General features: G+C 43.9%; 57 protein-coding genes (1 of these 57 running past the window's edge). 56 read left to right on the top strand and 1 reads right to left on the bottom strand.

Annotation, left to right across the window (positions count from 1 at the left end):
* From DW121_RS09130 to DW121_RS09055, 16 genes are all read left to right on the top strand, one after another.
* A protein-coding gene (locus tag DW121_RS09130; protein ID WP_118323693.1) for a glycosyl hydrolase crosses the window boundary here: on the top strand, window positions 1-1669 show its 3' portion. Its footprint begins 1121 nt before the window's first position; only the last 1669 of its 2790 coding nucleotides appear in the window; the start codon falls outside the window, past its left edge; its stop codon occupies window positions 1667-1669.
* Window positions 1666-3501, top strand: coding sequence for a silent information regulator protein Sir2 (locus tag DW121_RS09125; RefSeq protein ID WP_118323616.1), 1836 nt, complete (start codon window positions 1666-1668; stop codon window positions 3499-3501). The genes DW121_RS09130 and DW121_RS09125 overlap by 4 nt, the downstream gene beginning before the upstream one ends.
* A gap of 58 nt (window positions 3502-3559) precedes the next feature.
* Entirely contained in the window at window positions 3560-5080 is a 1521-nt protein-coding gene (locus tag DW121_RS09120; RefSeq protein WP_118323615.1) for a glycoside hydrolase family 28 protein, read from the top strand.
* A gap of 131 nt (window positions 5081-5211) precedes the next feature.
* On the top strand, window positions 5212-6678 hold the full coding sequence (locus tag DW121_RS09115; protein WP_118323614.1) for a rhamnulokinase: 1467 nt from the start codon (window positions 5212-5214) through the stop codon (window positions 6676-6678).
* A gap of 26 nt (window positions 6679-6704) precedes the next feature.
* Complete coding sequence (locus DW121_RS09110; protein ID WP_117711547.1) at window positions 6705-7958, top strand: L-rhamnose isomerase; 1254 nt, start codon at window positions 6705-6707, stop codon at window positions 7956-7958.
* Between the two features lie 91 nt (window positions 7959-8049).
* Window positions 8050-9081: an L-rhamnose/proton symporter RhaT gene (rhaT, locus tag DW121_RS09105; protein ID WP_117711546.1), complete on the top strand. Its 1032-nt coding sequence runs from the start codon at window positions 8050-8052 to the stop codon at window positions 9079-9081.
* Window positions 9082-9114: 33 nt separating this feature from the next.
* Window positions 9115-9924 carry a rhamnulose-1-phosphate aldolase gene (gene rhaD, locus DW121_RS09100; protein ID WP_117711545.1) on the top strand — a complete coding sequence of 270 codons (810 nt, stop codon included), beginning with the start codon at window positions 9115-9117 and terminating at the stop codon, window positions 9922-9924.
* Window positions 9925-9939: 15 nt separating this feature from the next.
* The gene (gene fucO, locus DW121_RS09095; protein WP_117711544.1) at window positions 9940-11094 is read left to right on the top strand and encodes a lactaldehyde reductase; all 1155 of its coding nucleotides are present in this window, start codon (window positions 9940-9942) and stop codon (window positions 11092-11094) included.
* A gap of 19 nt (window positions 11095-11113) precedes the next feature.
* Window positions 11114-12436 carry a glycoside hydrolase family 105 protein gene (locus tag DW121_RS09090; RefSeq protein ID WP_118323613.1) on the top strand — a complete coding sequence of 441 codons (1323 nt, stop codon included), beginning with the start codon at window positions 11114-11116 and terminating at the stop codon, window positions 12434-12436.
* Window positions 12437-12580: 144 nt separating this feature from the next.
* The gene (locus tag DW121_RS09085; protein WP_117711542.1) at window positions 12581-13501 is read left to right on the top strand and encodes a helix-turn-helix domain-containing protein; all 921 of its coding nucleotides are present in this window, start codon (window positions 12581-12583) and stop codon (window positions 13499-13501) included.
* Window positions 13502-14058: 557 nt separating this feature from the next.
* Window positions 14059-17307: a SusC/RagA family TonB-linked outer membrane protein gene (locus DW121_RS09080; protein WP_117711541.1), complete on the top strand. Its 3249-nt coding sequence runs from the start codon at window positions 14059-14061 to the stop codon at window positions 17305-17307.
* A gap of 15 nt (window positions 17308-17322) precedes the next feature.
* Window positions 17323-19245, top strand: coding sequence for a RagB/SusD family nutrient uptake outer membrane protein (locus DW121_RS09075; RefSeq protein ID WP_118323612.1), 1923 nt, complete (start codon window positions 17323-17325; stop codon window positions 19243-19245).
* Between the two features lie 83 nt (window positions 19246-19328).
* On the top strand, window positions 19329-20621 hold the full coding sequence (locus DW121_RS09070) for a polysaccharide lyase family 1 protein (protein ID WP_118323611.1): 1293 nt from the start codon (window positions 19329-19331) through the stop codon (window positions 20619-20621).
* Between the two features lie 106 nt (window positions 20622-20727).
* Entirely contained in the window at window positions 20728-22875 is a 2148-nt protein-coding gene (locus DW121_RS09065; RefSeq protein WP_118323610.1) for a hypothetical protein, read from the top strand.
* A gap of 195 nt (window positions 22876-23070) precedes the next feature.
* Window positions 23071-26277: a DUF4450 domain-containing protein gene (locus tag DW121_RS09060; protein WP_118323609.1), complete on the top strand. Its 3207-nt coding sequence runs from the start codon at window positions 23071-23073 to the stop codon at window positions 26275-26277.
* 22 nt (window positions 26278-26299) lie between these two features.
* Entirely contained in the window at window positions 26300-27913 is a 1614-nt protein-coding gene (locus DW121_RS09055; RefSeq protein ID WP_118323692.1) for a DUF5060 domain-containing protein, read from the top strand.
* 235 nt (window positions 27914-28148) lie between these two features.
* Here DW121_RS09055 and DW121_RS09050 read toward each other — a convergent pair whose 3' ends face one another.
* Entirely contained in the window at window positions 28149-28544 is a 396-nt protein-coding gene (locus tag DW121_RS09050) for a hypothetical protein (protein ID WP_118323608.1), read from the bottom strand.
* Window positions 28545-28641: 97 nt separating this feature from the next.
* Here DW121_RS09050 and DW121_RS09045 point away from each other — a divergent pair, with 97 nt between their 5' ends.
* From DW121_RS09045 to DW121_RS08850, 40 genes are all read left to right on the top strand, one after another.
* Window positions 28642-28911, top strand: coding sequence for a hypothetical protein (locus DW121_RS09045; protein ID WP_118323607.1), 270 nt, complete (start codon window positions 28642-28644; stop codon window positions 28909-28911).
* 4 nt (window positions 28912-28915) lie between these two features.
* Complete coding sequence (locus DW121_RS09040; protein WP_118323606.1) at window positions 28916-29266, top strand: helix-turn-helix transcriptional regulator; 351 nt, start codon at window positions 28916-28918, stop codon at window positions 29264-29266.
* Window positions 29267-29286: 20 nt separating this feature from the next.
* A complete protein-coding gene (locus tag DW121_RS09035; protein ID WP_118323605.1) occupies window positions 29287-29508 on the top strand; it encodes a hypothetical protein in 222 nt (73 codons plus the stop codon).
* Window positions 29509-29511: 3 nt separating this feature from the next.
* Complete coding sequence (locus DW121_RS09030) at window positions 29512-29877, top strand: hypothetical protein (RefSeq protein ID WP_118323604.1); 366 nt, start codon at window positions 29512-29514, stop codon at window positions 29875-29877.
* Between the two features lie 143 nt (window positions 29878-30020).
* Window positions 30021-30254 (top strand): hypothetical protein, encoded by a 234-nt coding sequence (locus tag DW121_RS09025; protein WP_118323603.1) that lies wholly within the window; start codon window positions 30021-30023, stop codon window positions 30252-30254.
* 13 nt (window positions 30255-30267) lie between these two features.
* Window positions 30268-30498, top strand: a complete 231-nt coding sequence (locus DW121_RS09020; RefSeq protein ID WP_118323602.1) for a hypothetical protein — start codon at window positions 30268-30270, stop codon at window positions 30496-30498.
* Between the two features lie 17 nt (window positions 30499-30515).
* Window positions 30516-30683, top strand: coding sequence for a hypothetical protein (locus DW121_RS15600; RefSeq protein ID WP_158573922.1), 168 nt, complete (start codon window positions 30516-30518; stop codon window positions 30681-30683).
* A gap of 12 nt (window positions 30684-30695) precedes the next feature.
* Window positions 30696-31187 (top strand): methyltransferase domain-containing protein, encoded by a 492-nt coding sequence (locus tag DW121_RS09015; protein WP_118323601.1) that lies wholly within the window; start codon window positions 30696-30698, stop codon window positions 31185-31187.
* 34 nt (window positions 31188-31221) lie between these two features.
* Window positions 31222-31584, top strand: a complete 363-nt coding sequence (locus tag DW121_RS09010) for a hypothetical protein (RefSeq protein ID WP_118323691.1) — start codon at window positions 31222-31224, stop codon at window positions 31582-31584.
* Window positions 31585-31634: 50 nt separating this feature from the next.
* The gene (locus DW121_RS09005) at window positions 31635-31910 is read left to right on the top strand and encodes a hypothetical protein (RefSeq protein WP_118323600.1); all 276 of its coding nucleotides are present in this window, start codon (window positions 31635-31637) and stop codon (window positions 31908-31910) included.
* Window positions 31911-31929: 19 nt separating this feature from the next.
* The gene (gene dnaG / locus DW121_RS09000) at window positions 31930-35181 is read left to right on the top strand and encodes a DNA primase (protein ID WP_118323599.1); all 3252 of its coding nucleotides are present in this window, start codon (window positions 31930-31932) and stop codon (window positions 35179-35181) included.
* A gap of 426 nt (window positions 35182-35607) precedes the next feature.
* A complete protein-coding gene (locus tag DW121_RS08995; protein ID WP_118323598.1) occupies window positions 35608-36192 on the top strand; it encodes a hypothetical protein in 585 nt (194 codons plus the stop codon).
* On the top strand, window positions 36173-36661 hold the full coding sequence (locus tag DW121_RS08990; protein WP_118323597.1) for a hypothetical protein: 489 nt from the start codon (window positions 36173-36175) through the stop codon (window positions 36659-36661). Before DW121_RS08995 ends, DW121_RS08990 begins: the two co-directional genes overlap by 20 nt.
* 85 nt (window positions 36662-36746) lie before the next feature.
* Window positions 36747-37868 (top strand): Clp protease ClpP, encoded by a 1122-nt coding sequence (locus DW121_RS08985; protein WP_118323596.1) that lies wholly within the window; start codon window positions 36747-36749, stop codon window positions 37866-37868.
* A gap of 19 nt (window positions 37869-37887) precedes the next feature.
* On the top strand, window positions 37888-39120 hold the full coding sequence (locus DW121_RS08980) for a hypothetical protein (protein WP_118323595.1): 1233 nt from the start codon (window positions 37888-37890) through the stop codon (window positions 39118-39120).
* An 11-nt stretch (window positions 39121-39131) separates the two neighbouring features.
* Window positions 39132-39731: a hypothetical protein gene (locus DW121_RS08975; RefSeq protein WP_118323594.1), complete on the top strand. Its 600-nt coding sequence runs from the start codon at window positions 39132-39134 to the stop codon at window positions 39729-39731.
* A 135-nt stretch (window positions 39732-39866) separates the two neighbouring features.
* Complete coding sequence (locus DW121_RS08970; RefSeq protein WP_118323593.1) at window positions 39867-40757, top strand: hypothetical protein; 891 nt, start codon at window positions 39867-39869, stop codon at window positions 40755-40757.
* Window positions 40758-40777: 20 nt separating this feature from the next.
* A complete protein-coding gene (locus tag DW121_RS08965; protein ID WP_233555793.1) occupies window positions 40778-41347 on the top strand; it encodes a hypothetical protein in 570 nt (189 codons plus the stop codon).
* Entirely contained in the window at window positions 41319-41606 is a 288-nt protein-coding gene (locus DW121_RS08960) for a hypothetical protein (RefSeq protein WP_118323591.1), read from the top strand. Before DW121_RS08965 ends, DW121_RS08960 begins: the two co-directional genes overlap by 29 nt.
* Window positions 41599-42198 (top strand): hypothetical protein, encoded by a 600-nt coding sequence (locus DW121_RS08955; protein WP_118323590.1) that lies wholly within the window; start codon window positions 41599-41601, stop codon window positions 42196-42198. Before DW121_RS08960 ends, DW121_RS08955 begins: the two co-directional genes overlap by 8 nt.
* A 12-nt stretch (window positions 42199-42210) precedes the next feature.
* Window positions 42211-42447: a hypothetical protein gene (locus DW121_RS08950; RefSeq protein WP_147399671.1), complete on the top strand. Its 237-nt coding sequence runs from the start codon at window positions 42211-42213 to the stop codon at window positions 42445-42447.
* Complete coding sequence (locus tag DW121_RS08945) at window positions 42428-42640, top strand: hypothetical protein (protein ID WP_118323588.1); 213 nt, start codon at window positions 42428-42430, stop codon at window positions 42638-42640. The genes DW121_RS08950 and DW121_RS08945 overlap by 20 nt, the downstream gene beginning before the upstream one ends.
* A 12-nt stretch (window positions 42641-42652) precedes the next feature.
* Entirely contained in the window at window positions 42653-44380 is a 1728-nt protein-coding gene (locus tag DW121_RS08940; RefSeq protein ID WP_118323587.1) for a hypothetical protein, read from the top strand.
* 811 nt (window positions 44381-45191) lie between these two features.
* A complete protein-coding gene (locus DW121_RS08930) occupies window positions 45192-45389 on the top strand; it encodes a hypothetical protein (protein WP_118323585.1) in 198 nt (65 codons plus the stop codon).
* 34 nt (window positions 45390-45423) lie between these two features.
* Window positions 45424-45816, top strand: coding sequence for an ArdC family protein (locus tag DW121_RS08925; protein ID WP_118323584.1), 393 nt, complete (start codon window positions 45424-45426; stop codon window positions 45814-45816).
* A 53-nt stretch (window positions 45817-45869) separates the two neighbouring features.
* Window positions 45870-46370, top strand: coding sequence for a hypothetical protein (locus DW121_RS08920; RefSeq protein ID WP_118323583.1), 501 nt, complete (start codon window positions 45870-45872; stop codon window positions 46368-46370).
* A gap of 54 nt (window positions 46371-46424) precedes the next feature.
* On the top strand, window positions 46425-47015 hold the full coding sequence (locus DW121_RS08915) for a RadC family protein (protein WP_118323582.1): 591 nt from the start codon (window positions 46425-46427) through the stop codon (window positions 47013-47015).
* A 164-nt stretch (window positions 47016-47179) separates the two neighbouring features.
* Window positions 47180-47740: a phage holin family protein gene (locus DW121_RS08910; protein ID WP_118323581.1), complete on the top strand. Its 561-nt coding sequence runs from the start codon at window positions 47180-47182 to the stop codon at window positions 47738-47740.
* Entirely contained in the window at window positions 47724-48224 is a 501-nt protein-coding gene (locus DW121_RS08905) for a hypothetical protein (protein WP_118323690.1), read from the top strand. The genes DW121_RS08910 and DW121_RS08905 overlap by 17 nt, the downstream gene beginning before the upstream one ends.
* The gene (locus DW121_RS08900; protein ID WP_118323580.1) at window positions 48218-49294 is read left to right on the top strand and encodes a hypothetical protein; all 1077 of its coding nucleotides are present in this window, start codon (window positions 48218-48220) and stop codon (window positions 49292-49294) included. The genes DW121_RS08905 and DW121_RS08900 overlap by 7 nt, the downstream gene beginning before the upstream one ends.
* A 1-nt stretch (window position 49295) precedes the next feature.
* Window positions 49296-49574 carry a hypothetical protein gene (locus tag DW121_RS08895; protein ID WP_118323579.1) on the top strand — a complete coding sequence of 93 codons (279 nt, stop codon included), beginning with the start codon at window positions 49296-49298 and terminating at the stop codon, window positions 49572-49574.
* Window positions 49574-50929, top strand: a complete 1356-nt coding sequence (locus DW121_RS08890; RefSeq protein ID WP_118323578.1) for a hypothetical protein — start codon at window positions 49574-49576, stop codon at window positions 50927-50929. The genes DW121_RS08895 and DW121_RS08890 overlap by 1 nt, the downstream gene beginning before the upstream one ends.
* Complete coding sequence (locus DW121_RS08885; protein ID WP_118323577.1) at window positions 50929-51963, top strand: DUF6712 family protein; 1035 nt, start codon at window positions 50929-50931, stop codon at window positions 51961-51963. Before DW121_RS08890 ends, DW121_RS08885 begins: the two co-directional genes overlap by 1 nt.
* A complete protein-coding gene (locus tag DW121_RS08880) occupies window positions 51960-52754 on the top strand; it encodes a hypothetical protein (protein WP_118323576.1) in 795 nt (264 codons plus the stop codon). Before DW121_RS08885 ends, DW121_RS08880 begins: the two co-directional genes overlap by 4 nt.
* On the top strand, window positions 52751-53227 hold the full coding sequence (locus DW121_RS08875; protein WP_118323575.1) for a hypothetical protein: 477 nt from the start codon (window positions 52751-52753) through the stop codon (window positions 53225-53227). The genes DW121_RS08880 and DW121_RS08875 overlap by 4 nt, the downstream gene beginning before the upstream one ends.
* A 1-nt stretch (window position 53228) precedes the next feature.
* Window positions 53229-55679: a hypothetical protein gene (locus DW121_RS15705; RefSeq protein WP_187120021.1), complete on the top strand. Its 2451-nt coding sequence runs from the start codon at window positions 53229-53231 to the stop codon at window positions 55677-55679.
* A gap of 20 nt (window positions 55680-55699) precedes the next feature.
* Complete coding sequence (locus tag DW121_RS08865; RefSeq protein WP_118323574.1) at window positions 55700-56023, top strand: hypothetical protein; 324 nt, start codon at window positions 55700-55702, stop codon at window positions 56021-56023.
* Window positions 56020-56286 (top strand): hypothetical protein, encoded by a 267-nt coding sequence (locus DW121_RS08860; RefSeq protein ID WP_118323573.1) that lies wholly within the window; start codon window positions 56020-56022, stop codon window positions 56284-56286. The genes DW121_RS08865 and DW121_RS08860 overlap by 4 nt, the downstream gene beginning before the upstream one ends.
* A gap of 10 nt (window positions 56287-56296) precedes the next feature.
* Window positions 56297-57229: a hypothetical protein gene (locus DW121_RS08855; protein WP_118323572.1), complete on the top strand. Its 933-nt coding sequence runs from the start codon at window positions 56297-56299 to the stop codon at window positions 57227-57229.
* A 13-nt stretch (window positions 57230-57242) separates the two neighbouring features.
* Window positions 57243-57560, top strand: a complete 318-nt coding sequence (locus DW121_RS08850; protein WP_118323571.1) for a hypothetical protein — start codon at window positions 57243-57245, stop codon at window positions 57558-57560.
* Window positions 57561-57671: the final 111 nt, after the last annotated feature.

The raw sequence follows: 57671 nt of genomic DNA, 5'->3' as shown, positions 1-57671 counted from the left end.
GTTGACACGTCCTAATGACTCTGATCTCTCCATGCTGAAATATGCTTCTTCGGGCGCTCATATTGCCGGAAAACCTTATACATCTTCGGAGACTTTTACTTGGTTGACAGAGCATTTCCGTACCTCTTTGTCACAATGCAAACCGGATATTGACCTTATGTTTGTGTCCGGTGTCAATCATGTTTATTTTCACGGCACAACTTATTCTCCCGCTGAGGCTGCCTGGCCCGGTTGGAAGTTTTATGCTACGGTAGATATGAGCCCGACAAATAGTATCTGGCGGGATGCGCCTGCGTTCTTTCAGTATATATCCCGTTGCCAAAGTTTCTTGCAAATGGGACAGCCTGACAATGATTTTCTGGTGTATCTTCCTGTGTATGATATGTGGCAGGAACAAGACGGCCGTTTGTTGATGTTTGACATTCATAAAATGGCAAAACGCGCTCCTCGTTTTATAGAGGCGGTACATCGTATTAATGATGCAGGTTATGATATGGATTATGTTTCCGATAATTTTATCCGTACAGCTACTTGCCGTGACAAAAAGATTGTAACATCCGGTGGAACAACCTATAAGGCGTTGGTTGTGCCCGGTGCCCGTTTGATGCCTGCAGATGTACTTGCCAGACTTCTTGACTTGGCTAAGGAAGGTGCAACCATTGTGTTTTTGGACCGGTATCCGGAAGATGTTCCGGGTTATGCCAAATTGGAACAGCGTCGTGCGGAATTTAAGCATACCTTAGGGAAGATAAAGGAATTAGGAAATGAGAATGGCAACGGCAAAACGGTGCTCTTTGGTATGGATTATGTTCGTACGTTGGCACAGACTACAGCTATGCCGGAAGCGATGAAAACTTCCTTTGATTTGAGTTGTGTCCGTCGTAAAAATTCGGATGGTTATCATTATTTCATTTCTGCGCTGACAAATAGAGATACGGAAGGTTGGATACCATTGGCTGTGCCGGCACGTTCGGCTGTACTGTATAATCCGATGAATGGAACTTCCGGTAAGGCTTGTTTACGGCAGAATAATGGAAAGGCGGAAGTTTATCTGCAATTGGTTTCCGGAGAATCTGTCATATTGAGAACTTTTACAGAAGTCGATGTGCAGGTTCCGGAATGGAGATATCCGGCTGTTTCAGAGGGAGCTGTTGAATTGTCCGGTTTGTGGAACCTACGCTTTCTGGAAAGTATTCCTGAAGTGCATAATCTTCCGGATTCCGTATCTTTAGGCTCATGGACGGATATATCTTTTGAAAACGCTAAAACAACTATGGGCACAGGCTGTTACACGACTATTTTTAGAATTGAGAATCCGGCTTCCGCTCAGGATTGGTTGCTTTCGCTTGGTGATGTTCGTGAGAGTGCCCGTATACGTATCAATGGCCGGGAAATTGCTACTTTATGGGCTGTGCCCTATTCTTGCTCTGTCGGACAGTACCTGCTTCCGGGAAAGAATACTTTGGAAATAGAGGTAACCAACCTTCCTGCCAACCGCATTGCAGATATGGATTGTCGTGGAGTGAAATGGCGTATTTTTAAAGATATCAATATTGCAGCGCTTGGTTATAAAAAAGGAACTTATGCCCATTGGACACCTGTGCCAAGTGGCTTATTAGGTCCTGTACGTATTGTTCCGTTGAAACTGATTAACAAAGAAATACAATGAGAAAGTTTGGTTTGGTTTGGATAGCGTTGGTTTGTACAGTTTGCTTCCTATATGCTCAAGACCCGCGTGAGAGATATTATTTTTATGAGATTCTTGAGCCGAAGCATGAGCCGAAACCATTGGTGGAGGGTTTTGCTCAGGAACGGATTACTGAAAAATTGAATCGTGGTCTGGTGGCTGTTCCTTCCCGGAACGGCAAATCTGTATATCTTAGTTGGCGTTTGCTGGAGTCGGATGCTCCTGCAACTACTTTTCATGTTTATCGCGAGACAGACGGAAAATCTTGTCGTTTGACGAAGAAAGCCGTTTCCCGTACCTGTGATTTTCTGGATACCACTCCTCACAAGCAGGCTGTTTATTGGGTAGAGGCCGTTGTAAAAGGGCGAAAACCGATTGCTTCAGAAAGGCGGAAGGTGGTATTGGCCGATTTGCAGCCCTACACTTCTGTTCGTTTGAAAGATAATGCCAAAGCCGGAAAGATAGCTTTAGCTGATTTGAATGGCGACGGAGCTTACGATTATGTAGTCCGTACTCCTGAAACAAATGTTGATCCGGGGATGCCGGGTGATACTACCGGCAAGACTTATAAGATTTCAGCTTACTTGAATGACGGTACTTATTTGTGGACATATGATATGGGGCCGGGTATTGAGCCGGGTATCTGGTACTCGCCTTTTATTGTGTACGATTTCAATGGTGACGGCAAAGCCGAGGTGGCGATTAAAACGGCAGATACCGATTATGTGAAAAATGAGAAAGGGCGTGTTTGTGGTGGTAGTGAATATCTTTCTGTTCTTGACGGTATGACGGGAAAGGAAATAGACCGTGTGGATTGGCCAGAACGTAATGATCGTTATGGAAATCTGATTCGTCAGAATCGTAATCAGATGGGAGTAGCCTACTTGGACGGAAAGACTCCTTTTATATTAGCGGCGCGCGGTACGTACAAATTGATGGTTGTAGATGCATGGATGTTGAAAAACGGTAAACTGGAACGTGTGTGGCGTTGGGACGGTGACGAGGAAAACCCCATTGTCCGGAGTATGGGTGCACATAGTATGGTTACGGCTGATGTAGACGGCGACGGTCGTGATGAAATAATGCTGGGATCTTGTATGCTTGATGATAACGGCACGCTTTTATGGTCTTCCGGATTGGGGCATAGTGACAAGGCATATCTTTGCAAGTTGCGTCCTGATGTGGAAGGTATGCAGGTGTTTATGGTCAGCGAGCCGAAGAAAGAAGATGGTCGTGGCGTTTCGGTGGTAGATGCCGCTACAGGTAAGTTAATATGGGGTATCGGGCATACTACCTATCATGTAGGTGACGGTATGGTAGCGGATTTTGACCCAGCTTATCCCGGTTTGGAATGCTTTGCCAGTGAAGACCGTAAGGGAGGAAGCACTGACAGGTATCTACTTACAGCTGGCGGAAAGAAATTAGAAGTGGGTCGGGACGAGATACCCGGTTGCCGTAATTGGATATGGTGGGATGCCGATCTGTTGCGTGAGACATTCAAGGGGGATGATAACCGTTGGGGAGCCGGTTCCTCTTCCGGAGGACGTAGCCAGAGTATTTGGAAATGGAAAAGTGAAGTATTGACAGAAAACATACAGGGGGATATCTTGTTAATGGCTGATATGGAGGGTGATTGGCGCGAAGAATTGATAACGGCTTTACCCGGTGAACTTCGTATATATCACACCAATATTCCTGCAGCTGATCGTAGGGTGACGTTGATGCAAGATGCACTGTACCGTAGCTACGTGGCCCATCGCAGTATGGGGTATCCTCAAGCGCCTGTACCTTCTTATTATTTGGGAAATAATTAATGTGTATGAGAACCTGTTATTTCTCATACGTTTGCTAACTTTTAAAATGCTATTAAGAATGACAAAACAATTGTGTGTAATTGCGGCTGTTTGTTTATGGATATTTAGTTCTTGTCAGTCTACGGGCTATAAGTATGAGGCTATTTATCGTAATTTGCCTTTTGATATGCCTCGTGTGGAAGCACCTGAATTTCCTGATCGTACGGTCAATCTGAAAGAGTTTAATGCTGTTGGTAATGGAGAAACTTTGTGTACGGAAGCCTTTGCCAACGCAATCAATGCCCTTTCCGAACAGGGAGGAGGGCATCTTATTGTCCCTGCCGGCGTTTGGTTTACAGGACCTATTGTATTGAAAAGCAATATAGACTTACATCTGGAAAAAGGAGCGGTCATCCTTTTTTCCCCTGATGTAGACCTTTATCCTTTGGTAGAAACTGTATTTGAAGGTTTGGATACCCGCCGTTGCCAGTCTCCTATTTCCGGTCATAATCTTGAGAATGTGGCTATTACGGGTAAAGGAGCTATTGATGGAAATGGCCATTATTGGCGTCCGTTGAAACGTGAAAAGGTAACGGAGAGTGTTTGGAAGCAGACAACATCCCGTGGTGGTGTGTATAAACGTCCCACCTACTGGTTCCCTTATCCTGAGACCTTGAAAGGAGATACTATCAGTAATATGAATGTTCCCCAGACTTTGAAAACGGAAGAAGAGTGGCAAAGTGTCCGCCATTTCCTTCGTCCTGTAATGGTAAGCCTGATAGAATGTAAAAATGTATGGTTGCAAGGAGTGATATTTCAAAACTCTCCGGCATGGAATCTGCATCCGCTGATGTGCGAGAATGTATTGATTGAAGATGTGCAGGTGCGCAATCCGAGTTACGCACAGAATGGTGACGGATTGGACTTGGAATCTTGCAAAAATGCTCTGATTGTGAATTCTACTTTTGATGTGGGTGATGATGGCATTTGCTTGAAAAGCGGTAAAGATGAAGATGGGCGTCGTCGTGCACGCCCTTGTGAAAATGTTGTGGTAGATGGTTGTACGGTATTTAAAGGGCATGGCGGTTTTGTTGTTGGCAGCGAGATGAGTGGTGGAGTGCGTAATGTATCTGTAAGCAATTGCCAGTTCTTGGGAACGGATGTAGGATTGCGTTTTAAAAGCAAGCGCGGGCGTGGCGGTATTGTTGAAAATATATGGATAACCGACGTGTCTATGATGGATATTCCGACCGAGCCGATTACTTTCAATCTTTACTACGGCGGCAAATCAGCTGTTGAAGTATTGGAAAGCGGCGAAAAAGTTCCGGCAAAAGTTGAACCGCTTCCTGTGGATGAGACAACCCCTTGTTTCCGTAATATCCATGTAAAACATTTGATATGTGCGGGAGCGCGACGTGCGTTGTTCTTTAACGGCATTCCTGAAATGCCGATTGAAAATGTGGTTTTGGAAGATATTGATATTACTTCCCGATTAGGGGCCGAGTTTATTTATAGCAAGGCTGTCACGATGAAGAATGTGACTATACGCAATACGGAGGGTGAGAAGATTGTTACGCGGTTTTGTGAGGATGTGAAATAAGGGGTTGAATGTAATAATTGTGAACGAAATGGATTGTCAAATCTGACACCCTTTCAGTCAAAATAAGTACAAAGAGTAGGGGATGATTCCCCTATTTTTGTATCATAAAATAGTGACTAAAACTAACTACCATGAAACAATGTTTTTTTGCGGTCGATTTGGGTGCTACCAGTGGCCGTACTATTTTGGGCACTTTCACGCCGGAGGGGTTGGAACTGGAAGATGTGAATCGTTTTCCGAATCATCTGATTGAGACCGGCGGACATTTTTACTGGGATATTTATGAACTTTACCGACATATAATTGAAGGGCTGAAAACTGTTGCCCGAAAGAAAGATGTTGAAATTACCTCCATTGGCATTGATACATGGGGGGTGGATTTTGTTTGTGTAGGTAAAGACGGTGGATTTCTTCGCCAACCTTATTCGTATCGTGATCCTCATACCGTCGGTGCACCCGATGCCTTCTTTAATAAAGTGGCTCGTAAGCAGGTTTATGAGTGGACAGGTATCCAAGTAATGAATTTCAACTCTCTGTTCCAGCTTGATACGTTGAGACGTAATGAAGACAGCGCATTGGCTGCTGCCGATAAGTTACTTTTTATACCGGATGCTTTGAGTTATATGTTGACCGGTGAAATGGTAACAGAGTACACTATTGCCAGCACGGCGCAGTTAGTGAACGCGAAAAACCGTAACTTGGAAGAGGCTTTATTGCGCGAGCTTGGGCTTACCAATACTAATTTCGGCCGCTTTGTTTACCCCGGTGAGAAGGTAGGAACACTGACAAAAGAGGTACAGCGCATAACCGGACTTGGTGATATACCTGTGATTGCAGTAGCCGGTCATGACACTGCTTCTGCCGTAGCTTCAGTTCCTGCTGTGAATCCTGATTTTGCATATCTGAGCAGTGGAACCTGGTCTTTGATGGGTGTGGAGACGGAAGGCGCGGTTATTACAGATGAGACTGAGGCTTTGAATTTCACTAATGAAGGAGGTGTGGACGGTACAATCCGTCTGTTGAAAAATATTTGTGGAATGTGGTTGTTGGAACGTTGCCGGGCTGCATGGGGTGAAACTTCTTATCCGGAGTTGATAGCCGAAGCGAATGTAAGTGAACCGTTTCGTAGTTTGATAAATCCTGATGATGCTCTGTTTGCCAATCCGGTTGATATGGAGCAGGCTATAAAGGACTATTGCTCTGATTGCCGCCAACCCATTCCGCAGACTCGGGGACAGATTGTTCGTTGTATTTTTGAGAGCCTTGCTCTGCGCTATCGTCAGGTGTTGGATAATCTTCGCACTCTTTCTCCCCATCCGATAGAGACTCTTCATGTTATTGGCGGGGGAAGCCGTAATGATTTGTTGAATCAATGGACGGCTAACGCCGTCGGTATTCCTGTAGTGGCCGGTCCTTCTGAGGCTACAGCAATCGGAAATGTTATGATTCAGGCTCTTGCGGGCGGAAAGGCAAAAGATATTGCTTCTATGCGTCGGTTAATCAATCAGTCAATTTCTTTGGAGACTTTTTATCCGAAAGATACGGAAGCGTGGGACGCCGCATATTTGCACTTCAAACAGGTGACAAAGAATAATTAAAATTAATATTTAAATAAATCAGTATCATGAAAGAAGAACTAATAACAAAGGCGTATGAAATAGCCAAAGAGCGTTATGCAGCTCTTGGTATAGATGTGGAAAAGGTAATGGAACAACTCCAGAAAGTTGCAATCTCCATGCACTGCTGGCAAGCTGATGACGTTATAGGCTTTGAGTCCGGCAGTTCGTTGACCGGTGGTATTCAGACTACCGGAAATTATCCCGGCAAGGCCCGTAATCTGGAAGAACTTCGCGGTGACATCTTGAAGGCAGCTTCCTATATCCCCGGTAAGCATCGGTTGAACCTGCATGAAATTTACGGTGATTTTGGCGGTACATTTGTTGACCGTGACCAAGTGGAAGTGAAACATTTTGAGAGCTGGATGCAATGGGCTGCGGAAAACGGAATGAAATTGGATTTCAATTCCACTTCTTTTTCTCATCCGAAAAGCGGTAACTTGTCTTTGTCTAATCCGGATAAGAGCATCCGTGATTTTTGGATTGAACATACCAAACGTTGTCGTGCCATTGCAGAAGAGATGGGACGTCGTCAAGGCGATCCCTGCATCATGAATCTTTGGGTGCACGATGGCAGTAAGGATGTCACGGTAAACCGTATGAAGTATCGTGAATTATTTAAAGACTCTCTCGACCGTATTTTTGCTACGGAGTATAAGAATATGAAAGACTGTCTGGAGTCTAAAGTATTCGGTATCGGCTTGGAAAGCTACACGGTAGGTTCCAATGAATTCTGTGTTGGTTATAGTGTACAGCACCAAAAACTGATTACAATTGATACCGGGCACTTCCACCCGACGGAAAGCGCTGCGGATAAGGTTTCATCCATGTTGTTATTTGTTCCCGAATTGATGCTTCATGTAAGCCGTCCGATACGTTGGGATTCTGACCATGTGACCATCATGGATGACCCGACTCTTGAGCTTTTCCAAGAAATTGTTCGTTGCAATGCCTTAGACCGTGTACACATTGGCCTCGATTATTTTGACGCTTCCATTAATCGTATCGGTGCGTATGTCATTGGTACTCGTGCTGCGCAAAAATGTATGTTGCGTGCGCTGTTGGAACCGCTGGGTACACTCCGCAAGTATGAAGCTGCCGGTCAGGGTTTCCAACGCCTTGCTTTATTGGAAGAGGCGAAAGCATTGCCGTGGAATGCTGTTTGGGATATGTTCTGCTTAAAGAATAATGTTCCGGTAGGCGAAGAATTTATCGCTGAAATAGAGAAATATGAAGCCGAGGTAACATCAAAACGTAACTAAGTTAATTAAGATAAATGATAGTGTTTAGCGGGGAAAGTATACCTTTGTCCCGCTACTTTCATTGCTCAATGAACATTAACCATTGATTATCATGAATACACTGATAGGATTATTAATTATCGCTGTGGGAAGTTTTGGACAAAGCAGCTCGTATGTGCCCATCAATAAAGTTAAAGGCTGGTCATGGGAAAACTTTTGGTTGGTACAGGGAATATTTGCCTGGCTTGTTTTCCCGCTGTTGGGGGCTTTGCTTGCCATTCCCGCTGATGGCAGCCTGATAGAACTTTGGGGAGCCGGCGGTGCATTGCCGGCTGTTATTTACGGACTCCTTTGGGGAGTAGGCGGCTTGACGTTTGGGTTGAGTATGCGCTATTTGGGTGTTGCCTTGGGGCAAAGCATTTCTTTGGGTACTTGTGCCGGTTTTGGAACTTTGTTTCCGGCCTTGTTTGCAGGAAAGGACCTGTTGCACGGTGATGGTTTGATGCTTCTTGTCGGTGTATGCATTACTTTGGCGGGAATTGCCGTTATCGGCTATGCAGGCAGTTTGCGTTCCGGCAATATGAGTGAAGAAGAAAAGAAGGCTGCCGTGAAGGATTTTGCATTGACAAAAGGGTTACTGGTTGCTTTACTGGCAGGTGTGATGAGTGCCTGTTTTGCTCTCGGACTGGATGCCGGGACACCTATAAAGGAGGCTGCATTGGCAGGTGGCGTAGCTCCGTTGTATGCCGGGCTTCCTGTCATTTTTCTGGTGACATTGGGCGGATTTTGTACGAATGCAGCTTATTGCATTCAGCAAAATATAAAGAATAAAACGGGCAAGGAATATTTGTCGGTCAGAGGTAATGTATTCGTGAATAATCTCTTGTTCTGTGCTTTGGCCGGAGTATTGTGGTATTCGCAATTCTTCGGTTTGGAAATGGGCAAAAGTTTCTTGGGTGGCAGCCCTATACTGCTTGCTTTCTCTTGGAGCATATTGATGTCACTGAATGTCACATTTAGTAATGTATGGGGAATCCTGCTGAAGGAGTGGAAAGGATGCGGTTCCCGTACAATAAGCGTACTGGTATTGGGGCTGGCTATTCTCATTATTTCTATAATAGTGGTGGCGATGGCTCAGGCATAATAGTATCTAAATAAATTGTAATAAAATAAAGACATGAAATCAATTCTTGAAAATCGTCCGAAACTGGCTCATCAGGTCAATCAGGTGGCTGAAGTAGCCGGATACCTTTGGCAAAAAGGCTGGGCGGAACGTAATGGAGGCAATATAACCGTGAACATCACAGAATACATTGATGATGAAATCAAGGCATTGCCGGCCATTAGCGAAGTTAAACAAATAGGCAAGCAACTTCCTTATCTGAAGGGTAGCTACTTCTATTGTAAAGGTACCCAAATGCGTATGCGTGATTTGGCACGCCGGCCTATGGAGAACGGCTCGATAATTCGTATTCTGGATGACTGCGCCAGTTATGTCATCATAGCCGACCATCCGGTGATGCCTACATCGGAATTGCCGTCTCATCTTGCCGTCCATAATTATCTGCTTGAGAATGGTTCTCCTTATAGAGCATCCTTGCATACACATCCTATTGAACTGATTGCTATGACCCATAACAAGAAATTCATGGAAAAAGATGTGGCTACAAACCTGCTTTGGAGCATGATTCCGGAAACAAAAGCCTTCTGTCCCCGTGGTTTGGGCATGATTCCTTATGAATTGCCGAGCTCCGTCAAACTGGCTGATGCCACTATTGAGGCCTTGCGCGATTATGATGTGGCCATGTGGGAGAAACACGGAGTCTTTGCTGTAGATGTGGATATTATGTCAGCTTTTGATCAGGTAGACGTATTGAATAAATCAGCATTGATTTACATTGCTGCCAAGAATATGGGCTTCGAACCGGATGGTATGAGTCAGGAGCAGATGAAAGAGATGACTGTAGCTTTTAATTTACCCAAATAAAAGCCGGATATAATTATGTATAGAATGATATTGAACGAAACCTCTTATTTTGGAGCCGGCTCTCGCGAAACGATTGCGGTAGAAGCTATGCGTAGAGGTTTTAAGAAAGCGTTCTTTGTGACGGATAAAGACTTGATCCGTTTTAAGGTCGCGGATAAAGTGATTGAAGTTTTTGAAAAGAATCATATTCCCTATGAACTTTTCAGTGATGTAAAAGCCAATCCTACTATTGCCAATGTGCAGAATGGGGTAGCTGCCTTTAAAGCCTCGGGTGCCGATTTTATTGTAGCGCTGGGCGGCGGTTCTTCCATTGATACGGCAAAAGGCATCGGTATTGTAGTGAATAATCCCGACTTTGCAGATGTGAAGTCATTGGAGGGCGTGGCCGCAACACGCTATAAGGCTGTCCCCACTTTTGCTTTGCCTACTACAGCCGGAACAGCCGCTGAAGTAACCATTAATTATGTGATAATTGATGAAGATGCGAAGAAGAAGATGGTCTGTGTAGACCCCAATGATATTCCGGCAGTAGCGATTGTCGATTCAGAATTGATGTATTCTATGCCGAAAGGCCTGACTGCGGCAACAGGTATGGATGCCCTGACTCATGCCATTGAAAGCTATATAACACCGGGCGCTTGGGCTATGTCTGATATGTTTGAGTTAAAGGCCATTGAAATGATTGCCGCCAATTTGAAGGCGGCTGTTGATAATGGCAATGATGCCATGGCTCGTGAAGCGATGTCACAGGCTCAGTATATTGCGGGTATGGGATTCAGCAATGTTGGTTTGGGCATTGTCCATTCAATGGCGCATCCGTTGGGCGCTCATTATGATACCCCTCACGGAGTTGCCAACGCATTACTTTTACCGTATGTGATGGAATACAATGCTGCATCTCCTGCATCTCCCAAGTATATCCATATAGCCAAAGCTATGGGAGTGAATACCGTTGGCATGACCGAATCCGAAGGAATACGCGCTGCGGTAGATGCAGTCCGAAATCTGTCGTTGAGTATCGGCATTCCTCAAAAACTACATGAGATAAACGTAAGAGAGGAAGATTTACATCAATTGGCTATTGATGCCTTCAATGATGTTTGTACAGGCGGTAATCCTCGTGCTACTTCTGTCGAAGATATTGAGGCATTGTATCGTAAGGCATTTTAATTATAATTTTAACAAGACCATGAAAAAAGTTATTATTTCGTGTGTGCTGTTTTTAACAGCTGTTGCTGCTTCCTCACAAACAACGATGAAGACAGCTGCTGACGCTAAGCTCTCGGCTTCTGAACTTGCTGTGAAAATAGCAGACCGTATTCTTGAAACCACCACTTATGAGTTTAAGAATACCAAGACCGGCAAAACATATAAGTCAGTCAAAAACCTGCCTTTGGATATGAATGTAAAGGTTGCGTGTAAATATAATAATTGGCATTACACCAATGGAGTGACTCACATCGCTTTAATGGAATTGGCGGATAAGACCGGCGCCAAGAAATACGACGATTATGTTCTCAAGAATATGAACTTCGTATTCAATGACGGTAATCTGGAGTTCTTCAAGAAGCAATATGACCGGGCCATGGAAGACGAAGGCTGGTATGGAGTTCGCAAATTGAGTTGGCACATGATATTTCGTGGAAAGCGTTTGGACGACAACGGACCTATGGGGGCCAGCCTGATTGACTTGCAGATGAAGCATCCGAATGGTGCTTTCCTGAATTATATCAACGAAACTGCAGAACACCTGAACTATGGTGAACCCCGTTTGGCGGACGGTACTATTGCCCGTATCTGGCCCCATGAAAATACCATTTGGGCAGATGATGCTTTCATGGCCGTCTCTTTCCTTTCCCGTATGGCTAAGATGACCGGTGACATGAGCTATATCAATGACGCTGCCAATCAGATAATTAAATATCACAAATATTTGTGGTGTCCGGAAAAGCAGGTTCTCTACCATTGCTACCATACGGATACGGACGAGCATGGTGTTGCCCACTGGAGTCGTGCCAACGGTTGGGTTTTTATGGCAACCGCCGATTTGCTTGCAGTAATGCCGCAGAATCATCCGATGCGCCCCGAAGTGCTGGAGTGCTTCCGTCGCCAATGCAGCGGCGTAGTGCGCTATCAAGGCAAGAACGGTCTTTGGCACCAGCTTCTCGATAAGGAAGATTCCTATGAGGAAATAACGGGTACGGCAATGTTTGTCTTCGGCATTGCACGCGGTGTAAAACACGGTTGGCTGCATCCCGACTTCATCTATGCTGCCGAACAAGGGTTGAAAGGTATGATGATGTTGATGTCCGACAAGGGCGATGTTACCAAGATTTGTGTCGGAACAGGCATCATGCCTTCTCCTGCGTATTATTATAATCGCCCTACCCAAGAAAACGACCCGATGGGCGAAGGCCCTGTCCTCCGGGCTTTGATTGAAATGATGGATGCGCCGAAGTATACAGAGATTAAGGCTGAGCAACAATACGATAAGATTGTCGTAAAGAAATAGTAGTCCTTTTACGAATATATGAATCCCGGCCGGAAGAGTATTTGCCTTCCACGCCGGGATTTTTTATTAAATCTTTCATCGTTATCTCTTATTTCATAAATATTTCCTATTTTTGTATCGAATCCATTATGAAGGGCACGTATTATGACAAAGAATTACAATGATTTAGGAGTAGAATTTAAGTACCTTATTGTAAATGATATGGACCAGAAATTCGGTTTGTGGGTAAATACGGTTGGCTTTCAATCTATTCAGCCGGATACTCCATATCCTTTGAAGGATCATCCCTCCGGTTATTTCTTTAATGCTCAGAAAGGGCGCGTTTTACGTGAATATCAATTTGTTTATATAACGAAGGGGCGAGGATTGTTCTCTTCGGAGACGACCCCGGAAAAACAAGTCTGTAAAGGACGTCTGATGGTACTCTTTCCCGGACAATGGCACACTTACCATCCTTACCGTCAGACGGGGTGGAACGAATATTATATCGGTTTTGAAGGACCTGTCATAGATAATTTGATAAAAGGCGGTTTCTTATCAAAAGAAAATCAAGTGCTTGAGGTTGGTTTGAATGAGGAGTTAGTTTCTCTTTTCTCCCGTGCCTTGGAGATAGCCGAGGCGGATAAAATATCTTCCCAACAGTATCTTGGAGGTATAGTGCTGCATATAATGGGTATGATACTTTCCATTTCTAAGAACAAGATTTATGAGATAGGTGATGTTGACCAGAAGATAGAGCAGGCCAAGATTATAATGAATGAGAATGTCTTTAAGGATGTTGACCCTGAGGAATTGGCTATGAAGTTGAATATCAGTTATTCTTGGTTCAGAAAGGTCTTTAAGGATTATACCGGTTATGCCCCTGCCAAGTATTTTCAAGAATTGAAGTTACGTAAGGCCAAGCAGTTGTTGGTCAGCACCTCCCAATCTGTCAAGGAAATATCTTTTATGCTTGATTATAAATCTACCGAACATTTCTTCTCCTTATTTAAGAAACGTACCGGTTTTACACCTTTGGAATATCGTTCTTTCGGTCGGGAGACGGAAGTGCAGGATGAAGAGTAGTTGGGCTGATGCCACTTTTTTCTCGTCACTCGTCACCGATTCTTCTCGTCCGCCTGTTCATCAGCGATTGCGGGCTGATGAGAGCACTGGCGAGTAGGTGATAACACAATTTGGTTGTCACTGTTATTGATAGCTAAATTACAAATTCCATCCTTATTTTTCCTTTTTTGTTATGAGTAAAAGGTTGTTATGCTTGTGCTAAAACCTCGTTTTTCAGTTGCGGGCTGTAGGGTTTACAGCTGCGGGCTCTACAGCCTGCATTTGTAAACCCTACAGCCCGCAACTGAAAAACGAGGTTTTGGTAGAGACTTTGAGATAAAATGTATATGGAAAGTTCTGTTTCTAAATGGTATATATTGACGTTTCTCGCTGAATATAGGCACTTTATACTACATTGGAATAACTAAAAATCAAAAGAAGAAGTGTTTCGGTCAAAAGAGGTATGTTGTGCATTTAGGATGATTATTACTTTTGCATTCGTAAGCTTTGTGCTCGATAACGGGTTTTGCCATGTTGAACTTAAATTTATTTATTAATCAAATATATATTAATAATCTATGAGAATCTTACACAAAAATCTATGCTTATTGATGCTTCTGTTGATAAGCTGTCCTCTCAGCATTTTTGCTCAGAACAAGACTATTACAGGTACGGTTCGCGATGCGATCGATGTTGTAATAGGTGCTTCTGTAACGGTGAAAGGTGACAATTCTATTGGTACTATTACTGATATGGATGGTAACTTCAAACTGTCTATCCCTGCTTCAGCTAAGGAGTTGGTGGTTTCCTTTATTGGTTATGATAACCAGACGGTGGCTATTGGTAGCAAGACTAACTTTAATATTACACTGAAAGAGTCTTCAGTGATGTTGGAAGAAGTGGTTGCGATTGGTTATGCGAAAGTAAAACGTAAAGACTTGACGGGATCTTCTGTATCAGTCGGTGCTAATGAACTAAAGATGTCTCCTGTAACTACAGCTGCACAGGCTTTAGCAGGTAAGGCTGCCGGTGTGAATGTAGTATCACAGAGTGGTGCTCCAGGCGCGGATATTAACATTACAGTACGTGGAGGTACTTCTATAACTCAAAGTACTTCTCCATTGTATATTGTGGATGGTTTCCAAATGGAAAATGGATTACAGAATGTAGATATTAATGATATTGAAAGCATTGATGTAATGAAAGATGCTTCTGCAACAGCTATTTATGGTGCACGAGGTTCTAATGGAGTAATTCTGATTACTACTAAATCAGGGAAGTCGGGAAAGACGGAAGTGAACTATAACGGGTATGTGAGCTTTGAGAAATTAGGGAAGAAATTGGACATTCTTGGCGTTTTGGACTATGTAAAATATCAGTATGAATTGCAGACTCTGAATGGCAAAGAAAACAATTTTGCATCCATGTTTGGCGGTGACTTAAATGCTGCGGATTTCTACACAGGGGCATATGATCGTATTAATAGTGAGTATGCTACTCGCGAAGGTATTGATTGGCAGGATTTAGTATTTGGATCTACAGGACTAACTCAGAATCACAATGTAAATGTTAGCGGTGGTACAGATAAGACCAAGTATATGCTCAGTTACAACTATACGGGGCAAGATGGTATTATGGATAAACATGGTTATGCTAAAAACAGTATTCGTACTAAGATAAATCATGAATTATGGAAAGGTGTACGCCTTGATTTTGCTTCCAGTTTTCAAAACACGGAAGTTGAGGGCGGTGGCTCTTTGGGTGGTGCTTTGAAGCAGACTATTTTGCAACCGGTAACGGGTGGTATTCGTTTTACAAATGAGGATTTTATAAAAACGGATATTAGTGATGAAATGTCATTGATTGATTCCCAGTATGATATAAATAATCCGATAATAACGAATGATGCGGTTGATAATACGAAATATACTCGTTTGTTTACTACTAATGTTGGTCTGGAAATTGATTTGCTGAAAGACTTAACATTCCGCACTTCTGGTAGCTATATGTGGCAACAAATTCGTCAGGACTATTGGGATGACGGGCGTACGAAAACAGCCGAAAATAATAAGGGACCTTATGGCTATCGTAATAATAGCGAGAAGTCTTCATGGCAAATTACCAATACATTGAATTATAATTTTGATGTGGCAGAAAAACATCATTTTGGAGTTCTGTTAGGACAAGAAACATATTATCAGGAATCAATGAAATTGGATAATGAATATCATGAGTTTCCGGAAGGTAATTTTGAACTGAATGATGTAAATATGGGAACGGCTTATTCCAAATCTTCTAGTAAAGATAAAGTTGGATTGGTTTCCGCCTTTGGACGTATTTCCTATAATTATAACAGCCGTTATTTATTCTCAGGTACTCTTCGTGCGGATGGTTCTTCAAAGTTTGCCCGTGGTAATAAGTGGGGATATTTTCCTTCCGCTTCTGCGGCATGGCGTATTTCTGAAGAGGCTTTCATGGAAGATTTAGACTTTCTTGATAATTTAAAATTACGTGTAGGATATGGTACTTCCGGTAATAACAATATTGATAGTAATATGTATGCAACAAGCTATCAATCTGGATACTATGCCGTTAATAATAAGAATTTTGTAACATTTGTCCCTGGTGATGTTATTGGTAACTCAGCTTTGAAATGGGAGAAAACAACAACGTCAAACGTCGGTTTGGATGTGTCTGTATTAGGTAGTCGTATAAACCTTTCTTTAGACTGGTATAATAATGAGTCTTCTAATTTGTTGATTAAGAATGATATTCCGACATCTACCGGATATAAATCTCAATATCAAAACATTGGTTCTATTCGTAATCGTGGTGTCGAAATTGTATTGAACTCGACAAATATCCGGACGAAAGATTTTACATGGACAACAGACTTTAATATAGCTTTCAATCGTTCCAAGGTTCTTTCCCTTTATGGAGATGATAGTGATGCTGTTATGATAAAGGATTACGAGTCTCGTATTTGGTATCGTATAGCAAAAAATGAGCCTCTTGGTCAATTCTATGGATATTTGTATGACGGTGTTTACACAACAGATGATTTCAATCAGAATGCGGACGGTACATATACTTTGAAAGATGGTGTGCCACGTTTAAAAGGAGCGAAAGCTGGTAGTATTAAGCCTGGTGATGTGAAATATAAATGTATAGCTGGAAAAACAGATAAGCAAGATGCTGATGGTAACGAAATAGGTAATCCGGTTTGGTCTACAGACGATCGTACAGTGATTGGAAATGCGCAACCAAAGTTTACGGGTGGTATGAACAACACCTTTACTTATAAAGGTTTTGACCTGAATATATTCTTTAATTTCGTATATGGAAATAAAGTGTTCAATATGAGTTCACAACGTTTCATTGGTCCGTATCTGCCTAATCAGAATACATTGGCTGTGATGAAAGACCGTTTTGTGTTGGTTGACCCCACAACCGGTAAGGAAACGACTAATCTACAACGTTTGGCTGAATTAAATCCTGGTCAATATAGCAAAACTGCGATGTGGAGTTTACACTCGGATAATAAAATAGCCATATCCGATCCTCTTGATTATTATTTGGAAGATGGTTCTTATCTGCGTTTGAATACCATTACATTGGGATATACATTGCCGAAGAAACTGGTTCAGAAAGCACATCTCAGCAATGCGCGTGTTTATTGCACATTGAATAATATCCATACATTTACAAGTTATAGCGGTTATGACCCGGAAGTGGCAGCTACAAGCAGTGCTCTGACTCCAGGTGTGGATAATTCATCTTATCCTCGCTCTAAAAGTTATGTTGTAGGTATAAATCTAACATTTTAATCATTGAATATAAATATGAAAAAGATAATAAATATATTGGGCGTATCGGCTATGCTGCTGGCTTTCACTTCTTGTGAAGACTGGCTGGATATGCCTTCTGAAGCGAAAGCTGATAGCTCGACGATTTTTGAAACTGTTGGTCGTGCAGAGATGACTGTTGTAGGATGTTATGCGAATACATTCAACCGCGAGTTGTATTATCAATTTGGTATGGGTACGGATGAATGTATCTCTACAGAAGGTACTACAAACTCTAAGAACCAGGTGGCAAACTATCAATATACCACTTCTAATATTCCTACTTCAACCTATGCTGCAATGTATAAAGGTATAGAGTATGCCAATGTTTGTATTAAGAATCTGCCATTGATGAGTGGTGCGTCAGAGAGTGAACAAAAGAAGATTAATTCTTTATTAGGAGAAGCGTTAGCTATTCGTGCCATGAATTATTGGAATCTGGTGCGTTTCTTTGGTGATGTTCCTTATTCGGATGTGCCTGTTGCCGATTTGAGTACTTTCTCTTCTTCGCGTGTTAGCCGTGATGTGATTTACGATCATTGTGTTGAAGATTTGCAACGCGCTGTAGAGTTATTGCCTTGGGCAAGTGAAGGAATGGTTGCCACTCCGGAGCGTTTTACTAAAAACTCGGCTTATGGTATTCTTGCTCGCGTGGCATTGTATGCAGCTGGTTATTCATTGCGTTGGGATTTGAGTACGGTTCCTTACAATGTAGGTACTGTACAGATTGCTCGCCGTAGTGATGCTGCCCGTGTAAAAGAATTGTATGAAATTGCTGCCAATGCTTGCAAGGCTATCGTAGAGCAGAAGGAAAATTCTCTGCTGGATGATTATGATGATGTTTTCCGCAGTTTGATGCTGGGTGAGTACAATGACGAAACAATGTTGGAATATGGTCAGTGGGGAGCTGATGTAAACGGTTCAGCTGTAGGTTATACGAATGGTGCTTTTGCGCATACAAACTCTTCTTTCAAGAAATCTGCTCCTCAGATGGTAGCTATTCCTACTTATTATTTTGAATTTGAAGACGGTGATGTACGTCGTGATGTAACTATTTGTAATTATGGTATTACTGCATCAGATATTCATCAAATGAATGCTTATTCTACCGGTAATGTAGGTAAGTTTCGTGTAAATTGGAAATCTGAGGTTGGTACTGCACAAAACAAACGTGATATAAACTGGCCTGTTTTGCGTTATTCAGATGTTTTATTGATGTATGCCGAGGCTTTGAATGAACTAAATAATGGTCCTACTACTGAGGCTATTGATGCCTTGAAGGCGGTTCGTAAACGTGCTTTTGGCGGTGATGAGTCTAAGATAGGAACTATTCCGACAACACATGATGATTTCTTGAATAAAATTATTGAGGAAAGAAAGCTGGAATTAGGCTTTGAATCTTGGCGTAGAACAGATTTAGCACGTTGGGGTATATTGTATGAAACTTTAACAAATGAAAAGGCAAAACTGTTACAGTTGGCTAAGCGTGAGGGAGAATATGCAACCGTAGATAAATATCGTGCTTATAAAGAAAGTAAGGCAACTTTTGAAGATCCTACAATAGCAGTTAAATATCTTTCGGTTCCTGAAGATAAGTTGGATGCTAAAACACTTGAAACATTAGAAAAAAAGGGTGTAGTTGATATAACTCTTTATGAAGACAAAAATGGTAATACCTATTTTTCTGAGGCTGATGTTCCTGCCAACGCAGAGACGAAAGAAGTTGCGTATAAAATTCTGGATATGTTTGGTAGCGTATCCACAAATAATTCGAATAAGGTAGCTGAAGACCAGGCTTGGATGACTACCCAATTATTCCGTGGCTTAGAAAAAAATAAGGTGGAAATTCTGCCTTTAAATACTACAAGTATTATTGATATTAATCCGGGACTTGCCGGTCAGCAACATCCTTGTTATTAGAATAATGATTGAGTTTTAGGTTAGTGTGGAGGCGGTTGGTCTGGAAAGACTAATCGCCTCCTTTTATTAATATTTCTTCTTATATGAAAAACATATTTTCTTTTTTCTGCCTACTGGGAGTGATTACTTATGCCCAAGCACAGTCCATAGCCTTTCCCGGTGCCGAGGGGTATGGCAAATATACCGCTGGTGGACGCGGAGGTCGCGTACTTATAGTTACAAACTTGAATGATAATGGCGTAGGTAGCTTCCGTGATGCGGTGGAACAGAAAGGACCTCGTATTGTGGTTTTCGCCGTGGACGGGACTATTGAATTGAAATCTCCGCTTCGTATCAATAATGATAGTATTACCATAGCCGGGCAATCTGCACCTGGTGATGGTATTTGCCTGAAGGACTACCCGTTGGTAGTGAATGCAAGTAATGTGATTGTTCGTTATATCCGAGTCAGAGTAGGAGACCGTCATCGTTTGGACAGCGACGGTTTGGGGGGAGGACGTTACGGACAGAAGAACGTGATTTTGGATCATATTTCTACAAGTTGGAGTATAGACGAATGCCTTTCTATCTACAAGACAGAAAATCTTACAGTACAATGGTGCCTTGTCTCCCATAGTTTGAATACATCGGTTCATACAAAGGGTAGTCATGGATTTGGTGGTATTTGGGGAGGGTATAAGGCCACATTCCATCATAACTTGTTGGCAAATCATGCAAGTCGTAACCCTCGGTTTTCTTCTGTAGATGGAACAAAATGGGTGGATTATCGTAATAATGTGGTGTATAACTGGGGATTTAAAACCGCATATGGTGGTGGACATCATGGTGAGATAAATATGGTTGGCAATTATTATAAGCCGGGGCCAGCTTCTCAGCATCATCGTTTACTTGATGTGGCAGAAGACGGTACCGGTCGCTACTATGTGGCAGGAAACGTAATGGAAGGAGATGATACTGTGACTCGTGACAATCATTGTGCGGTGACGGATAAATTTTCTTGTCTGGTTGATACCCCCTTTCCTTATGAACCCATCAATGAAGATATACCGGTGGTGGCCTATCGTAGGGTATTAAAGGAGGTCGGGTGCAGCTTCTCGCGTGATACGTATGATAAAGAAGTACTACGCCAAGTGAAAAAAGGGATTGGAACGTTCGGTATAAAGGGAATTATCAACTCTCAGAAAGAGGTGGGTGGATGGCCTGTACTGAAGACTGGAAAGCCTTTATGTGATACTGACGCCGACGGAATGCCTGACGTATGGGAGCACCGATACGGGTTGAATATGAATGATGCCTCTGATGCTTCTTCCTATACGTTGGATAAGAATTATACTAATATTGAAATTTATCTGAATGGGCTTTTGCTTAATCGATAATCATTTTTCTTAGCATTTCTGCCAAACCAAACAGAATCAGTTTGGCAGAGAAGCCTTATCTTTGTCTCTGTGCGAAACCAAATATATTACATACATTAAAAATACCATGAAAAAACTATTTTATTCTCTGCTTGCAGTCGTTCTGGCAGCTTGTGGTTCGGAAAAGCAGGCACCAATAGATCGCGAGGCGTTGGTTGCCCGCAATAATCCTCAGGTATCTTCGTTTGATTCTTTGGCATCACTTTCGGTAGGTAACGGTGAGTTTGCCTTTACGGTCGATGCTACCGGTCTTCAGACTTTCCCGTTAGCATATAAGAAAGGTGTGCCATTGGGTACACAGAGCCAATGGGGATGGCACAGTTTCGGTAACCCTAACCACTATAAGTCGGAAGAGTATTTAAAGGAACATGACTTCGGTCGCGGACATAAGGAAATATATGCCTGCCAGTTCAAAGAAGACGGACGACAGAAGGAAGCTGCTAACTGGTATCGCATGAACCCGCATCGCCTGCATTTGGGTATTGTGGGACTGGAACTGGGTGACGATGTGAAGATTGCCGATATTACTGATATTGCCCAGACACTGGATATGTGGAATGGTGTCATTAATAGCCGTTTCACATTGAAGGGTAACTCTTTTGATGTGCAGACTGTATGCCATCCAACGTTGGATATGATTTCCGCTTGCATCACCAGCCCGGCACATACAGGGGTGAAACTGCATTTCCCGTATCCCACAGGCGCTCATGCCGATGATGCCTGTAATTGGGACGCCAATGACAAACACACAACAGATATTGTTTTTGAGAATGCACAAAGCGCTGTCTTCAAACGTACGCTTGATGCTACTACTTACTATGTGTCATTGCACTGGGAGGGGAAAGCTTCTCTCAAAGAGAAATCCAAAAATTATTTTGTGCTGACACCGGCGGAAGACAAGCTGGCGTTCTCTTGTAAGTTTACGTCTGATTTTCCCGGAACCATATTTGAAAGTGAACCTCCTGTCTACTCAACAGCCGAATCCTTGCCCGCCTTTGCTGAGACTATGGCTGCCAGCAACAGCTATTGGAACAGCTTTTGGAAGAACGGTGCGGCTGTAGACTTCTCACATTGCACCGACCCGCGCGCCAAAGAATTGGAACGTCGTGTCGTACTAAGCCAGTACCTGCTTGCCATTCAGTCTGCAGGCAGTGTGCCGCCACAAGAAACCGGGTTGACGTATAACTCGTGGTTTGGTAAATTCCACCTTGAAATGATATGGTGGCACCAGTCTTGGCAGGCACTTTGGGGACATCCTGAATTACTGGACCGCACATTGGGCTGGTATGAGACGGTAGAGCCCGTTGCCCGTGAGATAGCTCGTCGTCAAGGCTTCGACGGGGTTCGCTGGATGAAGATGACTGACCCCAGTGGAACAGAAGCGCCTTCTAATGTCGGAAGTTTCTTGATTTGGCAGCAGCCGCATTTTATTTATTTGGCAGAACTCGTGTACCGTGCCAATCCTTCGGATGAGGTAATTAAGAAATATAACCATCTGGTACAGGAAACGGCGAAGTTTATGTATTCTTTCGCCACTTACGATGATTCTCATGGCCGTTTTATCCTGAAAGGTGCTATTCCTGCACAGGAGACATTGCGTGCCGCTACTACTATCAATCCGCCGTTCGAGCTTTCTTACTGGCATTATGCAATGAATGTAGCCCAGCAATGGCGTGAACGTGCCGGTGAGAAACGTGATCTGGAATGGGATGAAATGATTGACAAGCTCTCTCCGCTGGCTTATAATGAAGACAGCCTCTATTTGGCAGCTGAAAATGCTGTGGATACTTATAAGGATATCCGTTTCACCAGTGACCATATGGCGGTACTTGGTTCTGTGGGCATCTTGCCGATGAACAAATTGATACGCGCCGACTATATGAAAAATACTCTTCATTGGGTTTGGGATAACTGGAACTGGGGCAAGACATGGGGGTGGGACTACCCGATGACTGCTATGAATGCTACTCGTTTGGGTGAACCCGAAAAGGCCGTAGGTGCTTTGCTGATGGATAAGCGTACTAATACTTACCTGCTCAACGGACACAACTATCAGGACGGGCGTCTGCGTTGTTACCTGCCGGGTAATGGCGGTTTGCTGACTGCCGTAGCACTGATGTGTGCCGGTTGGGACGGTTGCGATGTGAAGAATCCCGGCTTTCCGCAAGACGGTACGTGGGATGTACGTTGGGAAGGATTGAAACCGATGCCGTAATCTTCTGTCTGTACATAAATATTATTATGTATGCCTGATAGAAAACTTCTTTTACCATACCCTCTCAGAATACCCTGTAAGAGGGGGTACCCTCACTATACGACTGAGCCTGTCTCAGTCGTATAGTGAGGGTATCTTAGTCGTATACTGAGATACCCTAAGCTATACTCTCATCTTTTGAAATCAACGAGCTTTATGAATCGTACTTCTATTTTAGCAATTATTTTTACCGCATTCTTCCCTTTGGGTTCTTACGCGCAATATGTCTCTTCGTCTAAAACGCCGAAGAAAGCGGGAGATTTGATAGAATCAACGTCCTACAATGACCATAAGCGGGGAGCTCCCCGTACGTTGCAATATTTGCCGTCCGGTGAGGACTTTGTCTGTGTCAACGGTAAGAACCGTTATACCCGGGCGCTCTATGGCAGCCACACGGCATGGCGTTTGGAGACCAGCGACCGTCCGATATTTGCTACTTACGTCAAGAATGACAGTCGTAATATCCGTTTTCGCCTTCACTTGCCGGACGGGACGGTTACGCCGCTGGAAGAGACCGCTTGGTGTGAGGCGCGCTATAATCCGGGTAGCCGTACTTACCTTCTAAAAGATAAGGCATGGGGAGAGAATTCCTGTCTGGAGGTTTCCGTATTGGCGAGCCTTACGGAAGAAATGGCTATGTGGAAGTTTTCCGGCAAATTGCCTGCCGGTAGCGAACTGGAGGTGTTGAACTCACCGATTCGTCAGAAAAAACTGTTTCGTAACGGAGATATGGGGGCAGACCCACCCGGGAGTTTCGAGCCGGCAGAAGACGGTACGGTATTGCAGACATTGAAGTGCAGCATTTCGTCCGACAAACCTTTGTATGTCAGTATCTCTCATAACGAATTGAAGGAAGTGCCGGATGGTGATACACAGTATCTCGCTCTCCGGAATGCCTGTCGCGAACTTGCCGGGCGTATCAAGATTACTACTCCCGATCCTTATTTCAATACGCTTGGCGGTGCGCTTGCCGTTGCTGCCGATGGCATTTGGGGAGAAGAGGGCGTATGGCTGCATGGGGCTGTTGGCTGGCGTATGCCACTGAGTGGCTGGCGTGCTGCTTATGTCGGCGATGTGTTGGGATGGCATGATCGGGCACGTACTCATTTTGATAATTATGCCGCCAGTCAAGTTACCGAAGTTCCTAATACAATTCCGCATCCGGCACAAGATTCGACCCTTGCGCTTGCACGCTCGGCCAAGATATGGGGGACACTGCAATACAGTAACGGATATATTTGCCGTAATCCCCGCCGTAATAATCAGATGCATCATTATGACATGAATCTCTGTTACATAGACGAGTTGTTATGGCACTTCAACTGGACGGGAGACCTTGACTATGCCCGCCGTATGTGGCCCTTGCTGACATTGCATCTTGCTTGGGAGAAGCGTAATTTCGATCCTGACAACGATGGCCTTTACGATGCTTATGCCTGTATTTGGGCAAGCGATGCGCTATATTATAATAGCGGGGCTGTCACGCACAGTTCTGCCTACAACTACCGTGGCAATAGGTTGGCTGCTGTGATTGCCGAGAAAATAGGTGAAGACCCTACACCTTATCGGGAAGAAGCCGACAAAATACTGAAAGCGCTCAATACTCGTCTTTGGTTGCCGGAGAAGGGACATTGGGCAGAATTTCAGGACTTCATGGGACATCGCCGCCTGCATGAAGACGCTGCGGTGTGGACTATTTATCATGCTCTCGACAGTGATGTGGCAGATCCGTTTCAGGCATATCTCGCCACTCGTTATGTAGATCGTGAGATACCTCATATCCCGGTTACTACTTCGGATGATTCTGACATTAATGCCGGAGAGTATGCCACTGTGGCTACTACTGACTGGATGCCCTATTCATGGAGTATCAATAATGTGGCTTTTGCCGAGGTGATGCATACGTCACTTGCTTATTTTCAGGCGGGACGTAGCGAGGCCGGTTTCAAGTTGTTGAAAAGCTCTGTACTCGACGGTATGTACTTGGGCGAAAGTCCGGGTAATTTCGGGCAGATAAGTTTCTATGATGCTGCCCGAGGGGAATGTTACCGTGATTTTGGCGATCCTATCGGGGTGGCTTCCCGCGCATTGATTCAAGGTCTTTATGGTATTTTGCCTGATGCTTTGAACGCTCGCCTGCTGATAAAACCCGGCTTTCCGAAAGATTGGGAGTACGCCTCGTTGCATACACCGGATATTGACTTTGATTTTAAGGCAGGTGAAGCGGCTACAAGTAAGTACTCTTCCCGCGATTGTTCGCTTTATGCCATTACTCACCGCCTGCCTGCCGTAAGGAATCTGGAACTGCAATTCCCGGCACGCCGTTCTGCCGTAGCTCGTCTGACTGTGAATGGACAGAGTGCTGCGTGGCGGTTGGTTGAGAATTCTGTGGGTCGGCCTATGCTTGCTGTTTCTGTCCCCGCTTCTTCCGGCGAGGAAGTGGCAATTCGGATTGATTGGGAAGGAGAGTTGCTTGCAGCTCCTGCTTCTGTTGATACTTACTCTGCCGAACGCGTTCGGAAAGCAGGTCCGGTCAGTTTTATCGCTATGGAGCAGGGACAGATGAAGTGGTGGGCACCGGTGGAACAGCCGGGAGCCGATGACTGTAAAAAGCCGGTTCCGGCAGGTAATTTCAAAGCTGTCAACTCAGCTAAATGTACTCCTGTTGATATGCAGAAGGTGTTCAATGCGAATGTAACGGATATTTTCCGCAATGAATATCTGTCGCCCCGTTCTCCGTACACTACGTTGCAGTTGCCGAAACAAGGCATAGGAGAGTGGTGCCATCCGTTGAAAACCGCCGATATTGATGATTCAGGTTTGCGTGCCGCTGTACGTAAAGGACTGTTGGAGACAAAGCTCGGAATCCCTTTCAGCTCTCCTGCCGAGGGGTATAACATTGCTTTCACCTCTCTTTGGGACAACTATCCGGACAGTCTGCGAGTACCTCTGAAGGGTAAAGCGTCTTGTGCTTATCTCTTGATGGCAGGCAGTACTAATCATATGCAGTGCCATATTGATAACGGTGTAATTCGCGTATATTACGAAGACGGTACTTGCGATACTTTGCCTTTGGTTAACCCTGACAACTGGCCGCCTATCGAACAAATATTCTTTGAAGACGGAAAGGCTTTTAACCGTCATGTTCCGTCTCTCTATCGATTGCGGCTGAAGACCGGTGAATTAAGTAATAACTTCGGTGAGGAACTTGGTTTTACCGGAGTGTCCCGTGAAGTGGACGGTGGTGCTGCCGTATTGTTGGAGATGCCGTTGAATGCTAAGAAAAAACTTTCACATCTTGTATTGGAGACTCTTTCCAATGAAGTGGTAATCGGTATAATGGGGGTTACTCTTCAACGGTGAAGCTCAATTATTAATGAAGACTATGAAACATATTAAAAGACTTGTTTGGTGCATAGTGTGTATGTCCGTTTCCGTTTGGCAACTTAGTGCACAGGAGAAGAAAGTTTCGCAGTGGGAACGATTTGAAGTGGTGCTGCATGGCAGTGCCGAAGGAAATCCTTTCAGTGATGTCAGCCTGTATGCTGACTTTTGGCAGCAAGAGGGAGATACAGTTAGCGTACAGGGGTTCTATGATGGTGACGGACGCTATATTATCCGTTTCATGCCGGCTATGCCGGGAGTGTGGCATTATGCCACGAAAAGCAATCTCCCCTCTCTTGCAGGAAAGAAAGGAAATTTAAAATGTGTCGCTGCCCCAACGGGTAATCATGGCCCGGTGAGAGTGAAAGATACACATAATTTTATGTATGCCGACGGCATGGTTTATTATCCATTGGGTACTACCGCTTATGCGTGGATTCATATGCCGCAACCTGTACAAGAAAAAACGTTGTTGTCATTGGAGAAAGCAGGATTCAATAAACTGCGGATGTGTGTATTTCCGAAGAACTACGGACTTTGCAAAGAAGAACCGGAAATCTATCCTTTTCTTGTTGCAAAATATTCTGCGGGGAAACCGGTGTTCGACTTTACACGTTTCAATCCTGCCTTTTTCCGCCATTTGGAGAAGCGTATAGGTGACTTGAAGAATTTGGGCATTGAGGCGGACTTAATTCTGTTTCATCCGTATGACAAGGGGCGTTGGGGATTCGACAGTATGCCGATGGAAACGAATGTGGCGTATGTCAAGTATCTGGTAGCGCGGCTTTCTTCTTTTAGTAATGTATGGTGGTCATTGGCGAACGAATATGACTATGTTGCATCTAAAACGGAAAAGGATTGGAAAGCTTTGATACGGATTGTCGTTGCGTCAGACCCTTATCGGCATTTGTGCTCTATTCATGGAAGTACGGCAACCTATTTTCCTTATTGGATGGAGGAACTGACACATGCCAGTATCCAGGATGAAGCTCCGGTAGAGGACTTTGGACGGGCTTCTATCGTTCGGAATATCTATCGTAAGCCGGTTGTTTTTGATGAAGTATGTTACGAAGGCAATTTGTCTTCCCGTTGGGGACGTTTGAGCGGACCGGAAATGCTTCACCGCATTTGGCAAGGCTTAATAGCGGGTACGTACGTCACACATGGAGAATGTTACCAGTGGAATGAGGGCAGTATGGACACAATTTTTTGGGCAAAAGGAGGAGAGTGGCGCGGTGAATCGTGGAAGCGTATTGTTTTTACCCGTAGTTTGCTGAACTCATTGCCGCAACCGTTACAGTTGGCAGATGTCAGCCGCGACCATCGGACAGCCACAGCAGGAGATAATTATTATCTGATTTATTTCGGCAGGCAGATGCAAGATGAATGGTTGTTTAACCTTCCGGCAAAGAACGCTTCCTGTCAAAAAGTGAAATCCGGTACTAAATATAAAGTGGAAATCATTGATACATGGAATATGACCGTTACTGAATATCCCCGTACGTTTGAAGTAGGGAAGACGATAGATTACAGACACTATGATGTGAATTACGGGAAAGTCCGTTTGCCATTGCTGCCGTATCTGATGCTACGCGTAACGGCATTGGATGAGTAGGATGTGTTATAAATGAAAAAAGCCACTGTTTTACAGTGGCTTTTTCTTTTCTTTGCAGCGTCGGAATGAGGCGAGTTATTGTGCACGTATCTGTTTCGCCAAAGAGCTGGTTATTAGTAAATGATAATATGTTGATTTGTTGATTACACATTGAGTATGTCCCGATTTCGTCCCAAGTAGACTTATATGTAGTATTAATATTTAGGTATTATATATTCCGTTTCTCCAAACTTAATTAGCTTGCAGTGGCACATTTCGCATCGTTTTCCTTGGGGACATCTTTTTTAGTTTCTTTGAGTTGTTCTTGTAACCTGCCAATCTCACGGTTTAATTCTTCATTTCTTATTTTTAATTCTTTGTTTTCTTCTTTTAGATGTTGAAAAAGGGCATCTGTGGGATCAGGAGTTATGAACTTTTCTCCTTTTCCTGTGATAAGCCACATAATATTGACTTGAGGATATGTGATTAATATATCGTTCAGAACTCCTGAGGTTATATCATTATTTAAACTTGTTACATAAGTTGATGTACGACCTATACTGATGGAAAACTCACGCCGTGATAACTCTAATGCCTCGCAAAGAGCAATTAATCTATCTCGAACAGCTGATGACTTTTGTTCTGTATCCATAATAAAAGTTAATTGAATAATATATAATTCATATTTTACTTGTTTTTAAACTATATATCATTCATATTTGCATTGTAATTCAAATCACACGAAACAAATGTACAAAGAAATCGAAACTCCTGCAATAGCGAAAAAACGCTATTATTTTAAAAAAGGCTATCGGCAAGTGACCATAGGTCAGAAAGATGAGGTTCGCCAAATTTTAATGTCTGCATTGAATATTACGCGTTACACCTATTTCTCCCATTTGCTTAATAATGGTATTGTAGATATTTCCATGTCAAAGTATGAAGTTATCACTACTATTCTTCAGAAATATGGAGTAACTGATATTTGGGATATTGTTCCGGAGAATCAAAAAATATGATGGTATGACTGCATTATCAGAACGGGAAGCACAGATTGCAGAACGTATAGCTTGGGGAGCTTCCCAAAAAGAAGTGGCTTGTGACCTTGGGATTTCTCGTTATACAGTGGATAATATTCTTCGTAAGATATATCAAAAACTTCATATTGGCAAGATTAATGAATTGTCTGCCTGGTGGTTCTGTACACATTTCAATATCAGCTTTGAATTGTCTCCTCTAAAACGTACCATTGGTGCGGTTGCCTTACTCATTTTAGTGGTTTTCAATGATTTTACATCTGGAGATACTTATTGTCGCAATCGATCAAGAAGGACTAAAACCGAAGTTTATGTACGTTTAAAAGAAATTGTATAATTCTTTAAATATTTATTGGTATGATACGCGAAAATTTAACAATGCACAACAAGGTACTTTCCTACTTTACGGAAATTGTACATGAAGAGGCTGTCCCGGTGAATGTTGAAATTGGTTCCAGATATATAGATGACAATGGAGATACGCAAGTGGATGTATTACTGGAGTATGAAGAACTGGATGAGGATTGCATTAATGAGGTAATAACCAGAGCTGTCAATGCTGTAGTAATAATGAGTTGATTTATGGTGACAAAAATAACATTCAAAAAGAAATTTCCGGACGTTAAAGTACAGAAGCTGCAGACCAGTGTTGTCTTCAGCCGACAGCAGGTAGAAGAAACTGTCTTGAAGATGTGTGACTCGCTTGGCACCGGACTGCTTTATTACAATTATTCCAACAGATGGATAACCGTTTACACTTCCGAGAAAATGAAGAAAGCATTGGACTCGATGAAACCGGGTTCAGAAGTCTTTCACGAACATTATGGTACCTATGGCAAGGTAATGAGCGGCAAGCCTTTTGTCATTTGCGGAGAATTGTGTATCAGGGTTGACTTTGGAGGAATGCCGGAAGATGGAGTATATAGCTGTATAAGTTTTGTAATGTAATGAATAAGGAACTATGAAAGGTTTCGTAAGGTAGCCCTTGCACTTTACTATAAACAATCTTTAATAAACTTCTCTGATTTCAAGGGAAAGCAGACATATGCTATCCGTACAATAATTGGAGATTGACGTATAACTAATTAGATATGAAAGAAGTAACAGAAATAGTACGTGTTGGATATGCCAAACACATAGCGTTATTGGGTTATATAAAATCCGAGAGCATAATGTTCCCGTCCAGTGCTCAAATGCATATATACGATACTGGCGATGAACCTTTTGAAGATTGTTCGGAAGCATATGTGGACTTCTTCACAGAGGAACAGGTGGATAACCTAATAGAAGCATTGAAGAAAGTAAAGGAATCATTTAAACAATAAAAAATAAATAACTATGTGTGACTGTTTTGAAAAAGTAGAAGCGAGTCTAAGAGAAAAGACTGGCGATCCGCAAGCGTCCTTGAACTATATGTATGCTATGCCTTATTTTGAGAAGAAACCAGTAATTGAAGCAACTTACCGGAAAAAGAAAAAAGATGGTACATTCAATAAAACAGAAAGTACTATATCCATTGCTTATCTTTTCTGCCCATTTTGCGGGAAGAAATTATCAGAAGGGGAGTAATTCAAATCAGTATAAAAATGAAGAAGACTTTAACAATCACTCTTGATTCAGATAGAGGGTCAATAGTAACAAAATGGGGCGATGGCGTTACAGCAACTGACGTTATTACCATGTGCGAATACGCAGAAGGTGAAGCTCAATATGAGCTTGATTTAGCTGATATAGACGATGAAGATTTAGAGTAAAACAATAAAAAAATGAATGAAACGAAAATCATATTAGATGCTTGTTGCGGTAGCCGGATGTTTTGGTTCGACAAGCATAATCCGAACACTTTATTCATAGATAAGCGTAGCGAAACCGTCACGGCCAAGGATAGAGATAAGATTAGAACCATAGAAGTAACCCCCGATGTTATAGCAGATTTCACTAATTTGCCATTTGAGGATAATTCTTTCTATATGGTAGTATTTGACCCACCGCACCTTAAAACACTTGGCGAAACATCGTGGATGGCAAAGAAATACGGTAAACTTCCCACTAATTGGCGGGAAGTAATTAAAAAAGGCTTCGATGAGTGTATGCGTGTTCTAAAGCCCAATGGAACATTGGTATTTAAGTGGAACGAAAGCGAGATAAAAGCTATTGAGGTATTGTCTCTTATTCCTTATAAGCCGCTATTTGGTCACACTACAGGAAGACAAAGCAAGACGATATGGATGTGCTTTATGAAATTACCAATTGACTAAAAACTATAAAGTAATGAATAAAAAAGAAATATCAATGAAAAAAGGTCAGAAAGTACGCATACTGCGGACAAATGAAATAGCGACAATCATCGAAGTGGAGTTAATTAGAAAAGGTGGAAAAGTACATCGGTACTGTCATCTGAAGACGAGCAAACAGGCTGACTTGTGGTTGGATGCTTCAGAACTGGGCGGCATGGTGGAACATTGCCATATCACCTTCAGGAACGATGACGGGCAGGAGATAGTCTTTGACGTTGATAGAGACTACAAGGAAGAACAGTTGAGTATGAAAATGACAGGTCGGCATCCGGAAAATCTCAAAGAACATCATGGTATTAATGTATTGATGGCAGAACTGTTACTTGAGGGCTTTAAAAGTCAAAATAATCGTCCTTGATAACTTTTTTCACAACGATTTCCTTTGTACCGAATTAAACCCAAATTGCCATGAACTTACTTCAACACATTTCCGATGACAATGCTTGGATGAGACGGTATGCGGATTCTATAGGCTGGGATGAACTGGCAAAATACTATGACAAGGTATGGCTTATGCTGTATGATATGCGGCCGGGTTATGTCTTTCGAGTGCTCGATGAGGTACATCCGAAGAATTATGACCTCTTTATGAAATGTGTGGGTGCTGCAATCGAAGAATTGGCCGCATATGGCATACATAGCTATTATATCGAAGAACAAGGTACTGTCATCCTTAGAAGGTAGTACCCGAATATTATATACAATGATAGACGAAAGAATCATAGAACAAATCTTAGACCGTGCCGACATTACAGACGTGATATCCGGCTATGTTGAGCTGAAGAAAAAAGGAATAAATTATCAGGCGTGTTGCCCTTTCCATAAGGAGAAGACCCCCAGTTTCTTTGTGAGCCCGGCACGCGGTACCTGGCATTGTTTTGGATGTGGTAAGGGCGGAAATGCCATCGGCTTCCTAATGGAATACGAGACAATGAGCTATCCGGAAGCCATCAAGCATCTTGGCAAAAAATACGGTATAACCGTTGAAGAAGAAAAACTGACTCCCGAACAGGAACAGGCACGCATGAAGCGTGAGTCGATGTTTATCATCAATCAACGGTGTGCGGAACATTTTCGTCAGAATCTGTTGGACCCGATCAATAAGGAGGTTGCCGGATATGTCAAAGGCCGCTGGGGATTGGAGTATGCTGAAGAGATGGGTATCGGGTTCGCGCCCGACAAATGGGATGATTTGTTGAACTTCGCACAATCGGCCGGTCTTTCCATAGACTTGATGAAGGAGATGGGGCTGCTATCGGACAATAAGGAAAAGGCTAAAGAAAGGGGGACGGAGATTAGGACTTTCGATGGTTACCGTAACCGCATAGTTATCCCCATACGCGACCGTTTTCGACGGATTATAGGTTTTACCGCACGTGACATATCCGGTGAGAAGGTGGCCAAGTATATCAATTCGACTGAAAACGACATCTACCATAAACGTGATTCAATCTTCGGAATTGACACGGCTATACGCCAGGCGGCCAAAGAAGATAAATTTTATCTGGTGGAAGGTGCACCCGATGCGATGCAGCTTCAGCGTATTCGTGTCAACAATGCGGTTGCCCCTCTTGGAGGAGATTGGACAGAAAACCAAATGGAGCAACTGAAGAAGTATGCCACCAAACTTTGCTTCCTTCCGGATGCGGACCCGCCAAAGATTGATAAAGGCGAGAAGCTGGGGGCGGGCATCCGTAACGTGATGAGAAACGGACTGTTGGCTATGAAGTGCGGGTTCGGAGTGTCGGTTAAAGAAATTCCACTTGGGGAAGCGCAGAGCAAGAATGATCCGGATACCTACTGTACAAGCATCCAGAAGTTTCAAGAGTTGAAAGAGGTTGATTTCATTCCATGGTATGCCTCATATATATTCCAAGACATCAATACCACTGAAGAACGAAGCGAGGCCGTCAGCACCATTTGTACCATGGTCGTCATGGTGAAGGATGAGGTCAAGGAGTCCATGTATCTCAAACAGCTCCAGTCATTCTATGACGACAAGAAACTGTGGCAGACGGCCATTAACCGGGCCAAGAAACTGGATAAGGCCAAGCAGGTTATCAATGAAAGCAAAAAGATAGATCGCGACCTCTATCAGAAATATGGCTTTTATGAAGAATATAATGCTTACTTTGCGTTGGCTGGGGACAGCGGAAAAGCGGTGCAATGGAGCAATTTCACCATGTTGCCGCTATTTCATATAAAAGACTCGCTTCTTCCCAAACGACTCTATCGCATCAAGAACCAGAACAACCAGGAAGAGATTATCGAGATGAAACAAGAAGACCTGGTGTCATTATCCAAGTTCAAACAAAAGGTCGAAGGGCTTGGTAATTATATCTGGCTGGCCACTGAAAAAGAACTCACAAAATTGAAGATGTTCCTTTACGAACAGACCGAGACCGCACTTGAGATAACACAGCTTGGCTGGCAGCGGCAGGGGTTCTTTGCTTTCGGTAATGGATGCTTTGATACGGAGTGGCATGTCGCGGATGAATATGGCATCGTACGGTTAAAAAATGGTAATTTCTACTTGCCAGGTTGTAGTACCATTTATCGTGATGACATCAAATTATTTCAGTTCGAGCGCAGGTTTGTACACACCACGTACAACAATGTCAGCATAAGGGTGTACAGCGAACAATTGATTCGCGTATTCGGAGACAATGCCAAGGTTGGTATCTGCTTCTTGATCGCTTCCCTTTTCCGGGATATTATTTCGGGGCAAACCAAAAGTTTTCCCATTCTTAATTTATTCGGTCCGAAAGGTAGCGGCAAGTCTGAACTCGGCCATAGTCTTATGTCGTTCTTTATCATCAAAAATAACCCGCCCAATATACAAAACGCTACTATTGCCGCATTGGGTGATGCTGTGGCACAATGCGCCAATGCGCTGGTTCATATTGATGAATACAAGAATTCCATCGACATTGACAAACGGGAGTTTCTCAAAGGAATATGGGATGGTACCGGACGTAGTCGAATGAATATGGACCGGGATAAGAAACGGGAAATTACCAGTGTGGACTGCGGTGTAATTCTCTCCGGTCAGGAAATGCCGACAATTGATATAGCCTTATTTTCCCGGTTGATTTATCTCACTTTCACTAAAACGGAATTCTCTACAGCTGAAAAACGGGCATTTGACCAATGCAAGGTCATGCGTGATTTGGGCTTGTCACACCTCACTTTACAGTTACTCCGTCACCGGTCTAAAATGGAGACGGATTTCATGTCTTCCTATCGCCAGTGCATGGGGGATCTGAATGAACTTCTGAAAGATGAGAGCGTCGAAGACCGTATCCAGCGGAACTGGGTCATTCCATTGGCCTCCTTCCGTGTGCTTGAAGCGGTGATTGATGTGCCGTTTGCTTATCGCGAGTTGCTTGACATCTGTGTTAACGGGATCATCCGACAGAACCGGGAATGCAAGAGTAACAATGAACTGGCTAACTTCTGGAATGTTGTCAGCTATTTGCAGCAGGATGGGGAGATATTCCTGGAATCCGATTTTCGTATTGACTATTTGTCCGGTCTGAAGACAAACAAGGTCAAGGATCTTACTTTTAAACAGCCTCGCCCTATTCTGCGTATGCGTACAGATCGTATCTTCATGCTGTATAAAAAGTTTAGCAAGCAAGTGGGAGATACCGCTTTACCGACTGAATCGTTGAATTTCTACTTGGAGAACTCCAAAGAATACCTGGGTGTACAAAACTCCGTCCGCTTCAAGAATATATTGAAGGGGGTAGAAGTGACCAAAGAACTGGAGGCCGGTGGGCAAAAATATTATAAGAAAACCAGCGTGACCAAACAGGCACTCTGCTTTGACTACACGGAGCTGATGGCAAACTATAATATTAATCTCAACATTGATATGGGGATACCTGAAGAAGAGGAAGAAGGGCGGGATAATAAACCGCCGGAGGACAAAACTTCTCCATATAAATTTTAATGTCTATCATAGTTGTGTGGAAGCTCTTGCCTGTGAAGGTAGGGGCTTTTTTCTTATCTTTTTGAGATAAAAAAGATGTTTTATTTTGGGGCAAAAAATGCTTCTGCACTTTCTGCACTTTCTACATTTTTATAAATCAGTACTTTATGTTATAAAAAGATACTTTACAAGTTTCTACATATTTCTACAAAATACAGCTTTTCTGCATTTCTTCTACAAATAGATACTTTGTAGACAGTTTTTCTACACTTTCACTTCTATAATAAAAACCGTTATGTTATTGATATATAGGTGATTTTGTACTTTGTAGAAAGTGTAGAAGGTGTAAAGGGCAAAATGTGCCTGCTTTAATAGAAATAAAAAAACGAAAGTGTGATGAATATATTAATCAATATTGCTATTTTTGTGTAAAAATCAACGCTTTAAATGACAAAGAAAGACCGATTCGTCTGCTGGCTCCCTTGTAAACCGTACGTCAGGCAGTTTTTGCTGCATAACTTCAACGCCCCGGATGATACCTGGAATGAAATAGTCAACCTTTCATCGGACAAGGAGCTGCAAAATGACTTCCTTTCACGGCTGTCAAAACGTGGCCGTTATGAAAACAGGTACCGGAACCTTTACCGTTATACCGCCAATGTAGCGGTGGAAATACGCCGTGACGATTTCTACCGTTACGGATGGGCTTTGTCGAACACCGAAGCGGTGGCGTTCGGAAATAAGGTGGAACGGCGCATCAAACAGATGCTTTTCCTCTATCTCGACACTCATGTGAGTATGGGGATTCCACTCTCAACCGCTATCCGTAATTTTCAGAACAGTTTCGGATTCGAAGAGGACACCTGGCCATATGATACCATCCGTAGGGAATATAACAGGCATGGATATCGGAAAAAAGTGGAGAATACAACGATTTTAGATTTTATTAACCGTATTATCTTGGGGAAGTTGTCCGAGTTTGGGACAATTTCCCAGCAAGGGAAATTAGCCTATGAAAGTAATAAACTATGATTTTGAAAACATTGGGGGATTATTGCAGGTGATTGCTGTTCCCCCGAGTTCATTTTTGCAGATTCGCAGAGATTACATTGCTGATTTGAACTATCTGGAACTTTGTAATCCGGAAGAAATTATTTCCATACCGGTATATGCCAATGATACTTATATATATAATGAGGATAAGGAAGTTAATGATGCAGGAGACTGTTGGAATGTGTCGGTTGAAGGGATTATTCCGAAACTCTCTTCTATGAACCACCGGTTGATAGAATCTTTGGAGCGCGGCTTATGGTATGTATTGGCAGTAGATGGTAACGGGCAGGTACATTGGTGCGGGCAGGAAGATGCACTTATGCTGTTCTCCACAAACAAGACAACCGGACATTCTGTTTCTCAGCGTAACGGAACCTCATTCGCGTTTACCTGTATCCAGGATGAACCAACAATTTATATAGCCGGCGTGGAAGGTCTGGAAAGATAAAAAATGCGTTTATTCCGTGTTTAACGGTGCCCTGTGTCCTTGGGTGCCGTTTTTTTTGCGCTTTTCTTTGCGTAAAAATAGTTATATGAACGAGACAGTAATCACACTATTCGGCAGTATTGACCGGTATTGGTACAATAAGAATTATCTGAAATACTTCCTGGACAAAGCAAAAGGCCAGCCCGTACGTCTGAAGGTCTCCAGTCCGGGCGGTGATGTGGCAGAAGCGGTTGCCATGTCCAGCCTTATGGCCGAGCACGGTAATGTGACGGTGGAATTTATCAGCTTTAACGCTTCGGCCGCTACCATATTGGCGTTCGGTGCCAAGTCCATTGAAATGCACGAGGACGGTATGTGGCTGGCACATAAATGCAGTTTGGGAATCGACATCTGGGGGAATCTCAATGCCGATCAGATTGAGGGCGCTATCACAGAATTGCAGAACAAGAAAAAGAGCGCCGAAGCTATTGACCTGATGATTGCACAGAAGTATATCAACCGCAGTGGCAAAACCCTGAAGGAGATTATCACACTGATGGAAGAGGAACGTTGGATGCCTGCTACCGAAGCCAAGGAATGGGGATTCATAGATAAGGTTATTCCCGGTGCCCATAAAAAGCCGCAGGTGACCAATGAAATAACCGATTGCTTTACCGCGCTCGGCCTGCCGCTGCCAGTTATTGCTTCTGAAGAGAAACCGGAACCGGAAAGCGGTGACAAAAATTTAGTCTTCCAGATTATCAACGGTATCAAAGGAGTGCTTTCTACCGGTAACAAGACTGACATTTCTAATTCAAATACAGTTATTTCCATGCGTAAAGAATTTACTTTCGTCAACCAAATCCTCAACTGTGAAGGTGTTGAGGAAAAAGACGGTAAGATACAGCTTACCGTAGAGAACCTGAAGGCCATCAATGATGCCATTAAAGCTGCCAACGATGCGAAAACCAAAGCTGAACATGATTCTGAGACTGCCAACACAGCCAAAGAAACAGCCGAAAACAGTCTGGCAGCAGTAGTAAATGACCTTGACAGCCTGAGTGACAGTGTTAAGAATGCCGCTGACAACAAGGCTAAGGTACAGGTTATCCGTAATATTGTCGGCAAGATACCGGGAACGGGTACGGACAGCCATCAGGAAGCGAATGAGGACAACAAGTTCGCGGACATTGCTACGGACCCTATCAACAGTTTTGAGAATGAATAACATCTAAACTTTTCTATTTATGGATTTCAAAGCACCTATTGACATTACCGCTGTTCTGACCGCGGTAAAAAAACACAAGGATATCCTGAAGGCGGTCGATAAACTTGACGCTTCAGAGGTATTGAGACATTTCACTCCGGTACCGGGTATTACGGACTCGTTAGAACTCGGTAAGGTGGAGGGCGGAAGTATCTCCGGCAAGTATACCGGCAAATTTACAGCCGGTAAGTACCTGGGTAAGATTGTTCCCCGCCGCCTGGTAGTGCGTCCTGTCGTGATGGAGATGTCCGATGAACCGGAACGTTACCGCCGTACCTATATCGCAGAAGTTCCCGGAACACTCCGTAAGGAGCATCCGTTCGAACTGTGGCTGATCAACCACGGTCACGAACTGGCATCCAATGACCTGCTATTTGCTATTTTCACGGCAAAATACAGTGCTGATGAAGAAAAGACGGACATTCAGGACTCTTTTGACGGGATCGGTACTATCGTTACTGAAGGCGAGGCAGTCGGGGACATCTCCAGTGTTGAAGGCAATGTTTATACCACCGGTGAGTTGACCCGTGCCGATATCGGGGAAAAATTACTGGAGATGTGGCGTCACATGCCGCGTACTTTCAAGCGCAAGAAGAACATTAAGATGTTTATTTCCGATGATTTGGGCGATATGTATGATGACTGGCGCAAAGATGAGGGTACCATTGTTATCGGACTCAAGGAAGATACTTCCGATACGCAGCATCTCCTCGGCTCCAACAACCGTTGCGAGCTGGTACGTGTTCCGAACCTTCCCGATGGCAGCCAGTTCGTTATGCTGACTACGAAAGAGAATGTTTGCTACGGTTTTGACAAGGAGAGCGACTTTAAGTCCATCAAGCCGTTCATGTCCGGCAATCCCTATACCTTTGATGCCGCCGGCAAGTATGTGATTGGCTTCCAGTTCGTGTCGGTACACAAATCCGAATTCTGCGTCAATGACCGTCCGGTAGATCCGGAAGATACCAATTCTTTTGGGTATATCGAAGTAATGATTACGCCTGACGAAGCGATGGCCAACGGTGGCAAATGGCGTATCCAGGGCGAAGAAATCTGGCGTGATTCCGGCACGTATGTAGCTGTTCCCGGTGGAAAGGAATATACCGTTGAGTTCCTGGAAGCTGCCGGATACACCACTCCTGCCGTGCAGAAAAAGACACCCGCTGCGGGTAAGGTAGAAAAGGTAACGGGAACTTATGTTGTTAAAGAATAAGATTTATAATTATGGCAGAAGTAGATCCTAAATTATGTATTGCCCTTGATGATATCAATGAGGCAATGGACTGCGAAAACCAGGATAATATGGGCGGTATCATACCGTCCGTTATCTTCGGTTATCATACGGATGTGGCCACATGGCCGGACTATCCGAAAAAAACGGAATCCCCTCTTTCTCTTGAAGAAGCCGGTACACTGGTCGGTGACCTTGTTATGAAGGAAAACTGTCGTGCATACAAGATGGATTTCACTGACGAGTTGGCCGAGTTCAAAATTACCGACCAGGGAGAAAGCGGCGGCGAATCATATTTGATGGACCTGAATATCATTTCTGCCAAAATGCGGAAAAAGATATTCGGTTTTGAAAATGCCACCAAAGGACGTAAGATGTTCTTTATCGTGACCGACAATAACGGTACGAACTATCTGATGGGCGACAAGCGTCGTGGCGCTCTTCGTGCATCAGGTGACGGGGCTACTACCGGAGCCAGTTCTACAGCCCGTAATCAAAACACGCTCCATTACACTTTTACGGCACCACGCAAATGTGTGTATGAAGGTGACATGGAAGACATTCTTACTGTAAAAGCTGCACCTGTCGGCTAAATTTCTCGTTTCTTTATTTAGTAGGTTGTTCATGTCCGTCTCCGGATTCTTTTCCGGGAGGCGGACATGCTGTTTTGTCCTATCCCGGCAACAATAATCGCAATAGCTTTGCGTATCATTAAAAATCAAAGTAGAATGTCAAAGATTACACAGAACTACATCGAGGCGCGCAGAGATGGCATAAAATGGCTGAACTCGCAGAAACGGGACTACAGTACCGGTGTGAATATCCTTACCCGTTCCGGATATAAAGGTTTTGTTGCCGCCCGCCTTGCCCGCCAGGGCGAAAAGCCGCATACCCGTGAGAAGCTGGAGTATGAAATCCGTCAGATGATTAAAGTGTGGTACCATCCCGATGACCCGCGCTTTGAGGATGTGGACCTGGCGGATGATGCGGTACCTGGCAATGACGGGCGTTCCGAAACAGTTACGGAAGAAACGGCGGCAGCCATTGTTGCCATTGCGGAAAATGAACTGGCGCGTGAAGCGGATGAACAGCCTGCCTATCCGCCGGTTATTGCCAAAATCATCTATGATTTCCGTGAATGCTATAATGAGCGTTCACGCCAGCACCGGTTGCTCGCCGAACTGGGTGAGACCAATACGCAGGCTGTATGTGCAGAACGCAAGGATATTGTCGCCCGTATAGGTTATCTCTCCAAACGCATGACTTTGCTGGCAGCCGTCAAAAGGCAGTTTGAGAAAAATAAGGAGTTGCCGTCTGAGGAACAGCTGGACGAACTCTATAAAGAGAAGGATGCCCTGAAAGAGCAGCCGGACACCGAATCGGACGATACCGACATCAGTGCTTTGTCGATAGAAGAACTGAAAAAAGCGAAATCCAACGCCAAGAGTAAGATAACCAAGGCAAAGAATATGTTGCTGTATTCTTCGGAGAGCAAGCCCAAGGACGGTAAAGAAAATCCTCTTCCCGATTGCCCGAAACGTGTGAAATACGAGAAGAAGATTGCCGACCAGGAAGCATTGGTAGAAAAAATAGAATATAGACTGGCCGAACTGCAATAATGCTGGTGTGTTGCGGTGATATGAATGAGATGCCGGCGGAGAACATGAAGGACAATGCGCCCTCTCTTCGCCAAACGGATGCGGCAATTTCCGACCATGACCTGGTTGCGGAAAAACTGCTGCATCCGGATGCCATGGGGATGCTGGTACCCGGCAGGGACAAACATTTCTATTCTTCAGGGGCATTCAATCTTATTCAACTGATTTTCTATATTCTGAAACAGACCGGTCCGGCACATCTGCTGCTTACTACCTATTCCATATCCATGGACAGTATTGCGGCGCTTCATCGCAAGACAGAAGCGGGTGAACTGTTGTCGGTACGGTTTCTGATAGACAATCGGGTACGCAGCATCTCACCCAAACCATTCGATTATCTGGTAACTACATTCCCGGACAGTTACCGCTGCCTGGCGTTGCACGCGAAGGTGGCATTACTATATAATGAGAATTGGAAGATTACCGTAGTGGGCAGCCAAAATGCCACTCATAACCCGAAACTGGAACGTGGGATTATCCATACCAGCCCGGACATTTTTGATTTTGACTTTAAGATGTTAAATGATGAATTTGACGCAGCAGCAAAATGATGAAATAGAAAAAATGGCCTACCGCCTTATCCCACCGGGCTTGATTGCCATTAATATCGGTGTGGACGAAACGGATTTTACCCAAGAACTCCGGACTCCGGGCACTGAAATACGGGCGGCCTTCTATCGCGGGCATCTTCGTCAGATGGTCGAAGTACGTGAAGCAATCATCAAATCCGCCGTCAATGGCAGTAATCCGGCACAGCAGGAGCTGATTAAATTCTTTAAATCGCAACAGCAGTATCTTGAGTATGAGTAGTAATCTGACAGCATCCAAAAGCAAGGCCGCACTGGAGGAACAGTCATACGAACTTATCCGCCAGCACATCATTGACCCTGAAAACAGTCCGTTGCCGGAGCATTTGCAGGTACAATGTAACCGGGTGTTGCAGATAGCCCGTCTTTTGGACGATTATCCGAACGAGAGCCATATCATCAATATCATGCTGGCAAAATACCGTATCTCGCGTACACAGGTGCGTAAGGATATCGCCCTGGCAAAAGAACTGTTCAAGACACAGCACCAGTTTGACTGGGATTTTTGGTTTGCCTGGATGATAAAGGACCAGGTACAACTTATCCGGGATTGTAAACTCAAGGGCGACCTCAAGCAATGGAACAATGCCAAGAAAGTACTGCATCAGATGATTGGCGAAAAACCCGCTTCGGTTGAGGACCCGCGCCGCATGGAGAAGAATGTATTCTATATTCAAATCAACAGCATGGGGCAAAAAGTGGATATTCCTCTGAATGCCATCCGCAATCTTTCACAAGAAGAACAAAAGGTTTTGGTAGATTCTATGTACACACCCATTGACGATGTACAGGCAGAAGAAATAATGAACTCATAAATATGTGAAAATATGATTGATACATTGATTGTTACAATTGTGATGTGCGTTGATACCTGTAATCTCTCACCGGTACAGAGTTCAATTCATTCCGCATTTCGTGAACTGAATATAAAGGAGGCTGTTATCCGGGCGGTAGAAGATACCCGGCAACGGGAGCAGAAAGCCGGTAAACCGTACTGGCATGTAAGAAACTACTCGTTTGTTAATTTAAAATTCAGAAAACATTATGAAGAAATTAACCAATAAACGGCTTATCTCTTACCTGGTTGACCATAAGCATATTGATATGGTATCAGTCAGCAAGACACAGATTGTCTGTACCGTGTCCGCCAGGTTCAAACCGGATGAAGTGCCGCAGTTACTTGCGGACACCGGGCAATCCATGCCTCGTATGACTTCTTCCGAAGGTATGAACTACATTGTATTCCCTCGTTATTGATACGACAGGAGAATGGACGAGAACGTTTGGGAAGAGGTCATCAAAGTCAACCCTGCGCAGGCAGCATTCCTGGTAATGCCGTATAGGAACGGATATGTCATCTATTCACGCGCCACTGGTAAATCATTCATTACCGGTGCCGTGATAGATGACAATATCCGGCTTATGCCGCGCGGCATTACCACACTCACCCAGGCCACCATCGGCCAGGCACTCACTAAAACGTTGCCTTCAGCTTTCAAGATGCTGGAGATGCTCGGTTACAAGCAATGGGACCCGCTCAGCAAGACCGGCGATTATGTGGTTTGCCGCCGCCCCATTGAGGGGTGGTACAAGCCCTATGAGCACATCATGTCTTATGAATACGGCATCAGCTTCAGCAACGGACATATGCTTTATATACTTACCCAAGGCGGCAACAGCCGTGGCCCGAATGCCGACTACAACATCACCGACGAAGCGTTGACGCTCGATAAGGAAAAATTTGACCAGGAAGCTGCGCCTACCAACCGCGGTAATGAGCATATTTTCGGACGCAAATCGGAGCATCCGGTATTGAAGCATCACGGAAACACCTTCTTATCTTCCATGCCTTATACTCCCGAACAGAAATGGCTGCTTGAACCTGCCAAATATTATGAAGAGGAACGAGACATCCGGCTGTTCGATGTCTGGAACAAGATTGTGCGGTTACAAATGCAGCTTATTGATGCACGCATTGCCGGTGATACAGGGCTGTTCAAGGAAATCTGGAATGAGACCGTCCGTCTCCGTCAAAGCATTACGCCGTTCGTCTCACGAGACGGTACGCTGTTTATCCTCGGCTCTATCTTCGACAATATAGCCAATGTGGGCATGAACTACATCCTGAACCAGTACAAGGTGATGGATAAACTGTCCTTCATGATTGAGATATTGAATTATATGGTGGATAAGATTGACAGCTGCTATTACCAGCTGGATGAACGGCATGTGTATTACAACGCGACCAATGACGACTATATACGGGACTTTGCCGAGGATACCGGCTTTGATTGGAAACGGTTGGGCAATAACGATGACAGCCGTCGTGACCTGGATTGTAATCCGAACCAGCCGATAGAGCTGACACCTGACTGGGGTTCGGCAGCTTCTTTCCTTGAAGTGGGTCAGGAACGTAACTATGACTTCGTGACGAAACTGTTGACACGTGAACCAGTGGACAACAACATCAACGAGTTCTTCGTCAAGCGTGACGAAGAGGACGACACGATGGTGAACGCCCTGATGGACAAGTTCTGCCACTACTACCGCAACCACATCAACAAGCACCTGCACTACTACCGCGACCGCTACGGCGACGCCCGCCGTGCCAACAACAAGAAGTCCTACAACGAGCTGGCCATTGAGCGCCTGGAGAAACACGGCTGGACGGTGGAGCAACACGCCCATTCGGGCATGGAACCGCCGCAACATGACAAATACCTGCTCTGGGCTTCCATTCTTGCCGAGAAGGACGAACGGTTCCCGAAGAAGCGTTTCAACGGCTCGAAATGCAAATACACGCTTATCTCCATGAACAACACCCGTGTCATCGAAGACCGTGAAGGACGTTTTGCCAAGGACAAACGTAGCGAGCGTAATCAGTCCATTCTTCCGGAAGAAGCCACTCATTTCGGAGACGCGGTGGATAAACGTGTATGGACGAAGTACGGGCATTTGCTCAGGCAGTCTTACGGATTCGTGGATGCGCGTATCTGATTAACCTTACATACATTCGCAACAGCAATCGCAATACATATGACAGGATTCGCAATCTTTATAAGGACAGCAGCAACGCTTGAGGACAGGATACAGCACTGAATAAACGTCCGAGGGGGTGCACCGCCTATCATATTTCCTTTAAAATTGTGAATTTTATTAACAGTTGGGATAGGGCGCGGTTGGGAGAAACTTCCGTTTCTCTTTCCATTCGGATGGAAAGCAGAGTGTTATGTTCTTATACTTAGCAATATAGGTTTTTTATAACGTTTGTTAACCAACACCCAGGCGCGCAAAATCCGCACCGAGAAAATAGGTAAAAAATCTATCTCCTCGGTACGGATTTTGCGCGTTTTAGCGGTAATAAGCAGTGGCTTATTGTGTTTACTCGCACCCATGCAGGCTACACCCGGTTTTACCCATATCAGAGGATAGACCGGGCAGAGCGGTATAGTTTTCAACTATGTATTGCAAGCTGTTTCCTCTTCTGATTGTCGCCCTTTATTTCTGTCTCCTATCACCACGCAGTTTCGCTTTTTTGTGCTGCAAAGGTAAATGTTGACGTCACCGGTTCAAGTTCGGGCTGGCGTTTCATAAAAAATCTCCACCTGTACAGGTCGTATTCAAGCCGTTCCGGTTTTCTGAAAAACTTGCTCTTGCTCCTTACAACACCTTTTGATGCAGCGTAAAAAAGGCGAAACATACCGCGTAGCGACAGGCGACGCAGAAAAAAAAAGCTCCAATCAGGGAAACAGCCAATTAGATAAGGCTCACACCCGGAAGCTCAAGGTTCAACATAAAATTTGCAGCAATGAAAACATTCACTTACAAACAGGCTATCGAGGTTTTGAACAAGTATTTCAAAGGATACAAGGTGCTAAAGAAGTTTGACGGAATCAGAGAGTTAAGCATTCTTTTTCGGGATGCGAACGGCAAAAAGTGGGAACTTCTTTCAACGGCTGACCCCTACTTTCAGACGGTAGAGGATTTTGTAATCATAGAAGCGTAATAATTTAATACATAACATTTTAATACATAGGATTATGAAAAAGGAAAGAGACGAAAAGAAAGAACGTGAAGCACGGATTTTGAAAAGGCAGCAGTTAAAAACATTGTCGCAGTCTTTGGTTGCCCGCAGGGAGATGGGCGAATACATGGGGAATGAAGATGATACGGTAAACGGTCTGTTGCGGTTTTATTACGCCTGCAAAGGATATACCAACCTAAAGACTTTCAAGGAGTGGAAAAAAGCGGGTTTTACCGTCCGTAAAGGTGAAAAAGCACTGCTTATATGGGGGATGCCCGTTGCATCGAAAGCGGAGCGGGAACGCATCGAGGAACTGAAAAAACAAGGTCGGGAAGAAGATGCGAAAGAAGATTTTTTTCCGCTGTGCTATCTCTTTGCGGAAAGTCAAGTTCACAAGGTAGAGAAGTAGGTTAACCACTATTATATAAATCATTAATTATTAACTTTTTAAATTTTACAAATATGGAAAAAGAAGTAAAAACAATCGGTGAAGAAGTGACAAAAGCAGTTGAGACAATGAAAGAAACGGGTAAGGCGGGAAAAGAAGCCCCTAAAGAACAACCCGTGAAAGAGGAAAAAACGACCGATGCACCCGCCAAAGGCAAGGGAAAAAGTGCAAAAAAGGATGAAGCATCCAAGTTGCAGGAGGAAATAAACCGTAAAACGAAAGAGCTGGAGAAATGTCTGGCCGAACTCGAAAGGAAAAAAGAGATTTCCCGCCAGCGTACTGCATTCATCAACGCTATGGATAAGCTGGATGAAGCGGCCGACAAATTGAAAGAAGAAAATTCCTTTGAAACAACGCTTTATAAATTGCGGTTTATGGAGGCTTCAAATTACGGCAATAATAGCGACATCTTTACGATTTCCAACCGCTTTTTATTAGAGGAATTCGCCAAGTTTATGAAAAAGAAAATCCAGTCGAAAATCGAAGAGTTGGAGCAGCTCTTAATCAGTGAGTAATAAGTAAAGACAGCCCGCTTTCGGGTGGGCTGTCTCTGATAAAATAGGAATGTTATGGAAACTTTGTTTGATAGTGCTTGCCGCTACATGAGCGACAGCGAACTGATATACGAGATAACCAATAATAAGAAAATTGTCACCGAGACGGAACAGCACAGCGGGGAATATGATTTGAACGGCTTATTCTCCTCGTTGACACCCGGTCGTAGAAAAGTGGCGATGGCTGCCGTTGAATTGTACAAACGGCTGCAAAGCAGGTATAACGGGCAGGACGCTATCCGTTGCAGCCAGGATATTAATGCGCTGATGTATCCGTTTTTGTGGGATTTACCGAACGAGGAACTTTGGGTACTGGCTTTGAATAATGCTTCACGGGTGATAAAGAAAGTGCGGGTGTCGGTTGGCGGCATAAGTCAGACGGCAGTAGATATAAGATTAATCATGCGTATATTGGTGGAAGCATCCGCAACGCAATTCGTTGTTGTACATAATCACCCGAGCGGGAACAAACGACCCAGTAGGGACGACAAGAATATAACGGAGAGATTGAAAAAGGCGGGTGAGGTATTTGATATTAGGCTGATAGACCATGTTATAATAGCGGGGGATACTTATTACAGCTTTAGCGATGAAGGGATTTTGTAGAGGAGACGGGTGCGGGGGTGGCACCCGCTTCCGTTTGTTCGCACACTCACAAACGGAAGCGGGTGTAAAGAGGTCTGTTTGTTTTCCGTTCCTTTAACCACGGAGGGGATTTTTTGTCCTATGACAGCGGATGACAGGATTCTATCTTTGTGACAAAAAAAGATATGATACGTTTTTTCACAAAATTCGTCGGTACCTACGGGTACGATTCATTGAAGGATTTTTTCCTTTCGATAGCTCCGAGCTTCAAATATAACTTGCAACTGCCTGCAATATCCTTCAGTGCCATTACAGCAATAGTCAGCGAATACATAGGCATCACTCCTTTCCTGGCAATGGCCATGTTGGTGGCAATTGTTTCTGAAATGTGGACGGGTATTCGGGCAAGCAAGGTTCAAGGTATAGGCTTTGAATCTTTCCGCTTCTCCCGATGCATTATTAAGCTATGCATCTGGCTGACCATTATCTACATTATCCATTCCTTTTATTTGGAAAGCAAAACGATAGCGGAAAATGATTTTGTGATGCTGTTGGCTACCGTATTCTTTTCCATCACCAAAGTGTTCGTCATGACCTGGTTCTGTGTGGAGCATGTGACGAGCATATTGGAAAACCTTGCCATTATCGACGGTAAACCGAAAGATACGCTAATCAAGCAAGTGGGGATATTATGGATGACGGTTACGGACAAATTCAAAAGAAAGGTTGATGAAACGGAACGTTAAGTGCATATGCCTATGTGCGGTTATCGCACTTTTTGCCGGCTGGGCGGGGCATTGGTCCGGTTCCCGCTGCCGGAGCATCGTCCGTGTTCCGGAAACGGTTATCTATCATGATACGATACATTCCGCAGTACCTGAGCCGAAAGTGGTTGTCAGAGAGGTACCTGCTGATGTGGATACGGCGGCTATACTGGCCGATTATTTCCTGGAGAAACAGTATCTTGATACAATTATTGAACGCCCCTACCTACGGGTGGAATTGACTGACGTAATAGCCCGCAATACCTTGCTTGACCGTACGGTAGTAGTGGATTACAATCAGCCCGTTGTTTACGACAATGCTTTATCGTTGGGATCATTTGTAGGACTTCATAATTGTGTTCTTCTGGCAGGGTATCGCCGTAAATCTTGGGAATTTAAAGCCGGATATGATTTATACAACAAGTCTGTTGTGGTTGGTTTGTCTAAAGATTTGTGGAGATGGTAGCCGATATTGCTGATAATTCGTATGTATTTTCCTATGATATGCCGGACATCCGTATCACGGGCGTGCATGAGAAGTTGAGTCTCCGAATGGTGATTGACGGGCAGGAAGCGCTTTCTGAAAACTATTATCCGGACAATGACAATGCTGTCATCCTTTGTAATCCCGGCGACATCATAAATGAATATTTTGTACGTCCGGAACTCACCGATGATGATACTTGGATTGCGTTATCACCCATGACGGTACAACTTTCCCTTTCGGATAGTGAAACCGCTGCCGACTACACGCTATACGTATTTTATTCCAGATATCATGTTTCTTTTGAGCCGTTGACCGATTTTATGTTCTATTCCCGTTACAAAGTCAAACTAATCAGGCTGGATAATATTGAACATCTTTCTTTTTTCGTCTCGGAAAAAACAAAAGTGTTTCTGGATGTTATCTATCTGGAATTAGGTAATAGTATCAAGAAAACCGTCGAACTGAAACTTCCTGAAGCAAACCGTATGGCTGCATATAATATAAGCCCGGTTAGAGTAAGCGGACTTGCAGATGTGCAATATGATAATATCATATCGTATGATATGCGTATTACGAACGGTACTCTGACAGACCTTGTGAGATATGTCATAGACCGGAGAAGTTACCGTGACACGCATCAATTTCTCTATTATAATATGTTCGGGCTTCCAGAGGCTATCTCGTTCTCCGGATTGGTACAATACAGTCCGGAACTGGTAGGCGATATTGTAGACATGGTAAAACAAAAAAGGCGGTTCAATCCCTTCTTTAATGACCTACGTACCGTTAATACCGGCTACTTGGATGAAAACAAATACCAGGCGCTGATAGATATGATAACCTCACCGGTGCAATATTGGCATGACCCCTCTTCTCTCCCAACGGAGATTATCATTACGGATATTGACTTTACCCATACGAAAATGGGCAACCAAAGAGTGAATGTGAATCTGACTTTCTGTCCGGCAAACCGGAAATACCATGTGTTCGACAGGGCTTCATTTGGCGGCGGAATATTTGACTATACATTTGATAGAACATTTGAATAATATGGAAACAATACGCAGAAATCTGGCATTGGCCGGCATGGATATCCGCACGGACGAACGCGGACGCCGGCGCATCTTTTCAATAAAGTTCGTCAGCAAGGAAGGTAAGATATATTTTATTCCTCAAGCATATGCTTGCGGTGCCGGGCGCATGAACATGAAAGAATATCAGCTCCGGGGTGTACAACCTTGTGATTGCAAGGGTAATCCTGAAGGACATCCTTACCCTGTGGATATAGACCTTATATTAGAGTATAATAAAATGAAAATCGTATTCTGATGAATATACTGTTTAATTCAAGCGGTATTCCCCTGCTAATGCAGTCCACGTACATATTCGGTGAGACAACGGGGACACCGCAGAAAGAGATGAAGGACCGTACCAGGATTCTGGCACCGTATGCCCTGTCGAACGCCAGCTATATAGACGTCAATGGGGTGAAAGTACGCTCATGGGGAGATGGAAACGATTTCCCGCAGAAAGCGGCCGAAGAAATCGGTAATACCAGCGTGCTCAACACCGGACTGAAATTTCTTCGTAACCTGACGCTCGGGCAAGGAGTATATCCTTGTACGGTGGGCGGTTACGATGATGCCGGCAATGAGATGCTAAAGCCTGTTACGGATAGCCGGGTACAGGCTTTTATTGCTTCCCGGAATGTAAGGCGCTATATGGAAAAAGTACTCCGGGATTATCTGAAATTCGGTAATGGGGCAGTTCAGTTCGTACCATCGGCAGCGGCTAACTCTTTTGCCGGTGTTAACCCGGTCAATGCACTTTATCGCCGCTATTCCGAAATGGACGAATACGGCGCCTGCAAGTGTATCGTTTCCGGATATTGGCCGCAGCGTCCGGACAAGGGGCAATACACCAGACTGGATGTATTGTCCGAATATGACCCGCAAATGCACGCCGAGGTACTGAAATTTGCCGGAAAGATGAAAGACGGATTCATCATGCCGGTACGGGACAGCTGGAGCAATGACGACCTTTACGGCATGCCTATCTGGTGGCCTGCCTATGTCTGCGGGTGGGTGGAGATAGCCCATCTTATCCCCCACTTCCTCAAGAAAGCCTACAAGAACCAGATTACCTGGAAGTGGCATGTACAGATACCATATTCCTATTGGGAGAAGAAATATCCGTCCAAGGACTATTCGACCAAGGAACGTGAAGCAGCCATACAGAAGTATATGGATTCTGTGGAGCAGAACCTTTGCGGACCTGATAATGCGGAAAAGCCTATTTTCTCGCATTATGCCGTAAACGAAATGAACGGCAGGATTGAGGAAGAATGGAAAATCAAGCCGCTGGAGAATAAATACCAGGGGAGTGACAATCTTCCGGTATCGGCAGCCGCCAACTCGGAAATTCTGTTTGCTCTGATGGTCAATCCCAATGTGCTCGGTGCCGGTATGCCCGGCGGTACATACGCGGGAAACCAGGGCGGTTCCAATATCCGCGAAGCGTTCCTTGTGAATATAGCCAATGCGTGGATTGACCGGCAGAACATCCTTGACCCGATAGAACTGTACATAAAGATGAACGGTATGCCGGAATGTGAGTTACGTTTCCGCAATACAGTATTAGTAACCCTTGATACCGGCAGCGGTACCAAAAAAACATTGAGCTAATGATATTCAGTGCAGAAAAATGGAATAATGGCAGAGAGCTGAAAGCGGTGATGAAGGTAAACACCGCCATTTCCTTTGACATGATGGAAGCACCGCTTCGCAATGCTTTCCGACAATACCTTGTACCGCTATTAGGCGATGCGATGGCGGGAGAAGTGGTTGAGATATACAAATTCGGTCCAAATCCGGATGTATTGGAACAGAATACCGAAGGGGCCACTGAACGAGAGAAAATGGATAGTCACCTGTTGGAGATTTGCAAACGGGCAAATGCGAACCTGGCATTTTGGAATGATTTTGATGAAATCAGCATGCGTATCACCGATGCAGGTTTCCAGCGGCAGAAGTCAGACAACAACGAGTCATTCCAACAGGTATACAAGTATCAGGAAGATAACCTGAGGGCGTCGTTACGAAACAAAGGGTTCAATGCGCTTGACGAATTACTTGAGTTCTTATATGTCCATATAGCGGAATATCCGGAGTTTGCGACCTCACAGGCTTACCAGGACCGTAAATCTGCCATTGTTCGCAGCACCGCGGATGTCAATGACGTCTGTTTTATCAATGGCAGCCGGATTATTTTCCTGCGTTTACAGCCGCATCTGAAGTTTGTCGAGGAAATGCTTCTTCAGCCGGCTATCGGTGACAAGCTATACGAACATCTGATTGACGGGCTGGTTAATCCTTCTGAAGATGAAGGGCAGCGGAAAGATGTGGAACGCCTTCGCCTTACCTGTTCCCGTTACATTGTTGCAATGGCGGTCAGACGGCTGTTGATGGAAACGGGCAGCATAACAGACCGGGGACTGTATTTCACTACGGTACAGCCGGATGAAAAAGGCAATGAGGAAAAGAAACCCGTTGATGCGGAACGCATAGCCGTACAGATTCAAAATCTGAAGGCGGATGCGGATATGTACATGACAACTCTGCTAAGGACGGCACGCAGTTATTTTGCAGAGCTGTATGCCGGTGACGCCAGACGGATATTCGACCGAAACAATGACCATAAACGTACATTCTGGACATGAAGGAGCTTCGTATTGAATACCGCAGTTTCGGCATCCGGCGTGAAGTGATATGCCCGGTACCTCAGACATGGGAAGAACTGACACCAAAACAGTTCCTGCTCGTATCGCGACTTTATCTTCAGGAAATAAATGAATCATCATTCTTGAAGAAATTTTATTCCCTGCCGTCCGAAGCTGGTTCCGACAATTATTACAGGTACAAGCTGAGCGAGTTTGTGGAGTTCATCAGTGACTGCCGTGTCCGGATGGACCGTTTCATTCTTCCTGATGTGTCAGGACTCAAGGCGCCGGGTGAACGTCTGAAAGGAATGTGTTTCGAACATTTCATGCACGTGGACACAGCTTTCAACCGCTACACACGTGACGGAAAAGATACTTCACTGGATATTTTCGTGTCGATGTTGTATTTGAAAAGCAATGAGTATATTGTCCTACCGGCGGGTGAGAAAAACGGTTTATTTAGCCGCCAGAAACCGTTGATATTGCAGAAACGGGTAACGAAAGTGGCAAAGATTGACAAGTATGTCAAATACGCTATCTTCCTGAACTACGTTTTTGTCAAGAGGTGGCTCTCAAAGGCTTTTCCTTTCCTGTTTCCGCTGAATGACGAACAGGAACCAAAAGACAAGCAAAAAAAACCGGCTGCACCGTCGGTCAATTGGCTCGACATATTCGATGCCTTTGTCGGTGATGATGTGGCGGTCATGGAGAAATATCAGGCAATGCCGGTGGCTACGGCATTCCGCCTGCTAAATAAAAGAATACGTGACGCTCAAAAACAGAAAAAATGACATTTTCAGAGTACATGGAAAGCCTGGCTGAAAGGCATGTCGATATACGGCATAAAAAGAATGATGAAGTACACTTCCTCTCATCCGAACGGGAGAAGCATACGGCATTGGACAGCCTGCTTCACTATCCGGCAGTAATTTTGGACCGTGGTTCCGGATTCGGTTACGGTGGCGGTCCGGGAGCGTACCGGAAAGAACGTGATTACCTGCTGTTCATTGTGGAGCATATATCCGACACTTCCGATTATGAGCAGATAGAAACAGCCATTGACAAGTGCGAGCGTATTTTAGACGAAATGTTCAACCAATTACTCGAAGACAAACAAAAAAAACGTTACTGGCTCTCCTTTTCCTTAGAAGAGGTAGAAGTAGACTATGTGACAAACAATGACAATCAACTTTATGGAGTGGTTGCAGCAATACATTTGTCACAATCCCATGTAGCTATAAGTTGTCGGAAAGCATTTATGTAATATGGCAGATACGATTGAGATACTTAAAGAACTGGCCCGGTATATACGGTATGCCACCCGGGAGAATGAAAATACCTCAGAACGTGTAGGACGTACATTCGTTGGTATTCTCAACCTGATAAAAGACCTTGAAAATATCTATCTCCATAAAAACCAACCTGACGAAACTAACTTTCTTATTAGATTTTTGGGCGGATTACTGTCTAATTATATCCAGTCTGTAAATTATTCTTCCGGTGCATTGGGAGAGGGCTTCTTGATAAAGGTTGACCCTAAGACTGGTAAGTCCTATATTGAGGTAGACGAACTTTTTGTACGCATAAAAGCTATGTTTACCGAATTGGAAATAAAGAAGCTGTCTTATGCAGGTGGAAATTATATGTTCACCGCTGCCGGAATGAAATGCGGCAAGGTTGAGGAGTACGAAGGCTTCTGGCGTTGTTATTTATTGGTTGATGATGGAGAAACGGCTATTGAGAATCCCTTCCGTACGGATGATATGGTTACGTTTCGGGATTTCAACATAAAACCGGGTGTTTACGAGAATGTAGCCAATCGATTTTACTGGCGGTTATGTGTTGGTGTTGGTGAAGATTATATAGACCTTAGCAAAACGGACTGTGAAGCCCTAAACAATGATATTCCTAAAGAAGGTGACAGCCTTGTACAACTCGGTAACCGTACAGATAAAAAACGCCAGAACGCAATAATATTATCTGTTTATGGTGATGATGCACCGTCTTTTAATCAATATGCCGGGATAGACTCTTATTCTTTGGCCGGTAAGGAAGTAACCGTTATCAGCCCGAATGGGAATAGGTTTACTGGTGATTTTGTTCTGAAAACCGGAGTAAACGTGCTTACCCAGTTCCAAATGCTGGAAGACCTTATTCACTCGGAAATATCTAAAGTATATGATGATGTACAGACAAAAGATAACTATCTGTTTAACTCTGCGTTCGCCTCTAATACTGATGGATGGATAACTACTAATAAGGTTCGTTTTTTCACCGTTAATGGGAAATTCCTTTTCTTTAATGATAATTTCTATTCCCGTAAAGATGCTATAGCTGCCGTTGTCCGCTATGATAATAGGAATGTCCTTCGTATTACAGCTTCTGGTATTAGGCAACTGAATGACAATTTGGCCAATAAACCTATTTATGTTGATGGGGAAACAGCCGGTAAGTTTTTTATCTCTTTCCGGTGTAAGGTAATTACTGCCGGTACATTGACTGTCGGTTTCCCCGATCAGGACTTGTATTTTACGGAACGTCTTGAACCCGGAAAAGAGTATGTGTTGAAAGAATATTCCGGAACATGGAACGGCACAGGCGATTTTGAACTGAAGTTTACGGGTGAGATTTATCTTTATTCGCTGGCGTTGGCCCGCAATGCGCTCAGCGATTTATATACAGAATTAAGTTCTAAAATAGAACAGACCTCCGAAACTATACGGACAGAAGTAAGGGAAATGTCTGAGGCCAACGGTGAGAAATTTTCTCAGATAGAACAGCGTGCATCAAACATTGAACTATCCGTCAAGAAGGTTGATGGTGATGTTGCTGGTATAAATGGAGATATTACCAATTTAGGAATCAGAATTGATGGAGTAAACAATAGTATAAGTGCAGTTGCCTCAAGAACTACTGCTCTTGAACAGGCGAGTGCCGGTTGGATTACAGCAACGGAAGGCAATAGGTTATGGGCTAAAAAGACGTTGGAAGATGGAAATACCCTTATCTCGTATATTAATCAAACTGCCGGTTCAACGACTATCCACTCATCCAAGATTAATTTAGAAGGGGCGGTTACCATAACTGCACTGGATAATGAACTTAAAACCAAAGTAAACAATTTTGTTTCTAATTCCGACCTTGGCAGTTTAGCTTTTAAAGATGCTGTAGAAGCTGCACAATTAGGTAGTACAATCGTAATAGGAGGCTATCTTAACACCGACCTTATTAAGGTGCGGCGTATTGATGCAGATGCGGGATTTATAGGAGGCTTTACTCTTGAAAACGGGCGATTGATATGGACGCGCAGTGATTATTTCGGAGGAACCTCTCGTAGTTTGAAACTTGGCTCCGGTACATCCAAAGAGGGAGTTGTCAATGTAACATTTAACGCAGCTACCGACGGACGCTTTGGTGTTTCAGCTATGGGAGCCAATATTGGTGGCTCTGCAGCCATATATGGCTCTTCAAATATGTATTCTCCCAATTATCCTGATAACTATGTTTATGCGGGATTCTTTGATGGGAATGTTCGTGTTTTGGGAGATATTACAGCAAACGGATTTTATGTGAAAGGAAGTGATGGGGAATATCTTCCGGTGCTTTCTGACACTTGGCTTTATGGGCTGAAATACAGCTCTTCTGATTTGACACCTAAGAACAATGTGAAAATACATATTGCAAAAGGACTAATTGTCGGAATGGAACGGTATTAATAACATTATAATTTATAATTATGAAAGTAGATTTTAATAAAAACTTATTGGATTTTAAGGGGAATCCGGTTGTGAATATTGTAAATGGAAAAGAAACGCCCCAAAAATTATGTAACATGATTGCGGAAGCGTTGTTCTCTGCCGGGATAGACCCGCAAAAGCCAATGGATGTCTCCAAAAAAGTAAAGGCATATAAAATGATGCAACAACTTATCAATAACAATGGCATAATTGAAGCTGAAACAGATGATATTGCACTTTTGAAAGAGATATGCTCCGGATTTTTTACAGCCGGTTCATTTGGGCAAATTTACGAATTAATTGAAGGAGGAATTAAAAAATGAACATTACATCAACTAACAGTACTGCTGTGACTAAAGTTAGAGAAAATCTAATAATCAAGTATCGAATGTCCACCCGTGGAACTGAAGCGGTAAAGGATATTACTGCGGAGATTATCAATAATGAGACAGTTGTTGGGTATTTCAATATGTCAAAGAATGGAATTGTCGGTTTCTCTCTACATGAAGGAAGCAACTTATCTCAAGATGAGATAAAGCATATCTTTCAACAAGCTATTGATGACTCATTTGGTGTACTCTCATAAAAATTAGATTATGAAATTAACGAAGCAAGAATATGACGATTTGCTTCAAAGCTTAAAAAAGGACCTGGAGATTGGCTCTCAGGGAGTAGGCGAGATTCCAATAGCGGAAACGTTGGATGGTATTACTACTCTACCGGCTTTTCAACCGGTTGAGGGTAAGGATATTCCGAATATTGTGGAAGTTCCACTTACTCTATTGGCAGCTCCTGCCTTAAATGCAGAGAAGGAAGTCAGAGAGTCCGAACAAAAGCGTATTGAAGCTGAAAAATTGCGTGTTGAAGCCGAGAAAAAACGTGTTACGGATTTTGGTACGCTTAAATCGGAGTCGGAGCAAGCAACCGCTGATGCAACCGCTTCTGCAGAGCGTGTAGATGAATCTATTACTGACATCAGCTATGAGAAACAGGCGGCTATTGAAGCGACAGGTAAGGCAAACACCGCGGCAGATAAAGCGAATGAAGCCGCGGAAGGAGCCAATGCCAAGTCACTTCTTGCCGACCTCGCCGCTAAATCTGCCAATGCCGCTGCGAGCCTTGCCAATGAGAAGGCGGTGCTTGCCGATGAAAAAGCCGGGCTTGCTGAACAGGCTGCCGGTACGATTGATTCCAAGATGCAAGAAAAAATCAATGCTCTTATAGCTAATGCTCCGGAAGCGCTTGATACACTTGTAGAACTTGCAGCTGCACTTGGCAATGATCCAAACTTTGCCACGACGGTAGCTACGGAACTGGCCAAGAAGATTAATAAGGCTGACATTGTGAATGACCTTATTACCGGTGGTGTTGATAAAGTAGCTTCGGCCGAGACGGTCAAAACATTGGATGGAAGTAAGATAGGTTCACTGTTCTTCACAACCATATCCAGACCGATGACAACAACCGAGTTTGCCGAGATTGTCACTCCCGATACCAATACCCTGTATATAGTTACTTTACCCTCTTAAAACAAGAAGTGTTATGGCAATATATGCAGGAAACAGAAAGGTATCGTTGTATTTGGGCAAGGACAGGCTCTATCCATATGGAAACCTTTTGTTACGTACACATATGGGACGATGGCATACCGGGTTGCTTGTTCCATACCTCGGTATTGTGCGTATGGGTGGCAAAGATTGGGTCTGTGTTGTGAAAACCGGAACGGATAATCCTCCGTTATGGACTATAACCGATAAAGACGGCAATCGTATTTTGCAGACTCAAGATGGCGGGCAGACCTACGGTTACATCTTAACAGGCGAACAAAATACAGCCGAATTTGATGAGATTATTGATTGATTAATGTTTACAAAAAGAGAGAATAAATTAAATGTTAAATTGGGCTGATTTTTATAGTAGAAATGACGCCCCTAAAATGTACGAAGCATGGAAACAAGTGATGTTCATGAG

This window comes from Bacteroides sp. AM10-21B, assembly GCF_003472565.1.
Taxonomy (GTDB): domain Bacteria; phylum Bacteroidota; class Bacteroidia; order Bacteroidales; family Bacteroidaceae; genus Bacteroides; species Bacteroides propionicigenes.
This window is presented reverse-complemented; position numbering and strand designations above follow the sequence as displayed.

Bases quoted from the DNA above. Each gene is read 5' to 3' on its own strand.
- DW121_RS09085 (WP_117711542.1), top strand. From the start codon at position 12,581: ATGACAAAGAATTACAATGATTTAGGAGTAGAATTTAAGTACCTTATT.
- DW121_RS09110 (WP_117711547.1), top strand. From the start codon at position 6,705: ATGAAAGAAGAACTAATAACAAAGGCGTATGAAATAGCCAAAGAGCGT.
- DW121_RS08965 (WP_233555793.1), top strand. From the start codon at position 40,778: ATGAATGAGATGCCGGCGGAGAACATGAAGGACAATGCGCCCTCTCTT.
- DW121_RS08985 (WP_118323596.1), top strand. From the start codon at position 36,747: ATGAACGAGACAGTAATCACACTATTCGGCAGTATTGACCGGTATTGG.
- DW121_RS09050 (WP_118323608.1), bottom strand. From the start codon at position 28,544: ATGGATACAGAACAAAAGTCATCAGCTGTTCGAGATAGATTAATTGCT.
- DW121_RS09125 (WP_118323616.1), top strand. From the start codon at position 1,666: ATGAGAAAGTTTGGTTTGGTTTGGATAGCGTTGGTTTGTACAGTTTGC.
- DW121_RS08855 (WP_118323572.1), top strand. From the start codon at position 56,297: ATGAAATTAACGAAGCAAGAATATGACGATTTGCTTCAAAGCTTAAAA.
- DW121_RS09030 (WP_118323604.1), top strand. From the start codon at position 29,512: ATGGTGACAAAAATAACATTCAAAAAGAAATTTCCGGACGTTAAAGTA.
- DW121_RS09065 (WP_118323610.1), top strand. From the start codon at position 20,728: ATGAAAAAACTATTTTATTCTCTGCTTGCAGTCGTTCTGGCAGCTTGT.
- DW121_RS08955 (WP_118323590.1), top strand. From the start codon at position 41,599: ATGAGTAGTAATCTGACAGCATCCAAAAGCAAGGCCGCACTGGAGGAA.
- DW121_RS08890 (WP_118323578.1), top strand. From the start codon at position 49,574: ATGAATATACTGTTTAATTCAAGCGGTATTCCCCTGCTAATGCAGTCC.
- DW121_RS08920 (WP_118323583.1), top strand. From the start codon at position 45,870: ATGGAAAAAGAAGTAAAAACAATCGGTGAAGAAGTGACAAAAGCAGTT.
- DW121_RS08850 (WP_118323571.1), top strand. From the start codon at position 57,243: ATGGCAATATATGCAGGAAACAGAAAGGTATCGTTGTATTTGGGCAAG.
- DW121_RS08995 (WP_118323598.1), top strand. From the start codon at position 35,608: ATGACAAAGAAAGACCGATTCGTCTGCTGGCTCCCTTGTAAACCGTAC.
- DW121_RS09045 (WP_118323607.1), top strand. From the start codon at position 28,642: ATGTACAAAGAAATCGAAACTCCTGCAATAGCGAAAAAACGCTATTAT.
- DW121_RS08885 (WP_118323577.1), top strand. From the start codon at position 50,929: ATGATATTCAGTGCAGAAAAATGGAATAATGGCAGAGAGCTGAAAGCG.
- DW121_RS08910 (WP_118323581.1), top strand. From the start codon at position 47,180: ATGATACGTTTTTTCACAAAATTCGTCGGTACCTACGGGTACGATTCA.
- DW121_RS15600 (WP_158573922.1), top strand. From the start codon at position 30,516: ATGAAGAAGACTTTAACAATCACTCTTGATTCAGATAGAGGGTCAATA.
- DW121_RS08990 (WP_118323597.1), top strand. From the start codon at position 36,173: ATGAAAGTAATAAACTATGATTTTGAAAACATTGGGGGATTATTGCAG.
- DW121_RS09035 (WP_118323605.1), top strand. From the start codon at position 29,287: ATGATACGCGAAAATTTAACAATGCACAACAAGGTACTTTCCTACTTT.
- DW121_RS09115 (WP_118323614.1), top strand. From the start codon at position 5,212: ATGAAACAATGTTTTTTTGCGGTCGATTTGGGTGCTACCAGTGGCCGT.
- DW121_RS09120 (WP_118323615.1), top strand. From the start codon at position 3,560: ATGACAAAACAATTGTGTGTAATTGCGGCTGTTTGTTTATGGATATTT.
- rhaD (WP_117711545.1), top strand. From the start codon at position 9,115: ATGAAATCAATTCTTGAAAATCGTCCGAAACTGGCTCATCAGGTCAAT.
- DW121_RS09005 (WP_118323600.1), top strand. From the start codon at position 31,635: ATGAACTTACTTCAACACATTTCCGATGACAATGCTTGGATGAGACGG.
- DW121_RS09060 (WP_118323609.1), top strand. From the start codon at position 23,071: ATGAATCGTACTTCTATTTTAGCAATTATTTTTACCGCATTCTTCCCT.
- DW121_RS08960 (WP_118323591.1), top strand. From the start codon at position 41,319: ATGATGAATTTGACGCAGCAGCAAAATGATGAAATAGAAAAAATGGCC.
- DW121_RS08940 (WP_118323587.1), top strand. From the start codon at position 42,653: ATGGACGAGAACGTTTGGGAAGAGGTCATCAAAGTCAACCCTGCGCAG.
- DW121_RS09080 (WP_117711541.1), top strand. From the start codon at position 14,059: ATGAGAATCTTACACAAAAATCTATGCTTATTGATGCTTCTGTTGATA.
- dnaG (WP_118323599.1), top strand. From the start codon at position 31,930: ATGATAGACGAAAGAATCATAGAACAAATCTTAGACCGTGCCGACATT.
- DW121_RS08930 (WP_118323585.1), top strand. From the start codon at position 45,192: ATGAAAACATTCACTTACAAACAGGCTATCGAGGTTTTGAACAAGTAT.
- DW121_RS08860 (WP_118323573.1), top strand. From the start codon at position 56,020: ATGAACATTACATCAACTAACAGTACTGCTGTGACTAAAGTTAGAGAA.
- fucO (WP_117711544.1), top strand. From the start codon at position 9,940: ATGTATAGAATGATATTGAACGAAACCTCTTATTTTGGAGCCGGCTCT.
- DW121_RS09020 (WP_118323602.1), top strand. From the start codon at position 30,268: ATGTGTGACTGTTTTGAAAAAGTAGAAGCGAGTCTAAGAGAAAAGACT.
- DW121_RS09075 (WP_118323612.1), top strand. From the start codon at position 17,323: ATGAAAAAGATAATAAATATATTGGGCGTATCGGCTATGCTGCTGGCT.
- DW121_RS08970 (WP_118323593.1), top strand. From the start codon at position 39,867: ATGTCAAAGATTACACAGAACTACATCGAGGCGCGCAGAGATGGCATA.
- DW121_RS08915 (WP_118323582.1), top strand. From the start codon at position 46,425: ATGGAAACTTTGTTTGATAGTGCTTGCCGCTACATGAGCGACAGCGAA.
- DW121_RS09040 (WP_118323606.1), top strand. From the start codon at position 28,916: ATGACTGCATTATCAGAACGGGAAGCACAGATTGCAGAACGTATAGCT.
- DW121_RS09090 (WP_118323613.1), top strand. From the start codon at position 11,114: ATGAAAAAAGTTATTATTTCGTGTGTGCTGTTTTTAACAGCTGTTGCT.
- DW121_RS08945 (WP_118323588.1), top strand. From the start codon at position 42,428: ATGAAGAAATTAACCAATAAACGGCTTATCTCTTACCTGGTTGACCAT.
- DW121_RS08875 (WP_118323575.1), top strand. From the start codon at position 52,751: ATGACATTTTCAGAGTACATGGAAAGCCTGGCTGAAAGGCATGTCGAT.
- DW121_RS08880 (WP_118323576.1), top strand. From the start codon at position 51,960: ATGAAGGAGCTTCGTATTGAATACCGCAGTTTCGGCATCCGGCGTGAA.
- DW121_RS08865 (WP_118323574.1), top strand. From the start codon at position 55,700: ATGAAAGTAGATTTTAATAAAAACTTATTGGATTTTAAGGGGAATCCG.
- DW121_RS09025 (WP_118323603.1), top strand. From the start codon at position 30,021: ATGAAAGAAGTAACAGAAATAGTACGTGTTGGATATGCCAAACACATA.
- DW121_RS09015 (WP_118323601.1), top strand. From the start codon at position 30,696: ATGAATGAAACGAAAATCATATTAGATGCTTGTTGCGGTAGCCGGATG.
- DW121_RS09010 (WP_118323691.1), top strand. From the start codon at position 31,222: ATGAAAAAAGGTCAGAAAGTACGCATACTGCGGACAAATGAAATAGCG.
- DW121_RS08925 (WP_118323584.1), top strand. From the start codon at position 45,424: ATGAAAAAGGAAAGAGACGAAAAGAAAGAACGTGAAGCACGGATTTTG.
- rhaT (WP_117711546.1), top strand. From the start codon at position 8,050: ATGAATACACTGATAGGATTATTAATTATCGCTGTGGGAAGTTTTGGA.
- DW121_RS08905 (WP_118323690.1), top strand. From the start codon at position 47,724: ATGAAACGGAACGTTAAGTGCATATGCCTATGTGCGGTTATCGCACTT.
- DW121_RS08900 (WP_118323580.1), top strand. From the start codon at position 48,218: ATGGTAGCCGATATTGCTGATAATTCGTATGTATTTTCCTATGATATG.
- DW121_RS08975 (WP_118323594.1), top strand. From the start codon at position 39,132: ATGGCAGAAGTAGATCCTAAATTATGTATTGCCCTTGATGATATCAAT.
- DW121_RS08895 (WP_118323579.1), top strand. From the start codon at position 49,296: ATGGAAACAATACGCAGAAATCTGGCATTGGCCGGCATGGATATCCGC.
- DW121_RS09055 (WP_118323692.1), top strand. From the start codon at position 26,300: ATGAAACATATTAAAAGACTTGTTTGGTGCATAGTGTGTATGTCCGTT.
- DW121_RS08950 (WP_147399671.1), top strand. From the start codon at position 42,211: ATGATTGATACATTGATTGTTACAATTGTGATGTGCGTTGATACCTGT.
- DW121_RS08980 (WP_118323595.1), top strand. From the start codon at position 37,888: ATGGATTTCAAAGCACCTATTGACATTACCGCTGTTCTGACCGCGGTA.
- DW121_RS15705 (WP_187120021.1), top strand. From the start codon at position 53,229: ATGGCAGATACGATTGAGATACTTAAAGAACTGGCCCGGTATATACGG.
- DW121_RS09070 (WP_118323611.1), top strand. From the start codon at position 19,329: ATGAAAAACATATTTTCTTTTTTCTGCCTACTGGGAGTGATTACTTAT.